This is a genomic window from Streptomyces sp. NPDC002884 (genome assembly GCF_040295245.1).
Classification (GTDB): Bacteria; Actinomycetota; Actinomycetes; order Streptomycetales; family Streptomycetaceae; genus Streptomyces.
The window spans coordinates 1-54,398 of record NZ_JBEOVB010000002.1 but is presented as its reverse complement, the minus strand read 5'-3'; the positions used below and the strand labels follow the sequence as shown (position 1 = coordinate 54,398).

Here is a 54,398-nt window from a genome sequence, read left to right as displayed (position 1 = left end):
AAGTTCCGCGGCGAGGGCGAACTGCTCCTCGCCGGGGGTGCGCGGGTGCGCATGGTGCGCAGGTGACAGGTGCATGCGTGCGCTCATACGCACATAATGGCGGTGTGGGCGGACGACGTCCACCTCGGCGCACCGGAAGGAACCGACGTGAGCGAGCGGCACGACCACGAGCACGGACACCGGCACGACCGCGGGCACCAGCACGACCACGCCCACGAGCACCCGCACCCCCACCCGCGCCCCCACCACCACTCCCCCTCTTCCCCCTCCCGCTCCTCCGCCCCGGGCCTGCGCCACCGCGTCACCCACCTCCTCACCCCGCACTCGCACGAGAGCGCCGACAAACTGGACCCGGCGCTGGAGTCCTCGGCCCGGGGCATGCGCGCGCTGTGGGTCTCGCTGGCGGTACTGGGCGTGACGGCGGTCGCGCAGGCGGTCGTGGTCGCCCTGTCCGGGTCGGTGGCGCTGCTCGGCGACACGGTGCACAACACGGCGGACGCGCTGACCGCCGTACCGCTGGGCATCGCCTTCGTGCTGGGCCGGCGGGCGGCCACCCGCCGCTTCACCTACGGCTACGGGCGGGCGGAGGACCTGGCCGGCATCGCGATCGTGCTGACGATCGCCGCGTCGGCGGCCTTCGCGGGATGGACGGCGGTCGAGCGGCTGATGAATCCGCGCCCGGTCGAGCAGCTCGGCGCGGTCGCGGTGGCCGCGCTGGCCGGCTTCGCGGGCAACGAGTGGGTCGCGCGCTACCGCATCCGGGTGGGCCGTTCGATCGGCTCGGCCGCGCTGGTCGCGGACGGGCTGCACGCCCGCACGGACGGGTTCACCTCGCTGGCGGTGCTGCTGGGCGCGGGCGGCTCCGCGCTGGGGTGGCAACTCGCGGACCCGGTGGTGGGGTTGGCGATCACGGCGGCGATCGCGCTGGTGCTGCGGGACGCGGCGCGCGAGGTGTTCCGCCGGGTGATGGACGCCGTCGACCCGGCCCTGGTCGACCGGGCCGAGCACGCGCTGCGGGAGGTCGAGGGGGTGCGTGAGGTCGGCGAGTTGCGGCTGCGCTGGATCGGGCACCGGCTGCGGGCCGAGGTGGCGGTCGTCGTGGACGGCGAGGCGACGGTACGCGAGGCGCACGGGATCGCCGTGGCGGCCGAACACGCCCTGCTGCACGCCGTGCCGCGCCTGACGGCCGCGCTGGTCCACGCGGATCCGGCACCGGTGCCGGGCGAGGACGACCCGCATCTGGCCCTCGCCCATCACACAGCGGCCTGACTCCACTGGCGGTGAGGCGCCTCAGGCCACGCCGAGCCCCTCCAGCACCACCGCGCCCGGCAGTTCGGCGAACGCCTTGCCCGGCACCAGCAGCTTCCCGCGTCGGCGCCCGCTGCCCACCAGGACGTACGGCAGGTCGACGACGGCGGAGTCCACCAACACCGGCCAGCCGGACGGGAGTCCGATCGGCGTGATGCCGCCGTACTCCATGCCGGTCTCCCCGACCGCCGTGTCCATCGCCGCGAACGAGGCCTTGCGGGCGCCGAGTTGGCGGCGCACGACGCCGTTGACGTCGACCCGGGTGGTGGACAGCACGACGCACGCGGCGAGGGTCGTCCCGCCACCCCGCTTGCCGGCGACCACCACGCAGTTCGCGGACTGCTCCAGCAGCTCCCGGCCGTAGTGCTCCACGAAGACGGCCGTGTCGGCCCACCGTGGGTCGGTGTCGACGTGGACGAGCTGGTCGGCGGGCACGCTGCCGCTCCAGTGCCGTACGGCGTCGGCGACCGGGCCGACCAGCTCGTCGAGGCAGTCGGGGGCCGGGGTGGCGGTGTCGAAGTGTCCGATGGGTGCGCGCATGACCGCACGCTAACAAGAGCCGCCCGCCCCCGGGCGCGGCGTCTCAGAGCACGGGCGGCACCGAGACGGCCATCACCATCTCCATCGGCACCTCGCCCCGGTTGCCGTAGACATGCGGGACGCCGGCCTCGAAGGAGGCGCTCGCGCCGGTCGGGACGCGGTACTCCTCGCCGTCCACGGCGAGCGTGAGTTCGCCCGCGGTGACGTGGACGAGCTCGACGGTGCCGACGGGGTGGGGTTCGGAGAGGCTGCTCTCCCCCGGCATCAGCCGCCAGTCCCACATCTCCAGCGGTCCGGGCGCCTCCGTGCCGGCGAGCAGCCGGTTGTAGCTGCCAGCGTCGGTGTGCCACAGCCGTACCGCCTGATCGGCCGGGACGATACGGACCTTCGCGCCTCGCTCGTAGTCGAGGAGGGTGGTGACGCTGATGCCGAGCGCGTCGCCGATCTTGACGACCGTGCCGATGCTCGGATTGGTGCGGGCCTGCTCGATCTGGATGAGCATCCCGCGGCTGACGCCGGCCCGGGCGGCGAGCACGTCCAGGGTGAAGCCGCGCACCGCGCGCCAGTGCTTGACGTTGCGCGCCAGGGACTGGGTCAGGAGTTCGAGGTCCGACACCGACACATTCCGTCCACTCGGGAGTCCAATATTCTGGATGCCAGGATTCACTTCCCTGTACTACCGTGGGGTGCACCTGATCGTGCACCGAACTGTACTGCGAGGAACCCCGTGACAGCACTCTTCGCCCTGGCCACCAGCCTCCTGTGGGGCCTGGCCGACTTCGGCGGCGGACTGCTCACGCGCCGGACCCCGGCGCTCACCGTGGTCGTGGTCTCGCAGTCGATCGCGGCCGCCGTGCTCGGCGCGATCGTCGTCGCCACCGGGGGCTGGAGCGAGGCCGGTCCCCGCCTGTGGTTCGCGGTCGCGGCGGGACTGGTCGGCCCGGTCGCCCTGTTCTCCTTCTACAAGGCGCTGGCGCTCGGCCCCATGGGAGTCGTCTCCCCGCTCGCCACCCTCAGCGTGGCCGTGCCGGTCTCCGTCGGACTGGTTCTCGGCGAGCGGCCGGGACCCGTCCAGGCGGCGGGCATCGCGGTCGCGGTGATCGGGGTCGTCCTGGCGGGCGGCCCGCAGCTGAGGGGCGCCCCGGTGCAGCGGCAGGCCGTCCTGCTCACTCTGGTCGCGGCGCTCGGCTTCGGCACGGTGTTCGTCCTGATCACCGAGGCGTCCACGACCGTCACCGGCCTGTTCCTGGCCCTGTTCGTGCAGCGCGTGACCAACGTGGTCACCGGCGGCGCGGCCCTGTACGTCGCCGTCCGGCGCGGGACGCCCGCCCTTCCCGAGGGCGGTATCGGCCGGGCCTCGCTGCCCGCGTACGGCTTCGTCGGGCTGGCCGACGTCGCCGCGAACGGCACCTACGCCGTCGCCGCCCAGCACGGCCCCGTCACGGTCGCCGCCGTGCTCGCCTCGCTCTACCCCGTGGTGACCTCCCTCGCCGCGCGCGGCTTCCTGCGGGAACGACTGCGCGCGGTCCAGGCGGCGGGCGCGGGACTGGCCCTGGTGGGCACCCTGCTGCTGGCGACCGGGTGACCGGGGACCGGGTGACCTAGGGTTCCAGCCGGGCCAGGGCGGCCGCCGTCTCCTCGTCCAGTTCCGACAGCGCGACCAGCTGGTCCGAGGTGACCCCGTCCGGGATCGGCACCGGCGCCGGGGTGCGCAGCGGCGGCTGCCAGCCCTCCGCCTGCGTCCAGCGCCGTACGACCTTGGCGGGCGCCCCCGCGACGACCGCGTGGTCGGGCACCGTGCCGCGCACCACCGCACCGGCCGCCACGACGACGTTCCGTCCGATCCGCGCACCCGGCAGGATCACGGCCCCCGTGCCGATCCAGCACCCCGGGCCGATCTCCACGGGCTCCATGCGGGGCCACTGCTTGCCGATCGGCTCGTGCGGATCGTCGTAGGAGTGGTTCGTGGACGTGACGTACACGTACGGGCCGAAGTAGCAGTCGCTGCCGATGGTCACCGTGGTGTCGGCGATGACATGGCTGCCCCGGCCCAGCACCACGCCGTCGCCGAGCCGCAGGATCGGCTCCGGGCCGAGATCCAGGTCGGGCATCAGACCAGCGGTCAGGGTGACCTGCTCACCGACGATGCAGTGCGCGCCGAGGTGGATCCAGGGCTCCCCGAAGACCGTGCCGAGCGGGAAGGCGAGCCGGGTGCCCCGGCCCATCGAGCCGAAGCGGAAGCGTCCGGGGTGCTCGGCGGTGACGGAGCCCGTGCGCTGCACCCACGCCCAGCCCGCGTGGACGGCGCGCTGCACCAGTCGGCGCCGCCATGACGAGAACGTGTTCCAGGGCTTCGGCACCCGTTCACCGTACTCAGCGCGCGGTGCGGCCATGGGCCCTTGACCCTGTGATCTTCGCCCCACCGGGTGGCGTACGGTGCGGGGAGAACGACCGACACGAGGAGACGGTGATGACGCACAAGGCGCTGATCGTGGGCATCGGCGGCAGGGAACCGAAGATCGACGCCGAGGCGTTCGTGGCGCCGACGGCCTCGGTGATCGGGGACGTGACGCTGGAGGCGGGCGCGAGCGTCTGGTACGGGGCCGTCGTGCGCGGCGACGTGGAGCGGATCACCGTCCGGACCGACGCCAACATCCAGGACAACGTGACACTGCACGCCGACCCCGGCTTTCCGGTGACGATCGGCGAGCGGGTGTCCGTCGGCCACAACGCCGTGGTGCACGGGGCCACGGTCGGGGACGACTGCCTCATCGGGATGGGGGCGACCGTGCTCAACGGGGCGGTGATCGGGGCGGGTTCGCTGGTCGCCGCGCAGGCGCTCGTGCCCCAGGGCATGGAGGTACCGCCGGGATCACTGGTCGCGGGCGTACCGGCCAAGGTCAGGCGGGAGTTGAGCGAGGAGGAGCGGCAGGGCGTGACCCTGAACGGCACCCTCTACGCGGACCTGGCCAAGGCCCACGGGAAGGTGCACGAGCAGTAAGGGCGGCCCGCCTACTCGGCGGCGGCCGGCACGCTCTCCGCTTCGGCCTCCCGCGAAGCGCTCTGCATCTTCTTCGCCTTGCGCTTGATGATCAGCATCGACGTCAGGCCGATCAGCACCGCCAGCACCAGGCCCAGGTACGAGAACTTCTTCAGCCAGGACTCCGCCACGACACCCACGTAGTAGATGACCGCCGTCGTGCCGCCCGCCCAGGCGATGCCGCCGAGGACGTTGGCGACCAGGAACTTCCAGTACGGCATGTGCAGCACGCCCGCGAGCGGGCCGGCGAAGATGCGCAGCAGGGCGACGAAGCGGCCGAAGAAGACGGCCCACATGCCCCACTTCTCGAAGGACCGCTCGGCGGTGGCGATATGCCCTTCGCCGAAGTGCCGGGGGAACTTCGCACCGAGCCAGGCGAGCAGCGGACGTCCGCCCTTGCGGCCGATGGCGTAGCCGATGGAGTCACCGATCACGGCGCCCGCGGTGGCGCACGCGCCGAGCACGACGGGGTTGATCCCGCCGTGCTGGGAGGACAGCAGCGCGGCCGAGACCAGGACGATCTCGCCCGGCAGCGGGATGCCGAGGCTCTCGAGTCCGATGACCAGGCCGACCAGGGCGTAGACAGCGGCCGCGGGCACCGTGTCGAGCCATTCCTGCACGTGCACCGCGGGTTCCTCCCGTTTGACGTCCCTGGGCAGCCTTGCCTTCCCGGAAGCCTACCGGGTCGGCCGGACCCGGCCCGTCGCGTGGTGTAGCCCGCTACACCACGGATCCGGGGGCGGGGTCCCTCGTGACGACGGTCCCGTCACGTGATCGTGGTGGAGGAAGAACCCACCGTGCCCCCAACGTTTTCGAAGGGACCCCGCCATGGCCGTGAACCGCCGACGCGGACGCCGTACTGCCGTCATCGCCACCGCAGCGGCAGCGCTCGCGCTGACCGCCGGCCTTCTCACCGGCTGCGAGTTCGACGACTCCGTCGACTGCCTCTCGAACGCCGACGACATCACGGACAGCATCACGGCGATCAACAAGGCCGGAGCCGACGCCATCGAGGATCCGACGAGGACCGAGGATTCCATCGACACCATCGAGAAGAACCTGGACAAGATCAACGACAAGTCGGACGACGGCTCGTCCGACGACAGCAAGGTCGACAAGGCGGTCGACAAGCTCCAGCAGGCCGTCGAGGACTACAACCAGGACATCCTCGACGGCGACCGGCCCGACGCCGCCGCGATCGACGAGGCGGCCTCGGAGCTGAGGGACGTCTGCACCTCGTAGCCGGGCGGTCGTCTCCACGACGGGGAAGCGCGCGGAGGAAGAAGAAGCGAGGGGAGGGGCCGCTCCCCTCGGGCGGCCCCTCCCCCTCCTCCCCGGTTCCCGGCTCAGTGGCCGAGAGTCCCGGTCACGTCCGCGACGACGCCACCCAGCGCCTCGGACACCTCGGCGGGCGCCGGGAGCGCGTCGAGGAGCGTCGCGGGGACCGGCGGCCTCGCCGGTCCGGCCGGGTCGGCCGGCGGATCACAGCACTGCACCTGGGCGATCCGGGTCTCGAACTCCGGTCCGGCCGGGGCGGTTTCGGCGGGCGCCGGCGCGGTGTCCGGGGCGCGGGAGCGGTCGCCGCGCGGTGCCGGGACGTCCGGGGAGCCGGGGGTGCCCGGACCGGGCGGCCGCGCCGTACTGCGCGGCTCCGCACCGGGCGCCCCCGGCGCCGCCCCGGCCGTGTCGAACACCCACCGCTGTCCGCCGGAGCCGTCCCGCTCGGTGACGACCACGGGTGCCCCCGGCTTGCCGGCGGCGCGCGCGACGACCAGGCCGTCGTCGCGCCGCAGCAGGAGTTCCCCGCGGACGGTCAGGTCGAAGAACGTCTCGCCCGCGTGCACCAGACAGCTGACCAGGGCGGTCGTCCGGTGACCGGGGTCCGCGGCCAGGCAGAGCGTCGGGTCGGCCGCGCTGCGCAGCAGCCCGTCGTCCTGGTACGACCACTGCTGGGACGCGGCCTGTGAGCACTCCGCGAGAACGATGCCCGCACCGGGCCGGGCCAGGCCGCGGGCGGCGTCGAGGCAGAGCTCCGCGTCCGGGCTGCGCAGCCTGCCGTGCGCGACCTCGGCGGACCGGGAGGCGGAGGCGGCCGACGGGGATCCGGCGGGCGAGGGGGCGTCGGAGCCGCCGGGCAGACCCCGTGCGCCGTCGGCCGGGGTGCCGGTCCCGCCGACGGGTGCGCCCCAGGTGGCCCCGGGAGAGGGGACACCGTTGTCATCGGACCAGCCCTTGGCCACGAAGACGGTCGCGACCAGCGCGAGCGAGGTCAGCCCCACGCCCACCAGGACGGCCTTGGGCCGCCTGCCCGGCAGGTCGAGCAGTCCCGCCGAGGTGGTGCGGTGCCGGCCGCCTCCCACGGGCGGGGCCCGACGGCGGGCCCGGCAGGCGCCGCGGACCCGGCCGACGGGCCGGCGCGGGCCGTGCGTTCGGGGCGTGAGTCGAGGTAGCGGCGGGCGCCCCAGCCCAGCACCGTCTCGGCGAGCAGCACGCCGAGGCCGTCGTCGAAATGGCTGAGCTGTTCGGCGGCGTGCCGGCAGAAGCGGCAGTGCGCGAGATGCTGCCGGACATCGGGCAGCAGGGTTCCGCCGCGGCGCAGCGGAATGTCGAGGAGACGGTTGTAGAAGCGGCATTCGCTCGTCGGCGCGAGTTCCCGGTGGGCGCGTACACAGCCCGCCCGGAATTGTTCCCGCGCCTGTTCCAGAGCGGCTGTCGCGGTGAGGGCGTCCACGCCCGACAGACCGGCCGGTACGGATATGGGTTCCGCCTCCACCTCGGTGTGCCACAACAGGCATTGGGAGGCGGTCGGGAGCAACTGGAAAGAACGCTCGGCGAGTTGACGCCTTTCGGCGGTCGCCGCCCGGGCGGCGCGCAGTCCGCGGCCGCCGACGGTTTTCCGCAGTTCCGGCAGCACGTCGGCCACACCGTCGGCGCCGGCCCATTTGCGGACCGTCTCCCGTACGGCGACCAGGAGTCGGGGACGCAAGGCACCGCCGGTGCGGCCGTCCGCGAGCCTGCCGAGCACCTCGTGGAACGCGGCGGCGGCCACGAGCCGCGCCGTGTCCTCGCTGCCGGCCAGGCAGACGGTCGCGTAGTCGTGGGCCGCCCGCCAATGACGGGCGAACAGCAGGGCGACGGCGCGGGCGCGCGCTTCGTCGTCGGCGGGCCGCTCGGCCAGCCGGGCGGCGAGCCGGGGATCGGAATCCCCGGGTATCCAGCCGGGGCGGGGCGGGTAGGGCGGGCGTGGGGGGGTGGGGGATTGCACGGAACCATTTCCTTCCAAGCCGACGAACGGCACGGAAAAGCACGGTGTGGGAAAGCCGGTGCCTGATTGGTGCATACCTTTGGCCTGACCAGGCACGTTGGCCTGATCCGGCCCATCCGTAAGGGGAGGCTCACCTTCGCACACGCGCCTCATAGGAAACAAGGAGTTCGAGTGACCCAAGTTCAAAGTGCGGGAAATTCAGATAAGTTACCGGCGGTATCCGCACCCGCATTCGAAAGGCGCCCGGATCGCCGGACTCAACTTGTGAACGTGCAAAGCCGGATGGCACACGGAATCTCCAACTTCCGGCCCCCGCGTGACCGGCGCTCCGGCACAGGGTCGGCCCACAGGAATCTCAGATGTGACTCCCGGGGTACTCCCATCCCCGTGGGACACCATGACCCGCATGAGCGCCCCCCACTCCGCACCCAGTGTTCGTAAAGCAGTCGTCCCGGCCGCCGGCCTCGGTACCCGTTTCCTGCCCGCCACCAAGGCGACGCCGAAGGAGATGCTGCCGGTGGTCGACAAGCCGGCCATCCAGTACGTCGTCGAGGAGGCGGCCGCCGCGGGTCTGGACGACGTCCTGATGGTCACGGGCCGGCACAAGCGGGCCATCGAGGACCACTTCGACCACGCCTTCGAACTGGAGCAGGCGCTCGCCGCCAAGGGCGACACCGTCCGGCTGGACGCGGTGCGCGATCCGGCCCGGCTCGCCGACATCCACCACATCCGGCAGGGCGACCCGCTCGGGCTCGGTCACGCGGTGCTCTGCGCCCGCAACCACGTCGGCGACCAGCCGTTCGCGGTACTGCTCGGCGACGACCTCATCGACCCGCGGGAGACCCTGCTCAGCAGGATGCTCGAGGTCCGGGACCGGTACGCCGGCAGCGTGGTCGCCCTGATGGAGGTCCCGCCGGAGCAGGTCCACCTCTACGGCTGCGCGGCCGTGGAGCCGTCCGGCGAGGACGGCGTGGTGCGCGTCACCGGTCTGGTGGAGAAGCCCGCGCGCGAGGACGCGCCCAGCCGGTACGCGGTCATCGGACGGTACGTCCTCGACCCGGCCGTCTTCGACGTCCTGGAGCGCACCGCACCCGGCCGCGGCGGCGAGATCCAGCTCACCGACGCCCTCCAGGAACTCGCGGCGGGCGGCACGGTGCACGGCGTGATCTTCACGGGCCGCCGCTACGACACGGGCGACAAGGCGGAGTATCTGCGTACGGTCGTCCGCCTGGCCTGCGACCGGGCCGACCTGGGGCCGGAGTTCGTCGCCTGGCTGAAGGAGTTCGTGACGGGCCTGGAGGACGGCGACGCGGACCGGGAACAGCTGGCGGCCTGACCGCGCGCGGCGCGGCGCGGCGCGGCGCGGCGCGGACCGTGGCGTGACGCGTGACGTGTGACGTGTCCCGCCACGCGGAGCCCCGAAGTCGCCCCGACCGGGCCCGTCGCCCTCGCAGGACGCCGCTCGGCCACCAGGACGGTCAGCCGGTCAGGCGCTTCGGCCGGTCGGGCACTTCAGGCACTTCAGGCGGCCAGCCGGGTCAGGAGGCCAGCCGCTCAGTAAGTCGGCCCGCTCAACCGGTCGGGCGGTCGGGCGGTCAGCTGTTGGGGCGCAGGGTCCAGGTCACCGTCATCTCGCCGGTGACGGCCCCGTCGGCGCGGCGGATCTCGATGGCGACCGGGAACTCGGGCCGCTCCCCCGCGTCGAGCTGCGCGACGACCTCGGCGGCCGGGCGGCCCAGCGTGGCGGTGGCGGTGACCGCGCCCATGGCCAGCTTGCGGTAGGCGATCTCGGCGCCGACGGCGAGCGGCACGGCTCGGGAGAGCTGGTCGCCGAACGCGGCGAGGACGATCGCACCGCTGGCGGACTCGCCGAGCGTGAACATCGCCCCCGCGTGCGGCCCGCCCACGTGGTTGTGGAACTCGCTCTGGTCGGGCAGGGCGACCACGGCCTTCTCCGGACCGGCCTCGAGGAACTCGAGGTTCAGGGTCCGGGCCATGGGCACGGTGGCGGCGAGCATCTCGCCGATGGACATCTGGTCTGCGCTCATGACCGCGATGTTACCTGTGAGTAGCTTCGGCTGGCCAGACCGGCGGGCCGATCGCCGTACGTCCGCGCGGTTCTCGGCCGTCGAGAAGGGTCGCCGACGAGCCCCCGGATGCCGCAATCCGGAAGTTAAGGGGCACAGTCCACGCGCTTCGGCCCTCCGAGTCCCGATTCGGTACGTCCCTGACAAGGGGCGGTGACCGAATCGTGTCCGGGACGGCACTAGGGTTTCAGGCCATGTGGCCAGGACAGCAGCCGCCCGGGGGAGAGCAGAACCCGCAGGCGCAGAACAATCCGTACCAGCAGCCGGGATACCAGCAGCCGAATCCGTATCAGCAGCCCGGCTACCAGCAACAGCCCGACCAGCAGCCCCACCCCTACGGGCAGCAACCGCAGTGGGGCGCCCCGTCGCCCGCGGGCGTGCCCACGCCTCCGCCGGGCGGAGGCGGCGGAGGCAACCGGACGAAGCTGATCGCGATCGTCGCGGCCTCGGCCGTCGTCGTGGCCGCCGGTGTCACCGGGTTCCTCGTGCTGGGCGGTGACGACGACGACCCGGCCGACGCGAGCAAGGGCGGCGCGAGCCCCACGGTCTCCACGTCCGGTTCCGCCTCGGCCTCCGCGTCCTCCTCGGCCGGTGCGGACGACAACCCGCGCGGCAACGAGACAGCGAAGGCGACCGTCGCCGGCTGGAAGGTCGTGGTGAACCCCAAGTGGGGCATCGCCTTCGACGTGCCGGCGGACTGGGAGGTCCAGTCGCCGGGGCTCAGCCAGGGCTTCGAGTGGGAGGACAAGGAGCAGTCCGACGGCTACGACCAGATCCTGCAGGGGGGTACGGCCGAGTTCAAGTCGAAGTGGTGCTCCACGGACGCCGACAAGGACGGCAAGACCGACGACACCCCGCTCGCCGTGGTCGGCAGCAAGGGCGCCGAAGGGGCCAAGACGACCGACGAGATCGCGATCAACACGCCCGCCTGGTGGGTCTTCGGCGGCTACACCGAGCCGGACAAGAAGAGCCTCACCTTCGACAAGAAGGCCACCGCCTTCACGACCGCCTCCGGCATCGTGGGCAGTTACGCCTGGGCCCAGTCGACGAACACGCCCCAGAAGGGCAAGTGCGACAGCGACGGCAAGGCCATCACGTTCGGCTTCAAGAACTCCAACGGCAACTACGTGTCGTGGAACCTGTACGGGGCCAAGGGCGTGAAGGACGAGCTCCCGAAGGCCACGATCATGCAGATCCTCAGCACCGTACGGCTGAGCGGGACACCGACGCAGAACTAGCGGAGCCCCCGCGAGGACGGCCGGCCGGTGACGGTCCGGCGGTCCTCGGTGGGGTGCACGCGACGCCGTGACCCGCCGCTCAGCCGATGCCGAACGCGCCCTCCGGTGGTGCGGGCGACGGTACGGCGTCCTCGTCCCGTACCGGGTGGGCGTCGCCGATGAAGCGGCGCAGTCCGGATCCGTGCTCCACCCGGGCCGGGAAGGCGTCGGCGGCGGTGCGGCGGGCCAGCGTGGCCACGTCGAGCGGCTGGTGCGCGGCGACGAGCACCGCGTTGCCGAACCGGCGGCCGCGCAGCACGGCGGGCTCGGCGATGAGCGCGAGTTCCTCGAACACCGTCGCGAGATTGGCGAGTTGGGAGCGCAGGAAGCCGAAGGGCGCCGCGTCGGCGAGGTTCGCCAGATAGACGCCGTCGCCGCGCAGGACCCGTCCGGCCTCCTGGGCGTAGGTCAGGGACGTCAGATGGGCGGGGACCCGGGAGCCGCCGAAGACATCGGCGACCAGCGCGTCGGCGGAGCCGTCCGGGGCCGCTTCCAGCCAGTCCCGCGCGTCGGCGGCGTGCAGCGCGATGCCGGTCCCGGCCGGGACCGGCAGGTGCTCGGCGATCAGCTCCAGCAGACCGCGGTCGAACTCGACGACGTCCTGCCGGGAACCCGGCCGGGTCGCGGCCAGGTACCGGGGCAGGGTCAGCGCACCGCCGCCGAGATGCAGGACGTCCAGGGGCCGCCCCGGCTCGGCGACGGTGTCCAGGACGTGCCCGAGGCGCCGCGCGTACTCGAACTCCAGATACGTCGGCTCGTCCAGGTCGACGTACGACTGCGGCGCGCCGTCGACGGTCAGCAGCCAGGCCCGCTCACGGTCGACGTCGGGCATCAGCTTGGCGGTGCCGTGGTCGACGGCGCGGGAGACGGGTATGGGCTCGTCGTTCACCGTCCCATTGTGCCTGCGGGCCGCACCCCCGGAGGGGCACGGCCCGCGGGCCCCCGCGCCCGCCGGCCACGGACACCGGCCGCCCTCACAGCACGGCTGTCACGGTCCCCGCCCCCACGGTCCGCCCGCCCTCGCGGATGGCGAAGCCGAGGCCCGGCTCCAGCGGAACCTCACGTCCCAGCTCGACGGTCATGCCGACCGTGTCCCCGGGCCGCGCGACCGCGACCTCGCCCAGGTCCACGTCCCCGACGACGTCCGCCGTGCGGATGTAGAACTGCGGCCGGTAGCCGGTCGAGACGGGCGTGGACCGGCCGCCCTCCCGCCCGGACAGGACGTACACCCGCGCCCTGAACCGCCGGCTGGGCACCACGCTCCCCGGCGCCACCACGACATGCCCCCGCCGTACGGCGTCCCGGGGCACCCCGCGCAGCAGCAGCGCCACGTTGTCCCCGGCCTGCGCCTCCTCCATCGGCTTCCCGAAGGTCTCGACGCCCGTCACCACGGTCTCGACACCGGCGCCGAGCACCTGCACCTGGTCCCCCAGGCGGAGCGTCCCCCGCTCGACGGCGCCGGTGACGACGGTCCCCCGGCCGGTGATGGTGAGCACGTTCTCCACCGACAGCAGGAACGGCGCGTCCAGATACCGCTCGGGCATGGGCACATAGGTGTCCACCGCGTCGAGCAGCGCGTCGATCGACGCCGTCCAGCGGGGGTCGCCGGCCAGCGCCCGCAGCCCCGACACCCTGACGACGGGCGCGGAGTCGCCGCCGTAGCCGTGCTCGGTGAGCAGGTCGCGGACCTCCAACTCGACGAGGTCGATCAGCTCCTCGTCGCCGGCGTCCGCCTTGTTGAGCGCGACCACGATGTGGTCGACGCCCACCTGGCGGGCGAGCAGCACGTGTTCGGCGGTCTGCGGCATGATCCCGTCGAGCGCGGAGACGACGAGGATCGCCCCGTCGAGCTGCGCCGCGCCGGTGACCATGTTCTTCACGTAGTCGGCGTGACCGGGCATGTCGACGTGGGCGTAGTGCCGGGTGTCGGTCTCGTACTCGACGTGCGCGATGTTGATGGTGATCCCGCGGGCCGCCTCCTCCGGGGCCCGGTCGATACGGTCGAACGGCACGAAGGTGCCGGTGCCGCGGTCGGCGAGGACCTTGGTGATCGCGGCGGTCAGAGTGGTCTTGCCGTGGTCCACGTGCCCCATGGTGCCGATGTTGAGGTGTGGTTTGGTCCGCACGTAAGCGGTCTTGGGCATGGCTGTACCTCGAAGCGTGTCCGTAGGAAGTGGGGACCCCGGCGAACTCGCCGACCCTCCCCCTGCGGGGTCCGCCGGACGATCCGGAGAGGGTCAGCTTCGGGCGCCGTCGACAGCGGCCACGAGGAGTGGGACGGCAGCCTTCGGCGTATCCGCGACTGCGGACGCTGCGAGGAGGAAGGCGTACCGGAACATGGTGTCGATCATCGCCGACGGCTCGTTCGGCGTCGAATGGTTTTCCCCGGATGGGGAGGGTTGCGGCCTCGATGACCGACATCGGCACGGCACGGCCGAACCGCTAGGGCGCGTCCCCGATGTTCTTCAGCGCCTCACGCACCGTCAGCGGCGCGAACCGCCCCCGCTCGCGGGCGACGAAGGCGCGGACGGCCGCCGGGTCGGTCTTGGCGTACTCGCGCAGGGCCCAGCCGATGGCCTTGCGGATGAAGAAGTCCGGGTGCCCCGACCGGCGCAGACAGTGGGCGAAGAGACGGTCGGTGTCGGTGTGTTCCTTGCGGCGGAGCTGGTGGAGCAGGGCGGTCCGGGCGACCCACAGGTCCTCGTCGGCGATCCATACGTCCATGTCGGCGCCGAGCCGGGGGTCGGCCGCGACGAGCGTGCCGACCACGTGCGCGGCGAGCAGGTCGACCGTGTCCCACCAGGGCGTCGTGGTCACCAGGCGGCGCGCCACGGGCAGGAACGCCGACGACAGGCGGGGCGCGTGCCGGCGCAGGTAGTCGACGGCGAAGTAGTGGTACTCGCGCTGCGGCAGCGCCCAGCAGCGCAGCGCGATCGCCGTGCAGTCGGCCTCGTCCGGCCGGGGCGTGCCCGCCAGGACGGTGCGGGACAGGGCCCGGCGCGCGGGGGTGGGGAGGCCGAGGAAGGGGGCCACGTCCTTCATGTACGCGCGCATGACCGCCGCCCGGGCGGGATCGGCCCCGGCGCCGTACGCGGCCGTCAGCCGCTCCAGCACGAGGTCGGCGAGAACGCTGTCCGGCGCGCCGTTCGCGTCCGCACCTGTGACCGTCATGAGACGAACCATACGGCGATCACACATACACGTCGGTTAGTGTCGCTGGATGCTCGATGCCACCACCCGCTCTGGGGGCACCGCCACGGCCACTCCCCGGGCCATCGCCACGGAGCTCGTCGTCCCCACGCTCGCTCCCGTGCCCGCCGTCCCCGTGCCCGCCGTCACGCCCGTCGTCTCGGCGGCCGACGCTCCCGGCGGCCTCGCCGCGCGCTGCGCGAGAGGGCTGCGCTCGCCCTGGTCCCGTTTCGCGCTGCTGGTCGCGCTGCTCGCGGCGGCCGCGTCGAGCGTGCTGCTCTTCGAGCCGCAGAAGCTTCTCGCGGACGGCTGGCCACCCCAGTTGGGCGGTGTCTCGGCGGCCGCGGTCTTCGCGGTGGCGTACGGACTGTGCACGGTGGCGTTCGTGCCCCGGCCGCTGCTGAACCTGGCCGCGGGCGCCCTGTTCGGCTCGCAGTGGGGCATCGCCGCGGCGCTGGCGGGCACGGTGCTGGGCGCCGGGATCGCCTTCGGGCTCGGCCGGATCCTCGGGCAGGACGCGCTACGGCCGCTGCTGCGCGGGCGGCTGCTCAAGGCGGCGGACGGCCAGCTCAGCCGGCACGGCATGCGCTCGATGCTGGCGGCCCGGCTGTTCCCGGGGGTGCCTTTCTGGGCCGCGAACTACTGCGCCGCCGTCTCCCGCATGGGCTGGCTGTCCTTCCTGGTGGCGACCGCGGTGGGCTCGATCCCGAACACCGCCGCCTATGTCGTCGCCGGGGCCCGCGCCTCTTCCCCGACCTCGCCGGCCTTCCTGATCGCCATGGCCTGCATCGCCCTGCCGGCGCTGGTCGGCGCGGTGGTGGCCTGGCGCAAACGCCACCACCTGCGCCCCGCGTAGCCCCCGCGAGGCGTCGCCATCAGCCCTTGCGGCACCTGTCCCCCGGCCCGTCGTGAAGGCGGCCGGTGGCCGCCGGGCTGCCGGTCGCAGGGCGGCCGGTGGCAAGGCGGCCGGTGGCAAGGCGGCCTGTCACCCGGCGGCCCGTCACACGGATTCCAGCACCATGGCGTTGGCGAGCCCGCCCGCCTCGCACATCGTCTGCAGCGCGTAGCGGGCGCCGCGTTCCCGCATCGCGTGGACGAGCGTCGTCGTCAGCCGGGTGCCGCTCGCGCCGAGCGGGTGTCCGAGCGCGATCGCGCCGCCGTGCACATTGACCTTGGCGAGGTCGGCGCCCGTCTCCTGCCGCCAGGCCAGGACCACGCTGGAGAACGCCTCGTTGACCTCGAAGAGGTCGATGTCGTCGAGCCGCAGTCCCGCCCGGCGCAGCACCTTCTCCGTCGCCGGGATCACGCCGGTCAGCATCAGCAGCGGATCCGAGCCGGTGACGGCGAAGCTGTGCAGCCGGGCGAGCGGGCGCAGACCGAGGCGGGCGGCGGTCTCGCCGGAGGTGATCAGCACGGCCGAGGCGCCGTCGTTGACCGGGCTCGCGTTGCCCGCGGTGACGTTCCACTCGATCTGCGGGAAGCGCTCGGCGAAAGCCGGGTCGTAGTAGGCGGATTCGAGGCCGGCGAGGATCTCGGGGGTGCTCCCGGGCCGTACGCACTCGTCGCGCGAGACGCCGTCCAGGGGCGCGACCTCGGCATCGAAGAGCCCCTGTGTCCAGGCCTCGGCGGCCTTGCGGTGCGAGGAGACGGCGAAGGCGTCCATCTGCTCGCGCGTGATGGACCACTTGGCGGCGATGAGCTCGGAGCTGATGCCCTGCGGGACGAGTCCCTCCGGGTAGCGCGCGGCGACGCCGGGGCCGAAGGGGTCCTTGCCGGGCGGCACGTTGGACCACATCGGCACCCGGCTCATCGACTCGACACCGCAGGCGACGACGAGGTCGTACGCGCCGGAGATCACGCCCTGGGCCGCGAAGTGCACGGCCTGCTGGGAGGAGCCGCACTGCCGGTCGACGGTGGTCGCGGGGACCGTCTCCGGGAAGCCCGCCGAGAGCAGCGCGTAGCGGGTGGTGTTCATGGCCTGCTCGCCGACCTGGTCGACGGTGCCGCCGATGACGTCGTCGATCAGCGCGGGGCCGACGCCGGAGCGGTCGACGAGGGTGCGCAGGGTGTGGGCGAGGAGTTCCACGGGGTGGACATGGGCGAGGGCGCCGTTCGGCTTGCCCTTGCCGATCGGGGTGCGTACGGCTTCGACGATGACTGCGTCACGCATGTGCGGTGCCTCCATGACGAGCACGGGCAGCGAGAACTACCGGTGAGTAGGAAACCTGGACTCACCATAGCCCTGAGAGTTGGAAAATCCAACCGACCTGGATTTGCTTTTCCAACCCTCCCCTAGACTGGCCGTCATGGCCGCCTCCAAAGACCCGCGCCCCTGCTCGATCGCCGACGCCCTCGCCCTCGTCGGCGAGAAGTACTCCCTGCTCGTCCTGCGGGAGGTATGCCTGGGCAACGCCCGCTTCGACCAGCTGGCGCGCAACATCGGCGCCCCGCGCGACATCCTGGCCACCCGGCTGCGCCGCCTCGTCGACGCCGGGATCCTGACCAGGCGCGCCTACAGCGAGCGTCCGCAGCGCTTCGAGTACCGGCCCACCCAGGCGGGGCTCGAGCTGGAGCCGGTCCTGATGACCCTCATGGCGTGGGGCGACCGCCATCTCCGCGAGGGCGACGACCGCCCCATGGTGCTCGAGCACGTCTGCGGCAACGAACTGGCCCCCGTGGTCACCTGCGCGGCCTGCGGCGACCAGGTCCGCCACGAGGACGTGAGCGCCCACCCGCAGGCACCGGGCTGGACGGTGGCGGGCCCGTCGGCCGCCTGAAGCCGCCCCCACGCCCCACGCCCCGCGCCGACGATGAAGGGAAGCCGGGGCCATGTCGGTCAGGGACAGCGAACAGCACCAGAGCCTGTCCTCGCGGCGGCCGAAGTCACCGTGCCGGGCGGCGACCGGACCTGTTCACCGGCCCGGCGGCCGGCTGCGCACCCGCCGCCTCAGGCTCCCAGCTTCCGGATCTGCGCGGTGACCAGTTCCGTCGGCACCTCCGCCGCGGAGCCGGTGCCGGCGGCGGTGTTGAACAGGACGACCGTGGCGCCGCTGCGCACGACCACGAACGCGTCCGCGCTGTCCCCCCGGGTCTGCAGGCCGAAGGCGACGGCGTCGTCGCCCACGTCGGGGGCGGTGGCGGCCTTCGCGGTGGTGCGGGCGGGCACGCCTCCCTCGTAGGCGGTGCACTTCTTCAGGGCGGTGCGGAGGCCGTCGAGGATGCCCTCGGCGTCGGACCCGTCGTAGGCCATGAGGCCGACGGTGGTGGCGGAGCCCGCCGTGGGACCCGCCCCCGCGAAGGCGAGACGGCCGACGAACGCCTTGGGTCCCGGGTCGGGCGAGGCGGTGCGCATGTTCTCCAGGGGCTGGCAGTCCGCGGGCCGGGCGGTGGAATCGCCGTCGGGCCGCACGGGGAAGTCCGTGATCTGGTAGCCGTCCACGTCACCGCCGACCAGCGCGGCGGACGTCAGCTGCGCCTCGCCGAGCGGTGCGGCGGGCGCCTCCGACGCAGCAGCGGACGCCGAACCCGAGCCCGAACCCGAGCCCGATTCCGAACCCGATCCGGAAGCAGACCCCCGCGTGGCCGCGGAATCCGAAGCCTTCGCGTCGGCATCGCCGCTGCCACCGCCCCCGCACCCGGCCACCAGGACCGCCGCGAAGAGGGCCGCCGTTGTCACTCTGATCCGCACCTGTTGACTCCCCGCTCTCGACATCGGTCGATTGGATCAACTGCGGCGGGAAGCCGCAGGGGGATCACGGAAACTACGTCAGCCGTCCCCCGCGCGGTGATGACCCGGCACTACGGCAGCGCGTACACGTCCAGCCACCCGCACATCCCGAACTTCCCGTGGGCCGAAGGCTGTTCGGCCCGGACTGCGGCCTCGGCGAGGTAGGACACATCGCCGTCCGAGAGCCGGTCGAGCTGCTCCCGCGTGGCCTGCGCGGCCGCCCGCGCCCCGCGGAGCCAGCGCTCACGCCACTCGGCGAGCCGCGGCTCCACGAGCGCGGCGGCGGACCGGTGGAAGGCGGCCAGGGCGGCCGGACCGTCCGCCGCCCCGCGCAGCGCCCGGTAGCCCTCCAGCGCGAGGTCACGCCGGGCCCGGGCGATCCGGGCCTGCTCCTCACGCGGGGCGTCGGCCGGGATCACGGTCGCGGCGGCGTACGTCTCGGGGTCGGTGAGGTGCTCCGGCGGCAGGGTGAGCACCGCGTCGCCCGCCTCCGGCAGCCCGCTGTTCTGCATCAGGACGGTGATGCGCAGGTCGTCCTCGTTGACCAGCCGGTGGACGGTGCCCGGCGTGAACCAGGCGACCGTGCCGGGGGTGAGGGGCGTGACCTCGTACCCGGACGCCGTCAGGGTCTGCACCGCGCCGCGGCCGGCCGTGACGACGTACCCTTCCGAACACGTCAGGTGCATATGGGGAGTTCCGCCGTGCAGACCGTCGGCGGCGGGCCAGTCGTACACACGCAGGTGCGAGACGGCGACCCCGCCGGGCAGTCCCCCGTACTCCGTCACCACGGGTGCGTCTCCAGGTACTTGGCGATCTCCTCCCGTTCCCAGGCGCCGTCGGCCACGACCACGCGGTAGCGGCGGGTGAGCGTGTCGCCGGGGGCGAGCTCGAGCTCGTCGAAGAAGGACCAGGAGGGGGCGATGCCCGCGAAGGGCTCGTTGCGGACGAACCAGTGGGCGGGGTGCGCCCCTCGGGCGCCGGAGTGGTCGTTCTCGGGGGCGTGCGCGAAGACGACGGTGGCGTGACCGTCGGCGCCGTCGTGCTCGCCGGACAGGGCGAGCCAGGGGCTCTGCGAGGCCATCAGCCCGGGACCCTCGCCGTCCGGGCCGATGATCCGGCCGTCCCGGAAGGCGCGCGGGCCCCGCCAGAACAGGCCCGTGTAGCCGGCCAGCTCCCGCCCGGCGGTGGTCGGGCTGCCGAAGCGCAGCGGCTCGTCGCGGCGGTTGGTGACGGCGCTGGTCCAGGTCAGCGCCCAGGCACCGGCGTCCGCATCGACGTCGTGCACCTCGATCCGGCGGGCCTCCTGCGCCCACAGCTCGCCGCTGTGCGGATGCCAGGTCAGCCGCTCGGCGATGACGACCCGGCCGCCGTCGGCCGACACCTCGTCGAAGCCGACGTGCGCCATCGAGCCGACCCGCTCGGGGAGTTCGAGATACCCCTCACCGTGCACGTACGAGTTGCCGCCCCACAGGTTGGCGCCCGAGAGGTGCGAGGCGGTCAGCGACAGCCCCTTGTGCCAGCGGTGGTCGTTGGGCCGGTAGTCGGTGACGACGTCACCGGCGAGGGTCCGCAACGGGTGGATGTACGGCCTCGGGGCCTCCCACGCCGCCTCGGGCCGGTAGACATAGGCGAGCAGCTCGACGCCGGTGGCCGGGTCGCTCACCGTGACGCGGTCGCCGTGCGCGTGGACGAGCCGCAGATCGCCGGTCACGCGGGCACCTCCGCGTCCAGCTCCGACTTCGTGCCGTCCTTATTGCCGTCGTTCGTGCCGTCCGTCGTGCCCGTCGCCGGGTCCGTGGCCGTGGCCGGCGCCCAGCCGGGGGCGCCTCCGTGCAGGGCCGTGTAGTACGGATCACCCGGCCCGATCTCGCCCCGTCGCACCGTCGTGTCGGTGAACGCCGACTTGTACAAGGCGCTGATCAGTTCCAGGCTGGTGCGCCCGTCCGCGCCGCTGCTGCGCGGCCGCCGGCCGGCGCGCATGCTCGCGACCAGTTCGCGCAACTGCGCCAGGTGCGAACTCGGCACATCGGTACCGAAGTCCCGCCAGGCCGCCGCCACGTCGCCGGGGACGTCCGGGGCGGGCGTGATGTGCCAGTTGTCGTTGGAGTGGCCGTAGAGGTGGGTGAGTTCGACGGTGGCCCGCTCGCAGTCGATACGGATGCGGCTGACCTCGTCCGGACTCAGGACACTGTTGACGACCGTCGCCATGGCCCCGCTCTCGAAGCGGACCAGGGCCGTGGACACGTCCTCCGTCTCCACGTCGTGCACGAGCCGGCCGGCCATCGCCCGCACCTCGCTCCACGGGCCGAGGAGGTCGAGCATCAGGTCCATCTGGTGGATGCCGTGGCCCATCGCCGGGCCGCCGCCCTCGGTCTGCCAGCGCCCGCGCCAGGGCACGGCGTAGTAGGCGGTGTCGCGGTACCAGGTGGTCTGGCAGTGCACGACCAGCGGCCGCCCGAGGGCCTGCTCCGCGAGCAGCCGCCGCACGTGCCGGGTCCCGGATCCGAAACGGTGCTGGAAGACGATCGAGGAGTACGGCCCCGACGCGGCGCCCTCCTCCGCCTCCACGGCGTCGTAGTCGGCGAGAGTGGGCACCGGCGGCTTCTCGCACCACACCCAGGCGCCGGCCCGCAACGCCGCCACACTCTGCTCGCGGTGCAGGGTCGGCGGGGTGCAGATGGTCACCAGATCGGGGCGCTGCTCCGCCAGCATCCGCTCCAGGTCGGTGTACGCGTGCGGGACCCCGCTCTCCGCGCAGAAGGCCTCGACGGCGGTGGCATCGATGTCAACGGCCGCCACGACCTCGGTCTCGCCCTCGGCGGCGAGCTGCCGAAGGGCGCTCAGATGGGAGCCGCGCCCGATCGCGCCGATACCGACGATGGCGGCCCGGACACGGCGGCCGGCCAGCGCGGCAGGCAGCGGAGTGGATGGGGGCATGGGCGTGATCAGCACTCCTCCGACGTACGGCCGAACGGCCGGGCGAGCCAGCAACCGAGGGGTAAGCGTGCAGTACCTGCACACAGCAAGCGCTTTCCCATCGGCAGCAACGTATGCGGCGGCCGGGCGGCCGGTCAACCATGGGAACACCTGTCCGGCGTACCGACCCCGCACGTGAGCCGTGCGTCGGCGGGTCGGGTGGGCGCGGGGCCGGGCGGGAGCGGAGGCGCGGGCGCGTAGACCGGGGAGGCGTTCACACGCCGGCCGGGGAGGCGCGCGAACGTCGGACGGAGAGGCCCGTGCGCGCCGGCGGAAGCGGAAGAGGTGCCTGTCGGCCGGGGAGCTGCGTGACCCCCGGTCTGGGAGACAGTGCGTGTCGTGTAAGGGCTTTTCGTGGCTCGCGCGGAGGGGCCCGGGCGGCGTCGGCGCGAGAGCCCGCGTGGCGCCTGCGAAACCCCTGTGCCGGGCCTGTCATCCGGGAACGCTAGGCTTCCCCCGGCACACACTTGATCACCTGATCATCGCGCGCGACGGGCCGACCGTCGCCGTCGCCCTCTCCGATCGGCGCTTGGACTCCGTAACCTCATGTCTTGGTTTGAATCCCTCATCCTCGGACTCGTCCAGGGGCTGACCGAGTTCCTCCCCGTCTCCTCCAGCGCGCATCTGCGGCTGACCGCGGCGTTCTCCGGCTGGAAGGACCCCGGCGCCGCCTTCACGGCGATCACGCAGATCGGCACGGAAGCCGCGGTGCTGATCTACTTCCGCAAGGACATCGGCCGGATCATCTCGGCGTGGAGCCGATCGCTGTTCGACAAGACGCTGCGCAAGGACCACGACGCCCAGATGGGCTGGCTGGTGATCGTCGGCTCGATCCCGATCGGTCTGCTGGGCGTGACGCTCAAGGACCAGATCGAGGGCCCGTTCCGCGACCTGCGGATCACCGCCACGATGCTCGTCGTCGTCGGCGTCGTGATCGGCATCGCCGACCGGCTGGCGGCCCGCGACGAGACGGGCGGGAAGCACCGCGCGCCCAAGCAGCGCAAGAACCTGGAGAACCTGGGCGTCAAGGACGGCCTGATCTTCGGCCTCTGCCAGGCCTGCGCGCTCATCCCCGGTGTCTCGCGTTCCGGCGCCACCATCAGCGGCGGCCTGTTCATGGGCTACAAGCGCGAGGCCGCGGCCCGCTACTCCTTCCTGCTGGCCATTCCGGCCGTACTGGCCTCCGGTGTCTTCGAGTTGAAGGACGCGGTGGAGGGCGGCCACGTGGCGTGGGGGCCGACGATGTTCGCGACGGTGATCGCCTTCGTGACCGGATACGCGGTCATCGCCTGGTTCATGAAGTTCATCAGCACCAAGTCCTTCATGCCGTTCGTCTACTACCGCGTCGTGCTCGGCATCGTGATCATCGCCTTGGTCGCGACGGGCTCACTGAGCCCGCACGCGGCGGAGTCGGCGGGCTGACCGCCACCGTGCCCTCCCTCTCCGGGAGTTGCGCGGCGTCGCGGCGGCGCGCGGATCGGCCTTCTCGCCCGAACCGGCGGGAGGGCCGTCGGAGTTGATCGATCAGCCGTGACCAAGCCCATATCCGTGCGCGTAGCCGTCCGGTAGCGCAGGGTCAGTTCTTGCGCCTAGGCTTGGCCCATGTCCCCCAACTCTGTGCCGTCTGGTTCCGTGCGGTCCGCTGCCGAGTTAAACGAGCGGATCCGGGCCCTCTGGCTGCGCGCGGGCGGTTCGCTGTCCACCCAGGAGCGGGCGGAGTACGAGCTGCTGGTCGTGGAGTGGGCCATCGCGATCCGCGGCGAGGTCGTGGCAGCGGCCTGAGCACCGGGCTCCCCGCTGCCCTTTCCTCCACCCCTCGCTCCCCTCCTCGCCCCCCTCTCGCCCCTGCGCCCATCTCTCGCCCTCCCTCCGCCACTCCATCGTGTCGCCCCGTGTCGGGTCCGCCACCGTCCGTTACGCTCGCGTCGCCACAACGGTCACGAGCTTCATGGAGGGCAGGACGGCGAGGATCAAGCGTGAGCGCCTCGTCAGAACGCTGACGTTCTGGCTGCGTCCCGCTTTCGCGTTGCGCGTCATCAACCGGTTCCAGAAGATCGTGGGCTTCGACCGGTCGATGGCCCTGGCGTCCAGCGCGTTGACCGCACTGGTCCCGCTCTCCATCCTGATCGGCGCCGTCGTGAGCAGTTTCGTGCACTACGACGCCGCCGAGCAGATCATCAGGCGTTACCACCTCACCGGAGCGGGCGCCACGGCCGTCAGCTCCCTCTTCTCGCCCGCCGAGGGGAGCACCGCGAGCGTGGGCGTCTTCGGAGCCGTGTTCCTGATGATCTCGGTCCTCAGTTTCGCCCGGGCCGCGCAGCGGCTCGTCGAGCAGACGTGGGAACTCAGCCCGCTCAGCGTGCGCAACACCCGTAACGGCCTGTGGTGGATCCTCGGCCTGGGCGGCTACGCACTGTGCACCGCCTTGCTCACCGCGCTCCTCGGCGAAGGCGAACTGGGGCTGGTCGCCTCGGTGTGCGAGGTACCGGTGACCGCCGCGTTCCTCGTGTGGAGCGGACGGCTCCTGTCGGCCAAGCGGATCGGCTGGTCGGACCTCGTCCCCTTCGGCATCACCGCCGCCGTTCTGACGGCCGCCTATTCGGTGGGCGCGGCCATCTATCTGCCGCGCCTGTTCAACTCCTACGCCGCACGCTACGGGGTGGTGGGAGCGGTCTTCGCGATGATCTCCGCGCTCTTCGCCGCCATGCTGGTCATGGTGGGATCGTCGGCACTGGGGCGCGAGGTACGGGACGAACTCGACCGGATCCGTCAGGGCCACCGCCCGTCCGACCATGAGGTACGCCGACAGTGGGACGCCCTGGTCGAACAGACCCGGTCCCAGTGGCGCACGGCGCGGGGGCAGATCTCCCGGCATCAGAGCAGGAACTCCGACCGCTGAGAACCCGGCAACGGCCGGGGCAGGGCCAGGACGAGGCCGGGACGAGGCCAGGTCGGGGCCAGGACGGGACGGGGCCCGGAGAGGCTCTGCCGACGCCACCGGCCGCCCCGACTGCCCAGCCGCACCGCCGTCCGCCCGCCCGGTTGCCCAGCCGCACCGCCGTCCGCCCGCCCGGTTGCCCGCCTGCCCTGCCGCCCAGCCGGGCAGCTGCCGATTACCGGTGAGGCTCCTACCTTGGGCAGGATGGTCACCATGACCGAGATCCACACCCCCCGCCTCCTCCTCCGCCGCTGGCGTGACGACGACCTCGTACCCATGGCCGAGATCAACGCGGATCCGCACGTCATGCGCTGGGTCGACGACGGCTCGGTGCTCGACCTGGACCGCACCGCGGAGGCCATCGAGCTGTGGGAGGAGGAGTGGGACGAGGAGGGCTTCGGGATCTTCGCCGTAGAGCTGCTGGCCTCCGGCGAACTGGCCGGCTTCACCGGCCTGTCCATGCCCGGGTTCCTGCCGGAGACGCTGCCCGACGTGGCCCTCAGCTGGCGGTTCGGATCCCAGTTCTGGGGCCAGGGCTACGCGTCCGAAGCCGCCCACGCGACGCTGGAGTTCGCCCTCCAGGACCGGGGCCTCGACCGTGTCATCAGCATCATCCGGATCGGTGACGACGCCTCCGAGAACATCAGCCGCAAGCTCGGCATGGCGCCGGAGCGCGAGACGGTGCACCCGGTCCACGGCTTTGCGCTGCACGTGCACTCCATCGATCTCACCGAGTTCGATGGGTGACCGGGCCGGGTGAGCGGACGTGACCGCTCCGCATGAACCGTGCCCGTCCTGCGGAATGCCCCGGTTCGGGCACTGCGCCCCCGGCGCGGTCATGGTTACCCTCCAGTCACGTTGACCTGCGGGGATGCCTCGAGCGGACTGCCTTTGACGAGTGGATGGGCGAGACGGCGATTGCTGGATAGAGTCGTCTCGTCACAACTGGTTGCGGGGGCAACCAAGGCGGCTTTCGGCTGCCCACGTCCTGGGGAGGGCCTTCAGTACATGAGTCGTCGCTCTACTGGTTTTGTCGGTGTCTGGGCTGAAATGCAACGGCAGCAGCAGCGCCAGGTGGAAGCCGAAGCCAGACGGCGGAGACAGCAGGAACAGCAGGAGCGGGCCTACCAGCGGCGAGCTGCCCAGAGCCACCGGGAGTACCGGCAGGCGGAGGCGCTGCGGCGCACGGAAGAACTGGACGCGCAGGTCGCGTCGTTGCAGGGCCTCCTTGCCTCGGGCTGCCGGGCTCCGGTCTTCAGAGCGGTCTCCCTAATGCGGCCCGAGGAGGTCCAGCCCTTCGCTCCGGGACCGTTGGCACAGCCGGTGCCCATGCCGGACTTCCAGCAGTACGCGACGCAGAACGGCTGGACCGCGAGTCGCCGGGCCCAGGCGCAGGCCGAGGCGCAGGCGCGCTTCGAACGGGACTGGCACGCCGCCCAGGCCGCGGAGGCGCAGCGACAGCACCAACTGGCGTCGTACCAGCGGGAGTACCAGCAGTGGGTCGACACCCAGCTGGCCGATGTACGGCGGCACAACGCCGGCGTCGTCGCGCTCACCGAAGGCGTACGGCGTCAGGATCCCGATTCCGTGATCGAGTACTTCTCCGCCGCCCTCTACGCCTCGACGGCATGGCCGGAGGACTTCCCCCGACAGGTGGCGGCGGCCTACGACCCGTCGGCCCGCCAACTGGTGCTGGACTGGGAGTTGCCGGCGTACGGCATCGTGCCGGAGGTCAAGGCCGTCCGGTACATGTCCGGGGTGGACCAGGACAAGGAGACGCCCCGTCCGGTCGGCCAGCGCCGGACTCTGTACCGGGAGATCCTGGCTCAGTGCGTGCTTCTCGTTCTGCACGAGTTGTTCGCCGCGGACGAGCTGGGTGCGCTCGAGTCGGTGACCCTGAACGGATTCGTCGACGGGCACGACCCCACGACGGGCCGGCCGGGCCACATCTTCCTCGCCACCGTCATGGCCTCACGCTCCTCGTTCCGTGACCTGCATCTGGCGCAGGTGGACGCGGGGAGTTGCCTCGCCGACGCACTGCGCGGACAGCTCTCGCCCCGCCCGGATCAGCTCACCCCGGTGCGGCCGGGTCGACGGCCGCAGGATGTCGGGAACCGCGTGGTCGCCCACGGCGGTGACGAGGAACCGGACCTGTTCGCCATGGATCCGATCGCCTTCGAGGATCTCGTTGCCGACCTCTTCCGGGCCATGGGGATGCAGGCGGTGACGACCCAGCGTTCGAACGACGGCGGCGTGGACGTCGACGCGCTGGATCCGACGCCGATCCGGGGCGGCAAGATCGTCGTGCAGGTGAAGCGCTACCGCAACACCGTGCCGCCCACCGCGGTGCGTGACCTGTACGGAACCGTGCAGGACGCCGGCGCCAACAAGGGTGTCCTCGTGACGACGTCAGGGTTCGGCCCCGGCTCGCACACCTTCGCCAACGGCAAGCCGCTGGAACTCATCTCGGGCCCCGAGCTCGTCGACCTGCTCCATCGTCACGGGCTGCGGGGACGGCTGGGGGAAGGCGGCAGGCAGGTCCCGGCGCAGCGGCGGACACCCTCGCCGTCGGCCCCTCCGCTCCCGGACGACTACAACGTCCTGGGTATGTCCTGGACCGGCGGCGTCGCCCTGGACGTGTGCGCTCTCGTCTGCCGGGGCAACCGCGTCCTCAGCGACGACCACTTCGTCTTCTTCAACAACCCCCAGACGCCGGACGGCTCGGTGCGCGCCCTGTCCCCCACCGCACCGGACAAGGCCGCGATCTGTGTCTCCTTCGACGGCCTGCCCGCCGAGGCCGACCGATTCGTCCTCGTGGCCGCCATAGACCCCGGGGTCGACGCGGACGCCGACCTCTCCGGATTCTCCGACGCCAGCATCCGCCTGCTCGACCCCGGGCTGACCGAACTGGGACAACTCGAAGTCTCCGACGGCCGCCCGCACGAAACCGCCCTGGTACTCGGCTCCTTCCGCCGGAGGACGAACGGGGACTGGGACTTCGTCCTCGGCGGCAAGGGCTACACAGGCGGCCTCGAGGAACTCGTCCAGGACTTCGGCATCGAGGTGGAGTAGCCCCGGGTGGCCCCGGGCCGACGATCGCCTGTCGCCCACCGCGGCTCACCCGCTCACCCGCTCACCCGCTTCGCACGCGATCAGCCTTCGGGCGGACGCGAGCCCTGACCCGTACGACCTCGGCCCCGGGTGGGCCCGCGGCGCTACGCTGCTGTGCCGTGCAGAAGACGCGTCTCGACACGGCTCGGATCCGGGCGGCCCGCCGGGTGATCGACCCGGTTTTCCTCGATACTCCGCTGTACCGCTGCGAGGCGCTGGAGCCCGGCCTCGGGTGCACGGTGAGCATCAAGCTCGAAACGGCGAACCCGGTCCGCAGCTTCAAGGCCCGCGGCACCGAGGTCGTCGCGAGCCTGCTCGCCGACCATGACTCGCGGGCCGTGGTGTGCGCCAGCGCCGGCAATCTCGGCCAGGCCCTCGCCTGGTCCGGTCGCCGCCGGGGGCTCGACGTGACCGTCGTGGCATCCCGCTCCGCGACTCGGGTCAAGCTCGATCGCATCCGCGCGCTGGGCGCCGGTCTGGAGCTGGTGGACGGCGACCACGAGACGGCTCGCGAGCGGGCGGCGGCCATCGCGCGCCACGACGGCATCCGGCTGGTCGAAGACAGTCTGGACATCGAGACCTGCGAGGGCGCGGCGACCATCGGCCTGGAACTGGTGGACACCGCGCCGTCGTTCGACACCGTCCTGATCGCTCTCGGCGGCGGGGCACTGGCCACCGGCGTGGGTCATGTGATGAAGGCCCTGGCACCCGAGGTCGAGGTGATCTGCGTCCAGCCGCTGGGCGCACCGGCGATGACTCGATCGTGGCGCCGCCGGCGCGTCGTCACCACGGACTCGACCGACACCATCGCCGACGGCGTCGCCGGCCGGCGTCCCGTCCCGGCCGTCCTGGACGACCTCCTCCTGGTCGCCGACGACGCCGTCCTGGTCCGGGAGGCGTCGATCATCGCCGGGATGCGGATGCTCCTCGACCATGCCGGCCTCGTCGTCGAACCGTCGGCCGCGCTCGGCATCGCGGCGATCCTCGAGGACCGTGACCGCTTCGCCGGCCGACACGTGGTCACGATCCTGTGCGGCAGCAACGTCGACGTGGACGCCTATCACCGCTGGGTCGGGGCGACTCCCTAGGCAACGGTCAGAACAGGTCGGATACGTCGGGAGTGACCCTCGCGGGAAACGACCGTCCGGGTCCGTACGCCCACGCCTGAAAGGATCCGGCCGGTGCCGGACAGGACGGGTTGTGGAATCCATGACGGAAGAGGAGTCGCGCCGGCGGCAGCGGGCGCGCTTCGAAGGACTGGCGCACGTGGTGGTGGAACCGTTGCACCGGTATCTGCTGCGACGGACGAGCGCCGACATGGTCGACGACATCCTGGCGGAGGCGATGCTGGTGCTGTGGCGCCGTATTGACGACGTACCCGGCCTGGGGTCGGCGCCAGGTCCCCCGCCCGACCCCGACGACGTGCTGCCGTGGTGCTACGGGGTGGCGCGGGGCTGCCTGGCGAACGCCCGCCGTGCCGACGGGCGCCGGCTCCGGCTGGTGGAGCGGCTGATCCGGACGCAGGAGCGGCAGCCGGCCGGGGTCGCCGACCACAGCGATCTGCACGCCGCGCTCGCCGCCCTCGGGGCGCTGGACCGTGAGGTGGTGCGGCTGTGGGCGTGGGAGGGGCTGGCGCTCCGGCAGATCGCGGAGGCGACCGGGCTGACGTCCAACGCCGTGAGCATCCGGCTGCACCGGGCGAAGAAGAGACTCGCCGAACAGTTGAGGCGAAAGCATGACGAACCATCCGGACACAAGAGGGATGAAGGAAGGAGCGGTCAGTGAACGACGACGAGTTGCTGGCCCGTCTGAAGTCCGCGGACCCGGCGCTGACCCCACATGCTCCGCCGCCCGACATCGACCGACTTGTGGAGGACATCTTGACCACCGACACCGCGCTCCCGACCGGCAGTACGGTCCCCGCGAGGACCGCTGCGCGACCGAGCCGCCGTCAGCTCCTCGGACTCGCGGCGGCCGCCGGTCTGCTTCTGCTCGGCGGCGGCATCGCCGGAGGATTCATGGCGAACAACGACGACGGGCACTCGGCCTCCACCGGCCCACTGACGCTCACCCTCCACAGCGGCTTCGGCAGCCAGAAGTGTGTGGCACCCGGTCCCGACACCCTGGGTGGGTACCCGACCCTCTTCGTGGGAACGGTCACCTCCGTCAAGGCTTCCACGGTGACCTTCCGCGTCGACCACTGGTTGAAGGGCGGCGACACGGGGACGGTCGTGCTCGACAGCGACGCGAGCCGGCCGGAGTCGCTGACGTTCTCCGAAGGTGAGCGCTACGTCGTGGCCGCCGAGAACGGCGTCGTCCCGGTGTGCGGTGCGAACGGGGCCCCGGACGAGGTCGTCGACGAGTTCCGCCGGGCATTCGGGAAGTAGCGGAAACCGGCTGCCGCCACGAGCCGAGCCCACCGACGGCCGCGGTGGGCTCGGGCCGGTCCGGGGAGCCGGCGCCTCCGTGACCCGATCGATCCCCGCACAGACCTTGGCTGAGCAGCCCCCATGCCCAACACTCGGGCCATGACGCAGCGTGTGGAGCTCGCCGCCGTGATGGACCGGTTGGCCGTCGACGGGTTGGTCACCGACTACGCGGTGGCGGTCGACGACGGGGACTGGACGGCGTACCGGGAACTGTTCACCTCTGACGGACGGGCGGACTACCGATCGGCCGGTGGTATCGAGGGGGACGCCGGGAACGTCGCCTCATGGCTCGCGGAGAACCTGCGGGTGTTCGCGATGCGGCAGCACCTCATCGTCAACCGCCGGGTGCAGTTCGGGGTCCTGGAGCAGGACACGGGCGACACGGCCCGGGTCCAGGCCGACTACGTCAACCCGATGCGGCTGGCCACCGGCCAGGACGACGCGGCGGCCGGTGCGCCGGACTTCGTCTGTGGCGGCAGATACTCCTTCGGTCTGCTGCGCACGGACGACGGGTGGCGGCTGCGTGAGGTGGTCGTCCGGGAGAAATGGCGGCGCCTGCCCGGCTGAGCCGGAAACGGCGGCGCAGCGGCAGCAGCAGAAGCGCTTCGGGGGCGCCGGCGTCGAAAAAGGCGCCCCCTGTCGGAGATCGTTCGACGCGCGCACACTGGAGGCACCCCTGGCGGGTAGGGAGGTGTCATATGAAGACGTTCGGACACTGGCTCACCTCCCCCTGGCGGCGTACGGCCGTCGCGGCTCTCGCGGGCGCGCTGCCCGTGCTCGCGTTCCCCGCGCCGGCTCTGTGGTGGTGGGCCTATCTCGCCCTCGTCCCGTGGATCCTGCTCGCGCGCTCCGCGCCGACGGGGAGGCGGGCCGCGTACGACGGCTGGAGCGGGGGGTTCGGCTTCATGCTGGCCATGCACCACTGGCTGCTGCCGAGCCTGCATGTGTTCACCCTGGTGATCGCCGCGCTGCTGGGCCTCCTGTGGGCCCCGTGGGCGTGGCTGGTCCACCGGTTCCTCACCGCGGACGTGGCCCCCGGCCGCGGGCGGGTGTTCACCGCGCTGCTGGTCCTGCCGTCGGGCTGGCTGGCGATCGAGCTCGTCCGCTCCTGGCAGGGGCTCGGCGGGCCGTGGGGCATGCTCGGGGCCAGTCAGTGGCAGGTGGAGCCCGCGTTGCGGCTCGCCTCCGTCGGCGGGGTGTGGCTGCTCAGCTTCCTGGTGGTGGCGGTCAACGTGTCGGCCGCCGTCCTGGTCTGCGTTCCGGCGTCCCGGGCCCCGGCCGTCGCCGGTCTCGTCGCCACCGCCGCCACGGCCTCGGCCGCGTGGATGTGGGCGCCGCGCCCCGACCCGGACGGGCAGGCCCGGATCGCCGTCGTGCAGCCGGGGGTGATCGACGGCCCCGACAGCCGCTTCGACCGCGAGGAGCAGCTGACCCGGCGGCTGATCGGGCAGGACGTCGACCTGATCGTCTGGGGCGAGAGCAGCGTCGGCTACGACCTCGACGACCGGCCCGACCTGGCCCGGCGCCTGGCGGAGTTGTCCCGCGTCACCGGCGCCGACATCCTCGTCAACGTCGACGCCCGCCGCTCCGACCGGCCCGGCATCTACAAGAGCTCCATGCTCATCGGGTCCGAGGGCCCGACCGGCGACCGGTACGACAAGATGCGGCTGGTTCCGTTCGGCGAGTACATACCGGCCCGCTCTCTGCTCGGCTGGGCCACCTCCGTCGGCAAGGCGGCCGGCGAGGACCGGCGGCGCGGCACCGAACAGGTCGTGATGGACGCCGGGCACGGGCTGCGCGTCGGGCCGATGGTGTGCTTCGAGACGGCGTTCCCCGACATGAGCCGGCACCTCGCCGGGGACGGCGCGGACGTGCTGGTCGCGCAGTCGTCGACGTCCTCCTTCCAGTGGAGCTGGGCGCCCGCGCAGCACGCCTCGCTGGGCGCGCTGCGCGCCGCGGAGACCGGGCGGCCGTTCGTCCACTCCACCCTCACCGGCGTCTCGGCCGTGTACGACGCGAGTGGCCGGCGGGTCGGCTCGTGGCTGGGCACGGACGCGAGCACGACGGCCGTCTACGACGTCCCGCTCGCCGACGGCGTCACCCCGTACGTCCGCTACGGCGACTGGCCGGTCCACGGGGCCCTGCTGGTGCTATTGGCGCTCGCGCTCACCGAGGGGGCGCGGACGGTCAGGCTGCGGCGGACCGCTCCCGCACCGCTCGTACCACCCGCTCGCACAGCTCGTGAGTCGCCAGCGCGTCCCGGGCGCTGAGCACCTTGCCCGCGCGCACGGCGTCCAGGAAGGCGAGGACCGCCTGCTCGATACCGCGCTGCCGGGCCACCGGCACCCAGTCGCCGCGCCGCCGCACGGTCGGCTGTCCCTTGTGATCGATCACCTCGGCGAGGTTGACCACCTGGCGCTTGGTGTCCTGCCCGGACACCTCGAGGATCTCCTCGTTGGAGCCGCTGAGCCGGTTCATCACGCCGAGCGCGGTGAAGCCGGGCCCGGCGAGCTGGAGGACGACGTGGTGCAGCAGGCCGTCCTCCACGCGGGCGCGCACGGTCACGTCGTCGACCGGGCCCGGCACCAGGAAGCGCAGCGTGTCGACGACGTGGATGAAGTCGTCGAGGATCATCGTACGGGGCTCCTCGGGCAGTCCGACCCGGTTCTTCTGCAGGAGGATCAGCTCGCGCGGGTGGTCGGCGCACTGCGCGTAGCCGGGCGCGAGGCGCCGGTTGAAGCCGACGGCGAGGGACACGTTCCTCGCCTCCGCGAGCGTGACGAGCCGCTCCGAGTCGGCGAGTTCGTAGGCGAGGGGCTTGTCCACGTACGTCGGGACGCCGGCCTCCAGCAGCCGGGAGACGATCCCGGGGTGAGCGGCGGTGGGCGCGTGCACGAAGGCGGCGTCGAGGCCGGCGGCGAGGAGCGCGTCGAGGTCGCGATGGCGCTGCTCGCGGGGCAGGCGGAGGCCGTCGGCGACCCGGTCGAGGGTGGCCGGCGTGCGCGTCTGGAGGTGGAGCTCGACCCCGGGCAGCGCGCCGAGTACCGGCAGATACGCCTTCTGCGCGATGTCGCCGAGTCCGATGCAGCCGACCTTCACGGGCGCTCCCTCGCTAGCTGTTCTACCGCCTGGCCTACCCTGTACGGCAGCATACGGGGCCCGTCCCGGGCCGCCGCCCGCCGGCCGGGGCGCACGCGGGCGGCCGGTTCCGCAGGAGCTGGGCAGGGGCCCCGGGGACCGGCCGAGGGTGCGTCCGGAGGGGCCCCGGGGACCGGCCGAGGGTGCGTCCGGAGGGGCCCCGGGGACCGGCCGAGGGTGCGCCCGGCGGCCCGTCGAGCGGAAATCCCGTGGTGGCGGAGGGCGGCCGGGAGCGACCATGCGGGCATGACCACACCGCGCACCGGACCCGCCCAGAACGCCGACGAACGCGCCATGCTGGAGGGACGGCTGGACTACCACCGGCGGACCCTGGCGTGGAAGTGCGAGGGGCTCACCGACGCCCAGCTGCGCACCGCCTCGGTGCCGCCGTCCGAGCTGTCCCTGATGGGCCTCGTGCGGCACATGGCGGAGGTGGAGCGCAGCTGGTTCCGCACCGTGCTCGTGGGCGACGGCGTCGGCCCGCTCTACCGCAGCGAAGAGGACCGGGACGGCGCGTTCCGTCTCACCGAGCAGGACACCTGGGCGGAGGCTTTCGCGACCTGGCAGGCCGAGATCGAGGTCGCCCGGGAGTACGCGGCGCGCTTCGCGCCGGCCGAGCTCTCCCAGGGTCGGAGCAGGTTCACCGACGAGCCGTTCAGTCTGCGCTGGATCTACACCCACATGATCGAGGAGTACGCCCGTCACAACGGCCACGCCGATCTGATCCGTGAGCGCATCGACGGTGTCACCGGCGAGTGACGTCAGCGCGGGCGGGCCCGGTCCCTCGTACGGGGTACGGGACCACCCGTGCGGGGCAACCTCCGCGGCTCCGCTGTTGCTCCGGCGGGCGCACCCACCAGAGTTGCGCGGGTGCATCGAACGACGTCGACTACCGCAGCGCTCCTGGTCACCGTGGCCGTCTCGGCCCTCGCGGGATGCGTGACCGTCCCGCGCCCGGCCGTGCCCGGTCCCGTCCTCGCGCCGTCCCGGCCGTCCGTACCGCAACCGGAGGGGCGGGCCGAGGTGCAGGTGGTGCAGGCGCCGGCCCGTGAGGCCCTGGAGATGGTCGGGCCGTCCCGGAAGCCACGGCCGGATGCTGCGCCGACGCCGACGCGGCGGCGGGCGGGCGTGGTGCCGGAGGCCGGCGGGACGGAACAGCCGCCCGCGTCCCCTGCCCGTCCGCACAACCGGCCGGCCCGCCCGGAGGCCCGGCGGCACGGACTGCCGCGGGTGGAGATCCCGGACGCGGAGGTGCGCGGGGACACCGATGTGTGCGCGCTCGGCAGGACGTACGGCGGATGGCGGGGCGGCAGCCCGGAAGCGGCGATCTGCGAGCAGGCCTACGGGCGGTGAGGCCGGGAGCCGACCTGCGGACAGGTCGGACAGGTCGGAGATATGGGAGAGATCGGACCGTCAGGGGCCGGGGGCGTCGAGGGACGACCGGCCTGCCGGTCTCACCATCCCCGCTCCCACTCGCCCCGCCCCTCCCACTCCTCCTCGCCCTCGCTCTCCCCCAGTCTCAGTTCCATCCGGCTGATCGCCGCCCGTACGCCGTCCCCGTAGCTGTCGTCCCTCAGCGCCACGGCCGCCGTACGGGCCCTGCGCACATGGCTGCGGGCGGCCTCGGCGCGGCCGAGTTTGACGTAGTCCGCCGCCAGGTTGAGGTGCAGCGACGGGTAGAGCGCGCGCACCTCGACCGAGCCGTCGTGCTCCGCCGCCGCCGTGAGCGCCCGCAGGTCCCACGCCAGCTCGTCCGAGGGGTCGTCGTGGGTGTCGGCCAGGTAGTGGGCGAGGGTGCAGCGGTGCAGCGGGGCGCCGTCCTCGCCGATCTCCGTCCACAGGTCGAGGAGTCGCCGCCTGGCCTCCTCACGGTCTCCCCCGTGGTGCAGCATCACGACCTGCCCGATCCGCGTCAGCAGGGCGTCCGGCACCGTCTGCCCCTGTCGCTCCGCCACCTCGGCCTCCTTGCGTCGTTGCGACGACGCTAGCCGCAGGTTTCCGCAATCCCGGTCAGGCGGCACCGTGCCGGTCCGCGGAGGAACCGGCCCGGCGGCAGACGGCGGGCAGCGACCGCCACGGGCCGGGCCGGTCGGGTCGCCTCAGGTCAGACCTGGTCGGCCAGGTTCGGGATCGTCCAGTCGATCGGCTCGTGGCCCTGCTGTGCCACGGCCTCGTCGATCTGCGTGAACGGGCGGGAACCGAAGAACTTCTTCGCCGACAGCGGCGAGGGGTGGGCGCCCTTGACGACGATGTGCCGGGTCTCGTCGATGAGCGGGAGCTTCTTCTGCGCGTAGTTGCCCCACAGTACGAAGACGGCCGGGTCGGGCCGGTCGGCCACCGCGCGGATCACCGCGTCGGTGAACTTCTCCCAGCCCTTGCCCTTGTGGGAGTTCGCCTCGCCGGAACGGACCGTGAGGACCGCGTTGAGCAGCAGGACGCCCTGCTGCGCCCACGGCATCAGATAGCCGTTGTCCGGGATGGGCGTCTCCAGCTCGGCGTGCATCTCCTTGTAGATGTTCCGCAGGGACGGCGGGATCTTCACTCCCGGCCGCACCGAGAAGCACAGACCGTGTCCCTGGCCCTCGCCGTGGTACGGGTCCTGGCCGAGGACGAGCACCTTCACCCGCTCGTACGGCGTCGCGTCGAGCGCGGCGAAGACCTCCTCGCGCGGGGGGTAGACGGGACCGGCCGCCCGCTCCTCCTCGACGAACTCCGTCAGCTCCTTGAAGTAGGGCTGCTGGAGCTCGTCGCCCAGAACCCCGCGCCAGGACTCGGGCAGCATGGCGATGTCGGTCACGTCAACGTCCTTGTGTCGTGCGGTCACTTGCAGAGCACAGAACTTACAGGCGACCACTGACAACCGGCCCCGGGAACCGGTTCACCGACCGCCTACCAGCTGGTCTTCCGCGTCAGTTCCCACATCATCATGATCGTCGACGGGTCCAGGGACCGCTCGCCGCCCGAGACGTCCTCGGACGAGGCCAGGTACTGCTTGCCCTGCCACAGCGGGAGCAGGCGGGCGTCGTCGACGAGGATCTGCTGGGCCTCCTCGAAGTCCTTCACCACGTTGGCGCGGTCGCTCTCCCCGCGGGAGCGGGGCAGCAGAACCTGCGTGATCTCCTTCGCCGGATAGGGCGTACCGAGCGCGTTCTGATCACCGACGAAGGGCGCGATGAAGTTGTCCGCGTCGGGGAAGTCCGGGGCCCAGCCGCGCCCGAACACCGGGTACTCGCCCTTCTGGTAGCCGACCACGTAGGTGTTCCAGGGGCGGCTCTTCAGCTTGACCGAGAACAGGCCCGAGGCGTCCAGCTGCCGCTTGATCTCCTTGAACTCGAGGGCGGTGTCGGAGCCGTAGCGGTCGGTGGTGTACCAGAGGGTGAGCGGCACGGTCTCGGTGATCCCCGCCTCGGTGAGGATCTTGCGGGCCTTGGCGGTGTCGGGGTCGCCGAAGGAGTCGAAGAAGCCGGTGGTGTGGCCGGTCAGGCCGGACGGGACCATGGAGTACAGCGGCTCGACCGTGTCCTTGTAGACCTCGTGGGCGATCTGGGCCCGGTCCACGACCTGGGCCACGGCCCGGCGCACGGCGACCTTGTCGGACCACGGGTCCTTGGGGTTGAACACCAGGTAGTTGATGTTGCTGCCGGCGCCCTCGATGAGCTGGAGCCCCTCGTTGGCGGCGTTCTTGGTGTCCAGGTCGACGATGTCGTCGGCGGCCAGACCCTGGTAGGTGATGTCGATGTCCTTGGCGCGCAGGGCCTTGACCATCTCGCCGGAGTCCTGGAAGTAGCGGATGGTCACCGCGTTGTTCTTGCGGTCGGCGAAGCCCTCGTAGTTGTCGTTGCGTACCAGTACGGCCTGCTTGCCCTCTTCGTAGGACTGGAGCCGGTACGGACCGGAGCCGACGATGCCGTCGTCCTTGCGCAGCGCCTTCGCCGAGTAGTCGTCGGGGTCGACGAGGGACATGCCGGGGGTGGCGAGCACGAACGGGAAGGTGGCGTCGGCCTTGTTGAGCCGGAAGAGCACCACCTGGTCGCCCTTCGTCTCGATGCTGTCCAGGCTGCCCAGGAGTCCGTTGGGGCCGGTCTCCGCGTTGATCGTCCTGATCCGGTCGATCGAGTGCTTCACGGCCTTCGCGTCGATCTTGTCGCCGTTGGAGAACTTGAGGCCGTCGCGCAGTTCGCACTTGTACGTGCGGTTCGAACTGTCCGTGAAATCACAGGACTTGGCGGCGTCCGGCTGGGGACTCGTCGCTCCGTTGGGGTAGCTCAGCAACGTCTGGTAGATGTTGCGGAACAGCTCCCAGGAGCCGTCCCAGGCGGCGGCGGGATCGAGCGTGCTGGGGGCACTGGTGGTGCCCACGACGATCGGTCCGGCATCGTCGGAGCTCTCCTCTCCCAGGAGGCTGCATCCGGCCACCAGGGATATGGACACGATCGCCGCCATCTGCTGCAAGGATCGGTTCCGGTTGAACACGCGCACGCTCCTCGATCTGCCATGCCAAGGGTTGGCAGACCATACCGCAGCCCCAGGCGCCTTGAACCCGCGCCCTTGAAGCATTCTTGATCACTTTGGGGTGACTACGTTGTCATCGCCCTCGTGACCCCGAAACGACGACACGGGCGCCGTTTCCGTCAAGAAACAGCGCCCGTGTCGGTGTCCGATTCAAGCCATGCCGGGATCAGCCCACGCCGGCGTTGAGGAAGATTCCGCCGTCCACGACGAGCGTCTGGCCGGTGATCCAGTCCGACTGCTCCGAGGTGAGGAACGCGGCGGTGCCGCCGATGTCGGAGGGCACGCCGAGCCGGGCGAGCGGATAGGCGGCGGCCGCCTCCTCCTCGCGGCCCTCGTACAGGGCCTGGGCGAACTTCGTCTTCACCACGGCCGGGGCGATCGAGTTGACCCGCACCCGCGGCGCGAACTCGTGCGCCAGCTGCTGGGTCAGGTTGATCATCGCGGCCTTGCTGATGCCGTACGCGCCGATGAAGGGCGAGGCGGAGAGTCCCGCGACGGAGGCGATGTTGACGATCGCGCCGCCGTTGTCCTTCTGCCAGGCGTGCCAGGTCCGCTGCGCGAAGCCGAGCGCGGAGACCACGTTGGTCTCGAAGACCTTGCGGGCCACGTCGAGGTCGAGGTCGGCGATCGGCCCGAACACCGGGTTCGTACCGGCGTTGTTGACCAGGTAGTCGACGCGGCCGAAGGCCTCCATCGTGCGCTCGACGGCGACGGCCTGGTGCGCCAGGTCGTGCGCCTTGCCGGCGACGCCGATGACCCGGTCGGCGCCGAGCTGCTCGACGGCCTCCTTGAGCGCGTCCTCGTTGCGGCCGGTGATGCAGACCCGGTCGCCACGGGCGACGAGTGCCTCGGCGACGCCGTAGCCGATACCGCGGCTGGCGCCCGTGACGAGGGCGACCTTGCCGGAGAGTGCGGGCAGTTCAGTCATGTTCGTGATCCCCAGTGCTTCCTAGTGCTCCCTGGTGGCCTTTACCTGGTGGCCTTTAGTCGAGCGGTCCGCCGGCGACGTACAGCACCTGGCCGGAGACGAAGCCGGCGGCCTCGTTCGTGAAGAAGGCGATCGCGTTGGCGATGTCGTCGGGCTCGCCGACGCGCGCGACCGGGATCTGGGTGGCGGCCGCGGCCTTGAACTCCTCGAAGCCCATGCCGACCCGGGCGGCGGTCGCGGCGGTCATGTCGGTCGCGATGAAGCCGGGGGCGACGGCGTTGGCGGTGATGCCGAACTTGCCGAGCTCGATGGCGAGGGTCTTGGTGAAGCCCTGGAGACCGGCCTTGGCGGCGGAGTAGTTGGCCTGGCCGCGGTTGCCGAGCGCCGAGGAGGACGACAGGTTGACGACCCGGCCGAAGCCGGCGTCGACCATGTGCTTCTGGACGGCCTTGGTCATCAGGAACGAGCCGCGCAGGTGCACGCCCAGGACGGTGTCCCAGTCGGCGACGCTCATCTTGAACAGCAGGTTGTCGCGGAGCACGCCCGCGTTGTTGACGAGGATCGTCGGCGCGCCGAGCTCCTCGACGATGCGGGCGATCGCCGCCTCGACCTGGGCCTCGTCGGAGACGTCGGCGCCGACCGCGACGGCCTTGCCGCCCGCCGCGGTGATCTTCTCGACGGTGTCCTTGCAGGCGGCCTCGTCGAGGTCGACGACCGCGACCGCGCGGCCTTCCGCGGCCAGCCGTACGGCGGTGGCGGCTCCGATGCCCCGCGCCGCGCCCGTGACCACGGCGACCCGCTGCTCAGTGGTGGACATTGCTGATTCTCCTCGCCCTTGAGAAAATCTGGATGCGCCCGAGTGGTGAGCGACCGCTTAGTACCTTCGACAGACGTGACGCTAGAAGCCCTGGCACCCGGTGTCAACGCCACACGGCGCGGGTGTGATCCATTACCTCACCAGCAGTTCGAGCAGCCGCTCCGTCTCGGCGGCGGGATCCCTGGTGAGCCCCGTGTGGACGGGGCCCGGCTGGACGATCGTCGAGCGGGGCGCGATCAGCCAGCGGAAGCGCCGTCCGGCGTCGTCGTGCGCCGCCTGTCCGGCCGACGCGCCGCCCGCGCACACGCCCTCCACCGCCCGCAGCGCGGCCCGCACCCCGGCCACGTCGGCGTCCGGGTCCAGCGCCAGCAGCTTCGCCTCGTCGAGGTGGGTGCGGGCGCCGACGTAGTCCCGGCCGCGGCAGTACACCAGCACACCCGCGTTGACGCACTCGCCGCGCTCGACGCGCGGTACGACGCGCAGCAGGGCGTACTCGAAGACGTCCCGGTCGCCGCCCTGGCCCGGCCGGATGATGTGGCGCTCGGTCACTTGGTCCCCTTGATGCGGTCGTGGATGACGGCGGCGCGGGCGAGCAGCGGCGCCGCGTAGGCCCGGCGGAGCGCGTCCGGGGTGTCGAAGCCCGGCTCGTCCGTCAGCCAGACGTCGGGGATCTCGGCGGTGACCTCGGCGAGGAGGTCGGCGGTGATCCGCGGCGCCAGGTCCGCCGCCGCGGCCGCCACGTCGGGTCCGAACGGGACGAGCGCGTGGTCGGAGGCGTCGTAGGGGCGGGCCGCGGAGGCCTCGGCGGTGGGCCAGTTGTGCTGCCAGATCATGGTGGCGCCGTGATCGACGATCCACAGGTCGCCGCGGTGCACCAGCAGGTTGGGGTTGCGCCAGGAACGGTCGACGTTGTTCACGAGCGCGTCGAACCAGACGATCCGGCCGGCCTCCTCGGAGGTCACCGGGAAGGCGAGCGGGTCGAAGCCGAGGGCGCCGGAGAGGAAGTCCATGCCGAGGTTGGTGCCGCCGCTGGACTTCAGCAACTCCTGTACCTGCTGGTCGGGTTCACCGAGGCCGAGCACGATGTCGAGCTGCACGGTCACCAGGCGGGGCACCCGGAAGCCGAGCCTGCGGGCGAGTTCGCCGCAGACCACCTCGGCGACCAGCGTCTTGCGGCCCTGTCCGGCGCCGGTGAACTTCATGACGTACAGACCGAGGTCGTCGGCCTCGACGAGTCCCGGCAGGGATCCGCCCTCACGCAGGGGGGTGACGAAGCGGGTCGCGGTGACTTCCTTGAGCATCGCCCCAGGCTACTGGGCCTGGAACGATGCGGGGCCGACAGCTCGGCGACAGCTCAGGCTTACGCCGCACTCATCTCGAACGGGTCAATATCTCGACACTGTCCGGACTTGGCGGGGGTGCTGAACGAGCGGCGTCCGCGGCTCGTACCTCTCGGCAGATCCACGCACTCCCCTGGAAGGGAACCTCCAGCATGACCAGCGCATCGATCAAGTCCGCGTCGGGGCCCGCCCGCCGTACCGTCGTGGCAGCCGCCGGAGCCGCGGGACTCTCCGTCGCGCTGACCGCGTGCGGAGGCTCCGACGACGACTCGTCGAGCTCGTCCGCCTCGGCCGGCACGTCGGAGGCCGCGAGCACCGGCGGCACGGGCGGCGGGGACAACGCCGCGGCCGGCGCCGCGCTCACCACCACCGCCGACATACCCGAGGGCGGCGGCAAGGTGTTCGCCTCCGAGAAGGTGGTCGTCACCCAGCCGACGGCGGGCACGTACAAGGCGTTCTCCGCCGTCTGCACCCATCAGGGCTGCGCGGTGAAGAGCATCTCCGACGGCGTGATCAACTGCCCCTGTCACAACAGCAACTTCTCGATCACGGACGGCAGCGTGAAGAGCGGTCCCGCGCAGAAACCGCTGCCCGAGGTGTCGATCACCGTCAGCGGCGACTCGATCACGCTGGCCTGACGGCCGGCTGCCGGAGGCAGGCCAGCACCTCGTCCGTGGTCGCGACCGTAGCGACCAATGCGAGGGTGTGGCGGATCATCGCGGGGGTGTAGTCGGCAGGCACCCCGGCGATGGCGTCCGACGGCACGACGGCCGTGTAGCCCCGGTTGACGGCGTCGAAGACGGTGTTCGGGATCGCCACGTTGGCCGAGACGCCGGTCACCACCAGGGTGCGGCAGCCCAGGTTGCGCAGCAGGGCGTCGACGTCGGTGCCCTGGACCGGCGACAGCCCGTGCAGCCGCCGTACCACGAGGTCCTGCTCGGCCACCTCGATCGGAGGCGCCAGGCGGGTCGCGTCGGTACCGGTGAGCTGCTGGACGGGAAGGCGCTCGGCGGCGCGGAACAGCCGGGCGTTGCGGTTGGCGCCCCGGCCGTCGGGGCGGCGCTCGGCGACGGCGTGCACGACCTGGACGCCGCTCGCATGGGCGGCCGCCACCAGCCGGGCGACGTTGGCGAGGGCCCCCGACTCCCTCGCCTCACGGGCGAGTTGAGGCAGGGCGGCACCGGGTCCGACGACGCCCTGCTGGCACTCCACCGTGATCAGGACCGTGCTCGCCGGGTCGAGGAGGGCGCTGAGCTGTTCGTACGACGGCATGACTCCCCCTGGCGTCGGTGTGGAGCGGGCGACAGTAACCGCCATTGCGCGCAGAAGGAAGAACACCCATGCTTTCCTGACGACATTTCAGGAGAGCGGCACGTACACACAAGAAAAGAATGAGGGGGCCGGATGACCGTCACTCAGCGCCGGGGCCGGAAGATCATGATGTCGCCGGGTGAACTGGACGCGTTCCTCACCCTCCAGCGCACCTGCCGGGTCGCGACCGTGTCCACCGACGGCGCACCGCACGTCAGCGCCCTGTGGTTTCTCTGGGACGGCTCCGCGTTGTGGCTGTACTCGGTCGTGCGCAGCAAGCGCTGGGCGGACCTGAACCGCGATCCGCGGGTCGCGATCGTGATCGACACGGGCGAGGAGTACGACGCGCTGCGGGGCGTGGAGCTGTCCGGCGTCGTGGAGTTCGTGGGCGAGAGCCCGCGCACCGGCGAGCTGTGTGCCGAACTCGACGCCGTGGAGACGCTGTTCGCGCGCAAGAACTTCGGCCTGGACGCCATGCCGCACGACGGCCGGCACGCGTGGGTGCGGCTGACCCCGGCGAAGATCGTGTCGTGGGACTTCCGCAAGCTGGGCGGTGTGTAGGACCGTTCAGCCCACGGCCTTCCCCGCGGCCTTGAGCGCCTCGACCGCCGCCCGGATCGACGGGCGGCGGTCGGCGTCCGCCCGCCAGAGCACGTACACGTGCCGGCGCACCCGCTGCCGCAGCGGGACCGTCACGACGCCCTCGGGCACCGGGTGCCGTCCGAGCAGCGGCGCGATGCAGACGCCCAGTCCGGCGGCCACCAGGCCGAGTTGGGTGTGCGTCTCGGCCGCCCGGTGCCCGACGATCGGCTCGACGCCCCGCGAGCGCAGCGTGAACATCAGCCACTCGTGGCAGAACTCGCCCTCGCCCCAGGTGATCCACTCGTCCTCGGCGAACTCCGCCAGGTCCACCTCGTCCCGGCCCGCGAGGGGGTGCCCGGCCGGCATCGCGACATCGGCGGGATCGTCCAGGATGGGCGCCTTGACCAGGCCGTCCGGCACCGGCATCGGCTTGTTGTACCAGTCCAGGACGACGGCGAGGTCGAGGTCGCCGCGGACCACGCCGGCCACCCCGCGCTCCGGTTCCAGCTCGCACGAGCGCAGCCGCAGCCCCGGGTGCGCCTTGCGCAGCTCGGCGAGCGCGACGGGAAACAGCCCGCGTGCCGCGGTCGGGAACGCGGAGAGCCGCAGCTCCCCCACCACCTGTCCGCGCTGGGCCTCCAGATCCGACTGGGCGAGCTCGACCTGCGACAGGATCCGGGACGCGTGGTCGGCGAGCAGCCGCCCCGCGTCCGTGAGCCGCACCCCTCGGCCCTGCTTGGCGAGGAGCCGCTGCCCGACCTCCCGTTCCAGCTTGGCCATCTGCTGTGAGACGGCCGAGGTGGTGATGTGCAGACCCGTGGCGGCGCCGCTGACCGAGCCGTGCCGGGCCAGGGCGTCGAGGGTGCGCAGTCGCTCCAGGTTCAACATGTAAGTGATGCTACGAGGTATCGCTCGAATATTCTCGATTGTGTGACGGGACGATGTACAGCATCGTTACGCTCATGACTGCTGTCACCACCCCGGCCCGGACCTCCCCGCAAGCCCCCGTCCGCCCCCGCCGCACCCTCGACTGGCGCCTGCGCTTCGGCGTGCTGTCGCTGATCTGGGGCTTCAGCTTCCTGCTCATCAAGGTGGGCACCGACGGCTACGCGCCCTTCCAGGTCACCCTGGGCCGGCTGCTGTTCGGTACGGCGGTCCTGGCGGTCGCGATGGTGGTGAAGCGCGAGCGGCTGCCGCGCGGGGCCCGCACCTGGGCTCATCTGACGGTGGCGGCGTTCCTGCTCAACGCCCTGCCCTTCTCCCTGTTCGCCTACGCCGAGCTGACCATTCCCTCCACCCTGGCCGGGATCTGCAACGCGACCTCGCCCCTGTGGGGCATGGCCCTGTCCCTGGTGGCGCTGTCGGAGGACCGGCCGACCCGGCTGCGCGTCGCGGGCCTCGGCCTCGGCTTCCTGGGCGTCCTGACGGTCCTGGGCGCCTGGCAGGGCTTCCACGGCCTGGACGCCCGGGGCACGACCCTGGCCCTGCTGGCCTCGCTCAGCTACCCGATCGGCTGGATCTACCTCCGCCGCACCCTGGCGAACACCGGCTCCTCGGCCCTGTCGATGACCGGCGGGCAGCTCCTGCTGGCCACGCTCCAACTGGCCGTCGTCACCCCGCTGTTCACCACCCTCCCGAGCCGTTTCCCGCTGGTCCCGCTGCTCGCGACGGCCGCCCTGGGCGCGCTCGGCACGGGCCTCGCCCTGCTGATCCAGTACGGCCTGGTCACGGAGGTCGGTCCGACGACGGCCCAGATGGTGACCTACTTCATCCCCGTCATCGCGACCGCGGCGGGCGTCGCGATCCTCGGCGAGCCGCTGAGCTGGTCGACCCCGGTGGGCGCGGCGATCGTCCTGGCGGGAGCCGCACTGACCCAGGCCCGGAGCAGGTCCTGACCCCAGAGCTCGATCCCCCTCCCCGGCGCACGGGACCGGGGACCGGGGGTGCGAGGTGCGGGACCTGGTCCCGGAGGCGCGGGTTCAGCCGCCCGCTGCGGGCATGCGAACCGAGACGGCCCGGCGGTCGCCGGGACCACCCCCGCAGCGTTTCCCCGCCCTAGACGTACCCGCGCGCGCCACCCACCCGGACCGCGGAGGCGACGGCGTCCGCCAGCGGGCCGACCTCCTCCCGGCCGAGTGTCGACACGGTGATCCTGATTCCGGGCGGAGCCTCGATCCGAAAGCGTGCTCCGGGCGCGACGGCCCACCCCGCCTGGAGCAACCGGGCGACGGCCCCCGTCTCGTCCGGCACGGGGATCCACACGTTCATCCCACTGCGGCCGCGCGCCTCGACCCCCCGCCCGGCCAGCGCCGCGATCAGCGCGTCCCGCCGGCTTCCGTAGGCCTCGGCGACCACCCGCGCGTCCACCGCCCCGTCGGCCCAGAGCCGCAGCACCGCCCGCTGGGTGATCCGGCTGACCCACCCGGGGCCGAGCCGCTGCCGCCCGCGGACCCGGTCGAGGGTGACCTCGTCCCCGGTGAGCACGGCGAACCGCAGATCGGGGCCGTACGCCTTGGCCACCGAGCGCACGAACGCCCAGTGCCGGGTGACGCCCGCGAGGGGGTGCAGCGGGAGGTCGACGATGCCGTGACCGTGGTCGTCCTCGACGAGCACGGTCCGCGGGTGTTCCCGCAGCACGGCACGCAGGGCACGCGCGCGTGCGGCACTCACCGCCGCGCCGGTCGGGTTCTGCGCCCGGTCGGTGACGATCAGGGCGCGGGCCCCGCCATCGAGGGCGCGACGCACCTGCTCGGGCAGCGGCCCGTCGTCGTCGACGCCGACCGGAACCGGGCGCAGCCCGAGCGCCGGGACGAGGTCGAGCAGGGAGCCCCAGCCGGGATCCTCGACGGCCACGGTGTCGCCCGGCCTCACATGCGCGGCGAGAACGCGTTCGATCGCGTCCAGCGAACCGGAGGCGACGGCCACGGGTCCGGCCGGCACACCGTCGGCGTCCAGTTCGGCCCGCGCCAGCCGCGCCAGTTCGGGCTCCAGCGGAGCGTGTCCGTACAGGACCGGCTCCCGGTCGCCCTGCGCGGCGGCCCACGCGAACGCCGGCGCCAGCGGTGGCAGCAGCGCCGTGTCCGGGTTGCCGGCGGCCGCGTCCCGTACGCCCTCCGATACCTCGACCCGGAGGAACTCGCGCCCGGTCGTGGCGGGCTTCGCCCGCACCCGGCTGCCTCGCCGGCCGTCGGTCTCGATCACCCCGCGCTCCCGCAGGGTGCGATAGGCGGCCGCGACGGTGTTCGGGTTCACCCCCAGCGCGGTCGCCAACTCCCGCATGGGCGGAAGCAGTTGCCCCGGAGCCAGCTCGCCGGCGCCCACCGCCGCCTCGACGCTCGCGGAAATGTCCGCTGCACGCCGGCCTTTGATCCGATATTCTCCTAGCACAAAGCCTATTATGCACTAGTGCAATGGAGAACGCCATGCAGGGGACCCCGGAGACGACGACACGGACCGCCGCCTACACCCCGACCGACCGCACGATCCCCACGCGGTCCGCGCAGAAGGCCTCGTACGACAGGGAGCTCGTGCACGCGATACTCGACGAGGGCTACGTCTGCCACCTCGGCTTCGTCCGCGACGGCGCGCCGGTCGTGCTGCCGACGCTGTACGGCAGGGTCGGCGAGACGCTCTACGTGCACGGCTCCACGGGTTCGCGGCCGCTGCGGATGACGGGACAGGCGGACCCGGGGCTGCCGGTGTGCCTGACGGTGACGCATGTCGACGGCCTGGTGCTGGCCCGCTCGGCCTTCCACCACTCGATCAACTACCGCTCGGTCGTGGTGCACGGCATCGCGTACGACGTGACGGACCCGCAGGAGAAGCTCACCGCGCTCGACGCCCTCGTCGACCATGTGGTCCCGGGCCGGGCCGCCGACTCGCGCCCCGCCAACAAGAAGGAACTGGCGGCGACCGCGGTGATCCGCCTCGACCTGAACGAGGTCTCGGCCAAGACCCGCACCGGCGGGGTGAACGAGGAACCGGAGGACCTCGGCCTCCCCCACTGGGCCGGCGTGGTCCCGCTGCGCAAGGGTTACGACGCGCCGCTCCCGGACGCCGACCTCGCCCCCGGCACCGTGCTCCCCGACTACCTCGCGGTGCCGTGATGCTCATCCACCCCTGGGACGCGCCCCACGACGACGGCGAGTGGCGCACCTGGCTGTCCCGCCACGACTTCGGCCAGCTCGCGGTCAACGGCCCGCCGGGCGAGCCCCCGTTCGTCCAGCCGCTGCACTTCGCCTACGACCCCGCCACCGGCGAGGCCGTCACCCACCTGGCCCGGCCCAACCCCCTGTGGCCCGCCCTGGAGGCGGACCCGACCGTGGTCCTGAGCGTGGTCGACGACTACGTGTTCGTGCCCGGCCCGTGGCAGGCACCGCCGGGCGCCCCCGCCGAGCACGGCACCCCGACCAGCTTCTACGCGGCGGTCCAGCTCCGCTGCACGGCGCACATCGTGGACGATCCGACCGCCAAGGCCGAGCTGCTCGAACGCCAGCTGGGCCACTTCCAGCCGGAGGGCGGCTCCGCCCGGCCCACGGTCGGCGAGGCACCGTACGGCCGTCTGCTCTCCGGCATCCGTGGCATCCGCCTCGAAGTGACCGGCGTACGCGCGAAGTTCAAGTACGCGGCGCACCGGCCGAGCGAGACCCAGGACCGTATCGCCGCCGGCCTGGCCGCCCGCGGCGGCCCACGCGACGCGGCGGCCGCCGAGCACCTGTCTCGACGACGACGGGCGTGACCGTCCGAGGTGACGCACGGGACGGCGCGAGCGAGGGCACGAACCCCGGCCCGCGCCCGCCCCTGCCATCGGACCGAACCGGTCCGACCGGGCCGACCAGGCCGACCAGGCCGGACCGAACCGGACCGGACCGGCTTGGCGAGGCGAGGCATCCCGGGCCCGTCAGGTTGCCCCCGGGCCGCCCCGTGACGCCGAGAGTGCCGCACCGGCGACCGCACCGACGACCGAATCGGTGACCGGTTCGCCGACCGGTTCGCTGACCGAACGGCTCGCCCCAGGCGGCCGGGGCCCGCCCGGAAGGCGTGTGCCGGAAGGCGTGTGCCGGAAAGGGTGATCGGGTGACGGGGTCGGGAACCTACGCGGCCGTTCCGCGGGCCGACAGTTCCCGTTCGGGGCTGCCGCCGGCCACCGGCTCCGAGCCGCCCTTGGCCGGTGCGGACGACTGCGCGATGAAGGCGCCCAGGAGAACCACCGCCCCGCCCACGATCTGCGGCGCCGACAGGTGCTCGCCGAGCAGCACCCATGCCAGCACCGTCGCGATGACCGCCTCCAGACAGGCCACCACGCCGGCGACCTGGGGAGAGAGCCGGCGCACGGAGACCACGCCGGTGACGTACGCGACCACCGTCGCGATCAGCACGATCCAGGCGAGCAGCAGCCAGGCGGAGACCTCGGTGCCGTTCATACCGGCGGTGTGCGCGAGCACGGACCAGTCCATGTTCCAGGGGCGGGAGACGGCGGTCAGGACGACGGCACCCACCAGGAGGCCGTACGCGATGACGCCGAGCGGATCGGGGGCGTCGTCCCCGGAGTCGCTGCCCTGGTCGGACAGGACGAAGTAGCCGACCTGGCAGCAGGCGGCCGCGAGCGCGAGCGCCAGGCCGACGGCGTCGAAGCTCAGCCCCGACCAGACCTCGACGACACAGGCCAGCCCGCCCACCGCGAGGACCACGCCGAGCGCGGCGGCGCGCGTCACGGGCCGCCGCTGCACGAACCGCACCCAGCCGAGCACCAGCGCGGGCGCGAGGTACTCGACGAGCAGCGCGACACCGACCGGGATGCGGGAGATCGCGGCGAAGTAGAACGCCTGCACCCCCGCCACGCCGAGCAGACCGAACCCGGCGAGCAGTGCCGGGCGGGTGCGCAGCAGCGCGCGGTGGCGTACGGCGAGCGGCAGCATCACCAGGGCCGCGCCGGTCACCCGCAGCCACACCACGTGCAGCGGGTCGAGGCCCGCCTCGATCAGCGGCTTGGCCGCGACCCCGGATCCGCCGAAGGCGATGGCCGACCCGATCGCCAGACCGAGCCCGATGCCCTTTCCGCGCTTGCGCTCACTGCTCACAGACGTATGCACCGGCACATGATGACAGGCGATGACATGAGCGTCATCCCCGTTGACACCTGTCTCATCGGCTGGACGGCCCCGGACGGCGGGCGAGGGCGGCCGGAGCGGGCTCAGCAGGCGCCTTCGCCGCCTCCGGCGCGGGCCTCGCGCTCCTGCGGACCGTCCTCGATGCGCGCGCGCAGCCGAGGGACGTCGACGGCGGCGTGGGTCAGCACCTCGACGGCGCGCGCCCGCGGGTCCGCGACGATCGCCGCGAGCAGGTCGACGCCCCGGGCCGGCGCGCCGTCCCGCCGGGCGGCCCGCACGCGCGCGTGCTCCAGCGCGGCCGCGGCCAGCGGGGAGAGACCTTCGACGACCGTCACCACGGGCCGGGTCCCGGAGTCCTCGACTCCGCTCTGCCAGCGCAGGCCGTAGCCGATGCTGCGCTGGACGAGGTAGCCGAGCAGCCGGGCGAGCTGGGGTCCGCCGTCGAAGGCGGCGCGCACCTGGGGGTCCTGCTCCAGGAGCGAGTGCAGCAGGTGGGCGGTGTCGATCTGCCGGTCCCCGTCCCGCACCGCCCTGCGGCGGGCGGCGGCGAGCGCCGCCGCGGGCTCGGCGGCGAGCCTGGGGTCGTCGTCCATGCCGTGCGCCGCCGGGTTCTGGGGCGACTGCCGGGAAGTACGGGATTGCACAACCCCACCCCATCAGTCCCGGCCGGGTGTGGTCATCCCCGGCGGGGAGCATCTTCGCGTCCCACACAGAGCGGACCCCGGCCACCGGAATCTCCTCCCTACGGATGAGATCAGGCCGATTCGCCTCCGAGAGGCGCTCCGAGGGCGTCGCCGACGCACTCCTCCACATTTCCTGACGGTTCGTCAGTATTGAATGTTCGAGGCCCTGGAGCTACCTTCCGCGACACCGCAGCCCGAGTTGCCCGACACGAAGAGGTGGTCGCATGGCCGAAGTCAGCGCGGAGGCACGCATCCAGGCACCGGCCGACAAGGTGTGGGCCCAGCTCACCGACTGGCCGTCGCACGGGGAGTGGAACGCGACCCACACCAACTTCCCCAAGGGCGGCCCCGAGACCCTCGAAGTGGGCGCGACCTTCCAGGAGAACATGAAGCTCATGGGCTTCCCGGCCGAGGTCGAGTGGACGGTGGCGGAACTGGAGCCGGCCCGGGTGCTCGCCATCCGCGGGAAGGGTCCGATGGCGGTGTCCGTCGCCACCCGCTACACCCTGACCCCCGACGGGGACGCCACGACGGTCCGCATCGACGGCGAGTTCACCGGCGCCGCCGTGTCGCTGATGGCGGGCAGGCTCAAGGACTCGGGCACGGCCGCACTCAACGAGTCGCTGCGCAAGCTGGGCGGACTGGTCGCCTGACCGGGGCGGGCGCACAGCACGCGGAGGCGCCCCGCGGATGACTCCGCGGGGCGCCTCGGCATCGCCGTACGGCGATCAGTCCTCGTCGGCGAGGATCAGGTACAGCTTCTTGCGGGCGTCGTTGATGACCGTGAGCGCCTTCTCGCGCTGCTCCTTGCTGCCGGTCTTCCAGACCTGCCCGAAGGCCTCCATCAGACCGAAGCCGGCCTGTCGGATCTCACTGAGGGCCTCCCAGTCGACCCCGCGCGAGGCCTCCTCCCAGGGGGCCTCCGGGCCCTCCTCGGCGGCCGTGCGGCCTTCGTCGGTGAGCGAGAACAGCTTCTTGCCGCCTTCGCTCGCGCTGCTGATCAGGCCCTCGTCCTCCAGCAGCTGGAGGGTGGGGTACACCGAGCCCGGGCTGGGCTTCCACGCCCCGCCGCTGCGCTCGGCGATCTCCTGGATCATCTCGTAGCCGTGCATGGGCCGGTCCTTGAGCAGGGCCAGGATCGAGGCCCGTACGTCACCGCGCCGCGCCCTTCCCCTGGGTCCGCCACGCCCTCGTCCGCCCCAGGGGCCACCGAAGCCCGGGCCGAAGCCGGGACCGCCGGGGCCGAATCCCGGACCACCCGGGCCACCCGGACCGAAGGGCCCGAAAGCCGCCCGCCGTCCGTCGAAGCCGCCACGGCCGCGGCCGCGTCGGGGGTCGTCCTGTCCATGTCCACGCTCGAATCCGTGGGTACGCATCGCAAACCACTCCTTCATTCCATCGTTGATCTGTCGCGATGCGTCAACGATATATCGGAACAGTTCGGTTGGCAAGGACCCCGGCCGGCGAGGCCGTGGACGCCGTCTAGGGTGCGGACATGACATCCCGCAGCCCCTCGCACGGCACCCCGGACGCCTACCTCTCCACACTGTTCTCGCTGGACGGCCGGGTCGCCGTGGTGACCGGCGGCAGCTCCGGCATCGGCCGGGCCATCGCCGGCGCCCTCGCCCGGGCGGGGGCGGGCGTGGTGATCGTGGCGCGCAAGGAGGCGGAGCTGGCCGCCACGGTCGACGAACTGACGGCGGACGGCTGTCGGGCGGCCTGGGTGAGCGCCGACCTGAGCACCCGGGACGGAGTGCGCGCCGCCGCGGAACAGGCGGCCGCGGTGTACGGCGAGCCCGACATCCTCGTGAACTGCGCCGGGATCAACCTGCGGCCGCCGATGGGCGAGCTGGGCGAGGAGGTGTGGGACGCCACGATGGCGGTGAACCTGGAGGCGCCCTATCTGCTGGGCCTGCGGTTCGGCCCCGGTATGGCCGAGCGCGGCTTCGGACGGATCATCCACATCAGCTCCCAGCAGGCACACCGCGCGTTCGTGCAGAGCGGCGCCTACGGCGTCTCCAAGGGTGCCCTGGAGTCGCTGGCCCGCTCGCAGGCCGAGGCGTGGTCGCCGTACGGCGTCACCTGCAACACGCTGGTGCCCGGCTTCGTCCTGACGCCGCTCAACGCGCGGTTGCAGTCCGACCCGGAGAAGGTGGCGGCGCTGGCCGCGCGCACGATGGTCGGGCGCAACGGCCTGGCCGAGGACTTCGCCGGCGCCGCCGTGTTCCTGGCCGGCCGCTCCTCCGGTTACGTGACCGGGCAGGCGCTCTTCGTCGACGGCGGCTTCTCCGTGCACTGACGTCCAGGGGCCTCCAGCGATGTGCACGGACGACCACGTGCCTTGGGAGCCGTGCCCGACGCGGGGGCCGTACGCGCTAGGCCGCCCGCGGGACGAAGTGGACGATGTCGTCGCCGCCCGGCTGCACCACGCCGTACGTGCTCTCGGGCACCTTGTTCCAGGCGCCGGGCAGGTCGCCCAGGGGCTCGGAGACGATGAGACGGGTCTCGTCGGAGACCTCGCGCAGGAACGCCAGGTCGGGGTGGAGCGAGCGGAGCGTCTCCACCCGGGTGCTGTAGAACAGCGAGCGGGAGGCTCCCTGGCTGGAGTAGCGGAAGGCCCACAGCCGTTGTCCGTCGGTCACGGCGACCGTCATCTGGACCGGGAACTCCACCCCGTGTGCGTGGCCGGTGCGTTCCACCAGGCCGACCATCCGCGCGACGGCGCCCGGCGGATCCTCCTCCAGGCCGAGGGTCAGCGCCAGGAAGAACATCATCTCGGAGTCCGTCGACCCCTCGATGTCGAGGAACAGCTGCGGGTCGACGGACAGGGCGAGGTCCCGGCGCATCCGGTGGAAGTCGGCGATCGCGCCGTTGTGCATCCACATCCAGCGCCCGTGCCGGAACGGGTGGGAGTTGGTCTGCTGCACCGCCGTGCCGGTCGAGGCCCGGATGTGCGCGAAGAACAGCGGAGAGCGGACGTGACCGGCGATCTCCCGCAGATTGCGGTTGCTCCACGCCGGGCCGATCTCGCGGACGACCGCGGGGCTCCCGTCCTCCGCCTCGCCGCCGTACCAGCCGACGCCGAAGCCGTCACCGTTCGTCGTCTCCACCCCCATCCTGGAGTGCAGACTCTGGTCGATCAGCGAGTGCGCCGGCCGGTAGAGAATCGTTTCGAGCAGGACAGGGGTTCCCGAGTAGGCGAGCCAACGGCACATCGTCTACCGCCTTCCTGGTGATGCGGACGGGACGGCCCCGCCCCGGTCAGTCGGCGGACCTGTCCGGCTTCACGACGCACAGTGCCCAGATGACGAACCCGGAGAAGGCGATCATCACGACGGACCAGAGCGGGTAGTACGGCAGGGAGAGGAAGTTGGCGATGACGATCAGCCCGGCGATGACCACGCCGGCGACCCGCGCCCACATCGCCGACTGGAACAGTCCCAGGCTGACGATCACCGCGACGGCGCCCAGGGCGAGGTGGATCCAGCCCCAGCCGGTGAGGTCGAACGCGAACACGTAGTTGCGGGTGGAGAGGAAGACGTCGTCCTCGGCGATCCCCATGACGCCCCGGAAGATGTCGAGCACTCCGGCGAGCATGAGGGTGACGGCGGCGAAGACCATCAGGCCCTCGGCCCATTGCTGTTTCGCCGTGTGCCGCTCGGCCGACGGCGCGTGGGTGGGGTGTGTCGCTGTCATCCCGAAGCCTCGATTCGGTGTGGTCCGGCTCGGTCGCGTGCGGTGCGCTCAGCGGCCGGAGCCGCTCAGGACCATCTTCTTGGCCTTGTCGAACTCCTCGTCCGTGATGTCCCCGCGGGCCCGGATCTCGGAGAGCCGGGCGAGTTCGTCGACGCTGCTGGAGGGGCCGCCGGTGCCCTTGGCGGTCTCGCGGATGTAGCTGTCGAAGGCCTGCTGCTGATCCCGCGCCTGCTTGATCTCCCGGCGTCCCATGTTCTTGCCCCGTGCGATCACGTAGACGAAGACGCCCAGGAAGGGCAGCACGATGCAGAACACCAGCCAGCCGGCCTTGGCCCAGCCGCTGAGTTCGTCGTCGCGGAAGATGTCCACGACGATCCGGAACAGCAGGACGAACCACATGACCCACAGGAAGAACACCATCATGGTCCAGAAGGCGCTCAGCAGCGGGTAGTCGTAGGCGAGGTACGTGTCACCACTCATCTCTGTCCTCCGTTTTTCCGGGCCGGGGCCCGACATGGCGTTGTGTGCCGTTCTCACCTTGCGCGGGCCGGTTCCCGGGCACCTCACCCGGGACGGGTGAGCGCGCCGGCCGTCTCAGACCCTCCCCGCGGGATCCCCCGGCCCCGCCGCCGGTCGCGCCCGGCGCAGCGCGGCCCGCCAGGCGAAGGCGACCGCCGCCTCGACCAGGCCCAGCAGGACGAGCCACAGGCCGAGCAGCCGGGTCAGCGCCCGGGCCGACTCGGTGGGCAGGGCGAGCACCACGATGCCCGCGACGATGACGAACACGGCGGCGCCGAGGACGACTCCCCGGTGGGGCAGGTCCTTGGTGGCGAGCGCCGTGTGGAGGGTGAGGATCCCGGACACCAGCCAGAGAACCCCGACGATCAGCGAGAGCGTCGCGATCGTCTGCAACGGGTTCCGCAGGCACAGCACCCCGGCGACGACGTAGAGCACCGCCAGCAGAAGCCCGGTGAGGCGTTCGCCGTGGTCCTCCCTGGCGAACGCCGCGACGAACCGGAAGCCGCCGGTCACCAGCAGGTACAGGCCGATGAGGACCGCCAGGACGTGCAGGGTCTCGTCCGGCCAGACCAGGACCAGGATGCCCGGCACGAGGGTGGCGACCGCCGAGCCGAGGATCCACGTCCAGGAGCGCCCGAGTACGGCCAGCGCCTCGGCGGGATCGACGCCCACCGTCCCGGCAGGCGGTCCGGAAGCCCGCCCGGAGAACGGTCCGTCGGACGGTCGGTCCGGTCCGCCCGACGGGGTGTCCGGTCCGGTGTGTGGTGCGGGACCAGGCGAAACGCTCATGACTCCTCCTCGCGCCCGGCCGGGGACGACGGCCCCCGGCTCGTCACTCCGGCAGTTGGCGCATCTCCAGGACCCGCAGCCCCAGG

At 72.2% G+C, this 54,398-nt stretch carries 61 protein-coding genes (1 of these 61 running past the window's edge); 27 read left to right on the top strand and 34 right to left on the bottom strand.

Annotation, left to right across the window (positions count from 1 at the left end; genetic code table 11):
* Positions 1–87, bottom strand: the beginning of a protein-coding gene (locus ABT070_RS04660; RefSeq protein ID WP_351754622.1) for an ArsR/SmtB family transcription factor. 273 nt of this gene lie to the left of the window's left edge; only the first 87 of its 360 coding nucleotides appear in the window; its start codon is at positions 85–87; its stop codon lies off the left edge, out of view.
* 60 nt (positions 88–147) lie between these two features.
* On the opposite strand from ABT070_RS04660, the gene ABT070_RS04655 reads away from it, so the two are divergent.
* Positions 148–1,269 carry a cation diffusion facilitator family transporter gene (locus ABT070_RS04655; RefSeq protein ID WP_351754619.1) on the top strand — a complete coding sequence of 374 codons (1,122 nt, stop codon included), beginning with the start codon at positions 148–150 and terminating at the stop codon, positions 1,267–1,269.
* 21 nt (positions 1,270–1,290) lie between these two features.
* Here the strand turns inward: ABT070_RS04655 and ABT070_RS04650 are convergent, their stop codons facing one another.
* Entirely contained in the window at positions 1,291–1,848 is a 558-nt protein-coding gene (locus tag ABT070_RS04650) for a YbaK/EbsC family protein (protein ID WP_351754616.1), read from the bottom strand.
* A 43-nt stretch (positions 1,849–1,891) separates the two neighbouring features.
* A complete protein-coding gene (locus ABT070_RS04645; RefSeq protein WP_351754613.1) occupies positions 1,892–2,464 on the bottom strand; it encodes a helix-turn-helix domain-containing protein in 573 nt (190 codons plus the stop codon).
* 111 nt (positions 2,465–2,575) lie between these two features.
* Between ABT070_RS04645 and ABT070_RS04640 the strand changes: the two genes are divergently transcribed.
* Entirely contained in the window at positions 2,576–3,433 is an 858-nt protein-coding gene (locus ABT070_RS04640; RefSeq protein WP_351754610.1) for an EamA family transporter, read from the top strand.
* 16 nt (positions 3,434–3,449) lie between these two features.
* Here ABT070_RS04640 and ABT070_RS04635 read toward each other — a convergent pair whose 3' ends face one another.
* Positions 3,450–4,241 (bottom strand): acyltransferase, encoded by a 792-nt coding sequence (locus tag ABT070_RS04635; RefSeq protein WP_351754607.1) that lies wholly within the window; start codon positions 4,239–4,241, stop codon positions 3,450–3,452.
* Positions 4,242–4,318: 77 nt separating this feature from the next.
* Between ABT070_RS04635 and ABT070_RS04630 the strand changes: the two genes are divergently transcribed.
* On the top strand, positions 4,319–4,849 hold the full coding sequence (locus ABT070_RS04630; RefSeq protein WP_351754605.1) for a gamma carbonic anhydrase family protein: 531 nt from the start codon (positions 4,319–4,321) through the stop codon (positions 4,847–4,849).
* 11 nt (positions 4,850–4,860) lie between these two features.
* Here ABT070_RS04630 and ABT070_RS04625 read toward each other — a convergent pair whose 3' ends face one another.
* Complete coding sequence (locus ABT070_RS04625; RefSeq protein ID WP_351754602.1) at positions 4,861–5,514, bottom strand: DedA family protein; 654 nt, start codon at positions 5,512–5,514, stop codon at positions 4,861–4,863.
* Positions 5,515–5,716: 202 nt separating this feature from the next.
* Between ABT070_RS04625 and ABT070_RS04620 the strand changes: the two genes are divergently transcribed.
* Positions 5,717–6,130: a hypothetical protein gene (locus ABT070_RS04620; RefSeq protein WP_351754600.1), complete on the top strand. Its 414-nt coding sequence runs from the start codon at positions 5,717–5,719 to the stop codon at positions 6,128–6,130.
* A gap of 104 nt (positions 6,131–6,234) precedes the next feature.
* On the opposite strand, the gene ABT070_RS04615 is transcribed toward ABT070_RS04620, so the two are convergent.
* Complete coding sequence (locus ABT070_RS04615; RefSeq protein ID WP_351754598.1) at positions 6,235–7,248, bottom strand: RICIN domain-containing protein; 1,014 nt, start codon at positions 7,246–7,248, stop codon at positions 6,235–6,237.
* Entirely contained in the window at positions 7,158–8,153 is a 996-nt protein-coding gene (locus tag ABT070_RS04610; protein WP_351754596.1) for a hypothetical protein, read from the bottom strand. Before ABT070_RS04610 ends, ABT070_RS04615 begins: the two co-directional genes overlap by 91 nt.
* 397 nt (positions 8,154–8,550) lie before the next feature.
* Here ABT070_RS04610 and galU point away from each other — a divergent pair, with 397 nt between their 5' ends.
* The gene (gene galU, locus ABT070_RS04605) at positions 8,551–9,489 is read left to right on the top strand and encodes a UTP--glucose-1-phosphate uridylyltransferase GalU (RefSeq protein ID WP_351754595.1); all 939 of its coding nucleotides are present in this window, start codon (positions 8,551–8,553) and stop codon (positions 9,487–9,489) included.
* Between the two features lie 259 nt (positions 9,490–9,748).
* Here galU and ABT070_RS04600 read toward each other — a convergent pair whose 3' ends face one another.
* Entirely contained in the window at positions 9,749–10,186 is a 438-nt protein-coding gene (locus ABT070_RS04600) for a DUF4442 domain-containing protein (RefSeq protein ID WP_020131696.1), read from the bottom strand.
* Positions 10,187–10,434: 248 nt separating this feature from the next.
* Here ABT070_RS04600 and ABT070_RS04595 point away from each other — a divergent pair, with 248 nt between their 5' ends.
* Positions 10,435–11,478 carry a DUF8017 domain-containing protein gene (locus ABT070_RS04595; protein ID WP_351754593.1) on the top strand — a complete coding sequence of 348 codons (1,044 nt, stop codon included), beginning with the start codon at positions 10,435–10,437 and terminating at the stop codon, positions 11,476–11,478.
* A 79-nt stretch (positions 11,479–11,557) separates the two neighbouring features.
* Here ABT070_RS04595 and ABT070_RS04590 read toward each other — a convergent pair whose 3' ends face one another.
* From ABT070_RS04590 to ABT070_RS04580, 3 genes are all read right to left on the bottom strand, one after another.
* On the bottom strand, positions 11,558–12,349 hold the full coding sequence (locus tag ABT070_RS04590) for a spermidine synthase (RefSeq protein ID WP_351755953.1): 792 nt from the start codon (positions 12,347–12,349) through the stop codon (positions 11,558–11,560).
* Positions 12,350–12,491: 142 nt separating this feature from the next.
* Positions 12,492–13,661: an elongation factor Tu gene (tuf, locus tag ABT070_RS04585; protein ID WP_351754590.1), complete on the bottom strand. Its 1,170-nt coding sequence runs from the start codon at positions 13,659–13,661 to the stop codon at positions 12,492–12,494.
* A 298-nt stretch (positions 13,662–13,959) separates the two neighbouring features.
* A complete protein-coding gene (locus tag ABT070_RS04580; protein WP_351754587.1) occupies positions 13,960–14,688 on the bottom strand; it encodes a DNA alkylation repair protein in 729 nt (242 codons plus the stop codon).
* 49 nt (positions 14,689–14,737) lie between these two features.
* Between ABT070_RS04580 and ABT070_RS04575 the strand changes: the two genes are divergently transcribed.
* Positions 14,738–15,562, top strand: coding sequence for a TVP38/TMEM64 family protein (locus ABT070_RS04575; protein WP_351754585.1), 825 nt, complete (start codon positions 14,738–14,740; stop codon positions 15,560–15,562).
* Positions 15,563–15,706: 144 nt separating this feature from the next.
* Here the strand turns inward: ABT070_RS04575 and ABT070_RS04570 are convergent, their stop codons facing one another.
* The gene (locus ABT070_RS04570; protein WP_351754583.1) at positions 15,707–16,876 is read right to left on the bottom strand and encodes a thiolase family protein; all 1,170 of its coding nucleotides are present in this window, start codon (positions 16,874–16,876) and stop codon (positions 15,707–15,709) included.
* Between the two features lie 136 nt (positions 16,877–17,012).
* Between ABT070_RS04570 and ABT070_RS04565 the strand changes: the two genes are divergently transcribed.
* Positions 17,013–17,483: a winged helix-turn-helix transcriptional regulator gene (locus tag ABT070_RS04565; protein ID WP_351754581.1), complete on the top strand. Its 471-nt coding sequence runs from the start codon at positions 17,013–17,015 to the stop codon at positions 17,481–17,483.
* Between the two features lie 170 nt (positions 17,484–17,653).
* Here ABT070_RS04565 and ABT070_RS04560 read toward each other — a convergent pair whose 3' ends face one another.
* The 4 genes from ABT070_RS04560 to ABT070_RS04545 all read right to left on the bottom strand — a co-directional run bounded on the left by ABT070_RS04560 (position 17,654) and on the right by ABT070_RS04545 (position 21,370).
* Complete coding sequence (locus tag ABT070_RS04560) at positions 17,654–18,394, bottom strand: hypothetical protein (protein ID WP_351754578.1); 741 nt, start codon at positions 18,392–18,394, stop codon at positions 17,654–17,656.
* A gap of 110 nt (positions 18,395–18,504) precedes the next feature.
* The gene (locus ABT070_RS04555) at positions 18,505–19,221 is read right to left on the bottom strand and encodes a cupin domain-containing protein (protein ID WP_351754575.1); all 717 of its coding nucleotides are present in this window, start codon (positions 19,219–19,221) and stop codon (positions 18,505–18,507) included.
* On the bottom strand, positions 19,215–20,144 hold the full coding sequence (locus ABT070_RS04550) for a DUF6807 domain-containing protein (RefSeq protein WP_351754572.1): 930 nt from the start codon (positions 20,142–20,144) through the stop codon (positions 19,215–19,217). Before ABT070_RS04550 ends, ABT070_RS04555 begins: the two co-directional genes overlap by 7 nt.
* A complete protein-coding gene (locus ABT070_RS04545) occupies positions 20,141–21,370 on the bottom strand; it encodes a Gfo/Idh/MocA family protein (RefSeq protein ID WP_351754570.1) in 1,230 nt (409 codons plus the stop codon). Before ABT070_RS04545 ends, ABT070_RS04550 begins: the two co-directional genes overlap by 4 nt.
* Before the next feature lie 585 nt (positions 21,371–21,955).
* Between ABT070_RS04545 and ABT070_RS04540 the strand changes: the two genes are divergently transcribed.
* The 10 genes from ABT070_RS04540 (at position 21,956) to lnt (ending at position 32,157) form a co-directional block, all read left to right on the top strand.
* Positions 21,956–22,831: an undecaprenyl-diphosphate phosphatase gene (locus ABT070_RS04540; RefSeq protein WP_351754567.1), complete on the top strand. Its 876-nt coding sequence runs from the start codon at positions 21,956–21,958 to the stop codon at positions 22,829–22,831.
* 180 nt (positions 22,832–23,011) lie between these two features.
* Positions 23,012–23,191, top strand: a complete 180-nt coding sequence (locus tag ABT070_RS04535; protein WP_351754566.1) for a hypothetical protein — start codon at positions 23,012–23,014, stop codon at positions 23,189–23,191.
* A gap of 166 nt (positions 23,192–23,357) precedes the next feature.
* Positions 23,358–24,308, top strand: a complete 951-nt coding sequence (locus tag ABT070_RS04530; protein ID WP_351754564.1) for a YhjD/YihY/BrkB family envelope integrity protein — start codon at positions 23,358–23,360, stop codon at positions 24,306–24,308.
* A gap of 252 nt (positions 24,309–24,560) precedes the next feature.
* Positions 24,561–25,094 (top strand): GNAT family N-acetyltransferase, encoded by a 534-nt coding sequence (locus ABT070_RS04525; RefSeq protein ID WP_351754562.1) that lies wholly within the window; start codon positions 24,561–24,563, stop codon positions 25,092–25,094.
* A 261-nt stretch (positions 25,095–25,355) separates the two neighbouring features.
* Entirely contained in the window at positions 25,356–27,419 is a 2,064-nt protein-coding gene (locus ABT070_RS04520) for a restriction endonuclease (protein ID WP_351754559.1), read from the top strand.
* 158 nt (positions 27,420–27,577) lie between these two features.
* Positions 27,578–28,546 (top strand): threonine ammonia-lyase, encoded by a 969-nt coding sequence (locus tag ABT070_RS04515; protein ID WP_351754556.1) that lies wholly within the window; start codon positions 27,578–27,580, stop codon positions 28,544–28,546.
* Positions 28,547–28,667: 121 nt separating this feature from the next.
* Entirely contained in the window at positions 28,668–29,243 is a 576-nt protein-coding gene (locus ABT070_RS04510) for an RNA polymerase sigma factor (protein WP_351754554.1), read from the top strand.
* Positions 29,240–29,845: a hypothetical protein gene (locus tag ABT070_RS04505; RefSeq protein WP_351754552.1), complete on the top strand. Its 606-nt coding sequence runs from the start codon at positions 29,240–29,242 to the stop codon at positions 29,843–29,845. Before ABT070_RS04510 ends, ABT070_RS04505 begins: the two co-directional genes overlap by 4 nt.
* A gap of 141 nt (positions 29,846–29,986) precedes the next feature.
* Complete coding sequence (locus tag ABT070_RS04500) at positions 29,987–30,454, top strand: nuclear transport factor 2 family protein (protein ID WP_351754550.1); 468 nt, start codon at positions 29,987–29,989, stop codon at positions 30,452–30,454.
* A gap of 131 nt (positions 30,455–30,585) precedes the next feature.
* Complete coding sequence (gene lnt, locus ABT070_RS04495) at positions 30,586–32,157, top strand: apolipoprotein N-acyltransferase (RefSeq protein WP_351754548.1); 1,572 nt, start codon at positions 30,586–30,588, stop codon at positions 32,155–32,157.
* Here lnt and ABT070_RS04490 read toward each other — a convergent pair.
* Positions 32,075–32,986 carry a Gfo/Idh/MocA family protein gene (locus ABT070_RS04490; RefSeq protein WP_351754546.1) on the bottom strand — a complete coding sequence of 304 codons (912 nt, stop codon included), beginning with the start codon at positions 32,984–32,986 and terminating at the stop codon, positions 32,075–32,077. The genes lnt and ABT070_RS04490 overlap by 83 nt on opposite strands.
* Before the next feature lie 285 nt (positions 32,987–33,271).
* On the opposite strand from ABT070_RS04490, the gene ABT070_RS04485 reads away from it, so the two are divergent.
* Positions 33,272–33,784: a DinB family protein gene (locus ABT070_RS04485; RefSeq protein WP_351754543.1), complete on the top strand. Its 513-nt coding sequence runs from the start codon at positions 33,272–33,274 to the stop codon at positions 33,782–33,784.
* A gap of 111 nt (positions 33,785–33,895) precedes the next feature.
* On the top strand, positions 33,896–34,378 hold the full coding sequence (locus ABT070_RS04480) for a hypothetical protein (protein ID WP_351754540.1): 483 nt from the start codon (positions 33,896–33,898) through the stop codon (positions 34,376–34,378).
* A 101-nt stretch (positions 34,379–34,479) separates the two neighbouring features.
* On the opposite strand, the gene ABT070_RS04475 is transcribed toward ABT070_RS04480, so the two are convergent.
* The 7 genes from ABT070_RS04475 to ABT070_RS04445 form a co-directional block, all read right to left on the bottom strand.
* The gene (locus ABT070_RS04475) at positions 34,480–34,980 is read right to left on the bottom strand and encodes a hypothetical protein (RefSeq protein WP_351754539.1); all 501 of its coding nucleotides are present in this window, start codon (positions 34,978–34,980) and stop codon (positions 34,480–34,482) included.
* Positions 34,981–35,129: 149 nt separating this feature from the next.
* Positions 35,130–35,822 carry a uracil-DNA glycosylase gene (ung, locus tag ABT070_RS04470; RefSeq protein WP_351754536.1) on the bottom strand — a complete coding sequence of 231 codons (693 nt, stop codon included), beginning with the start codon at positions 35,820–35,822 and terminating at the stop codon, positions 35,130–35,132.
* A 92-nt stretch (positions 35,823–35,914) separates the two neighbouring features.
* On the bottom strand, positions 35,915–37,498 hold the full coding sequence (locus ABT070_RS04465; protein WP_351754533.1) for an ABC transporter substrate-binding protein: 1,584 nt from the start codon (positions 37,496–37,498) through the stop codon (positions 35,915–35,917).
* 205 nt (positions 37,499–37,703) lie between these two features.
* Positions 37,704–38,465, bottom strand: a complete 762-nt coding sequence (locus ABT070_RS04460; protein WP_351754531.1) for an SDR family oxidoreductase — start codon at positions 38,463–38,465, stop codon at positions 37,704–37,706.
* 55 nt (positions 38,466–38,520) lie between these two features.
* A complete protein-coding gene (fabG, locus tag ABT070_RS04455; RefSeq protein ID WP_351754529.1) occupies positions 38,521–39,282 on the bottom strand; it encodes a 3-oxoacyl-ACP reductase FabG in 762 nt (253 codons plus the stop codon).
* 132 nt (positions 39,283–39,414) lie between these two features.
* On the bottom strand, positions 39,415–39,831 hold the full coding sequence (locus tag ABT070_RS04450) for a DUF3037 domain-containing protein (RefSeq protein WP_351754526.1): 417 nt from the start codon (positions 39,829–39,831) through the stop codon (positions 39,415–39,417).
* Positions 39,828–40,583, bottom strand: a complete 756-nt coding sequence (locus tag ABT070_RS04445; protein ID WP_351754523.1) for a HipA family kinase — start codon at positions 40,581–40,583, stop codon at positions 39,828–39,830. The genes ABT070_RS04450 and ABT070_RS04445 overlap by 4 nt, the downstream gene beginning before the upstream one ends.
* A 191-nt stretch (positions 40,584–40,774) precedes the next feature.
* Here ABT070_RS04445 and ABT070_RS04440 point away from each other — a divergent pair, with 191 nt between their 5' ends.
* On the top strand, positions 40,775–41,260 hold the full coding sequence (locus tag ABT070_RS04440) for a Rieske (2Fe-2S) protein (protein ID WP_351754520.1): 486 nt from the start codon (positions 40,775–40,777) through the stop codon (positions 41,258–41,260).
* Here ABT070_RS04440 and ABT070_RS04435 read toward each other — a convergent pair.
* Positions 41,247–41,894 (bottom strand): cysteine hydrolase family protein, encoded by a 648-nt coding sequence (locus tag ABT070_RS04435; protein WP_351754517.1) that lies wholly within the window; start codon positions 41,892–41,894, stop codon positions 41,247–41,249. The genes ABT070_RS04440 and ABT070_RS04435 overlap by 14 nt on opposite strands.
* A 132-nt stretch (positions 41,895–42,026) precedes the next feature.
* Between ABT070_RS04435 and ABT070_RS04430 the strand changes: the two genes are divergently transcribed.
* Positions 42,027–42,494 (top strand): pyridoxamine 5'-phosphate oxidase family protein, encoded by a 468-nt coding sequence (locus ABT070_RS04430; protein ID WP_351754515.1) that lies wholly within the window; start codon positions 42,027–42,029, stop codon positions 42,492–42,494.
* A gap of 6 nt (positions 42,495–42,500) precedes the next feature.
* Here ABT070_RS04430 and ABT070_RS04425 read toward each other — a convergent pair whose 3' ends face one another.
* Entirely contained in the window at positions 42,501–43,403 is a 903-nt protein-coding gene (locus tag ABT070_RS04425) for a LysR family transcriptional regulator (RefSeq protein WP_351754513.1), read from the bottom strand.
* A gap of 74 nt (positions 43,404–43,477) precedes the next feature.
* Here ABT070_RS04425 and ABT070_RS04420 point away from each other — a divergent pair, with 74 nt between their 5' ends.
* Complete coding sequence (locus ABT070_RS04420) at positions 43,478–44,410, top strand: DMT family transporter (RefSeq protein WP_351754511.1); 933 nt, start codon at positions 43,478–43,480, stop codon at positions 44,408–44,410.
* 160 nt (positions 44,411–44,570) lie between these two features.
* On the opposite strand, the gene ABT070_RS04415 is transcribed toward ABT070_RS04420, so the two are convergent.
* On the bottom strand, positions 44,571–45,902 hold the full coding sequence (locus ABT070_RS04415; RefSeq protein WP_351754508.1) for an aminotransferase class I/II-fold pyridoxal phosphate-dependent enzyme: 1,332 nt from the start codon (positions 45,900–45,902) through the stop codon (positions 44,571–44,573).
* A gap of 35 nt (positions 45,903–45,937) precedes the next feature.
* Here ABT070_RS04415 and ABT070_RS04410 point away from each other — a divergent pair, with 35 nt between their 5' ends.
* Complete coding sequence (locus tag ABT070_RS04410) at positions 45,938–46,621, top strand: pyridoxamine 5'-phosphate oxidase family protein (protein ID WP_351754505.1); 684 nt, start codon at positions 45,938–45,940, stop codon at positions 46,619–46,621.
* Positions 46,621–47,253 carry an FMN-binding negative transcriptional regulator gene (locus tag ABT070_RS04405; RefSeq protein ID WP_351754503.1) on the top strand — a complete coding sequence of 211 codons (633 nt, stop codon included), beginning with the start codon at positions 46,621–46,623 and terminating at the stop codon, positions 47,251–47,253. The genes ABT070_RS04410 and ABT070_RS04405 overlap by 1 nt, the downstream gene beginning before the upstream one ends.
* A 355-nt stretch (positions 47,254–47,608) precedes the next feature.
* Here ABT070_RS04405 and ABT070_RS04400 read toward each other — a convergent pair whose 3' ends face one another.
* Positions 47,609–48,613, bottom strand: coding sequence for an EamA family transporter (locus tag ABT070_RS04400; RefSeq protein ID WP_351754500.1), 1,005 nt, complete (start codon positions 48,611–48,613; stop codon positions 47,609–47,611).
* Positions 48,614–48,708: 95 nt separating this feature from the next.
* Positions 48,709–49,269 carry a Clp protease N-terminal domain-containing protein gene (locus ABT070_RS04395; protein WP_451102672.1) on the bottom strand — a complete coding sequence of 187 codons (561 nt, stop codon included), beginning with the start codon at positions 49,267–49,269 and terminating at the stop codon, positions 48,709–48,711.
* 263 nt (positions 49,270–49,532) lie between these two features.
* Here ABT070_RS04395 and ABT070_RS04390 point away from each other — a divergent pair, with 263 nt between their 5' ends.
* Positions 49,533–49,961, top strand: a complete 429-nt coding sequence (locus ABT070_RS04390; RefSeq protein ID WP_351754498.1) for a type II toxin-antitoxin system Rv0910 family toxin — start codon at positions 49,533–49,535, stop codon at positions 49,959–49,961.
* A gap of 75 nt (positions 49,962–50,036) precedes the next feature.
* On the opposite strand, the gene ABT070_RS04385 is transcribed toward ABT070_RS04390, so the two are convergent.
* On the bottom strand, positions 50,037–50,684 hold the full coding sequence (locus tag ABT070_RS04385; protein WP_351754495.1) for a PadR family transcriptional regulator: 648 nt from the start codon (positions 50,682–50,684) through the stop codon (positions 50,037–50,039).
* A 119-nt stretch (positions 50,685–50,803) separates the two neighbouring features.
* Between ABT070_RS04385 and ABT070_RS04380 the strand changes: the two genes are divergently transcribed.
* Positions 50,804–51,607, top strand: coding sequence for an SDR family NAD(P)-dependent oxidoreductase (locus ABT070_RS04380; protein ID WP_351754493.1), 804 nt, complete (start codon positions 50,804–50,806; stop codon positions 51,605–51,607).
* A 76-nt stretch (positions 51,608–51,683) separates the two neighbouring features.
* Here ABT070_RS04380 and ABT070_RS04375 read toward each other — a convergent pair whose 3' ends face one another.
* The 4 genes from ABT070_RS04375 to ABT070_RS04360 all read right to left on the bottom strand — a co-directional run bounded on the left by ABT070_RS04375 (position 51,684) and on the right by ABT070_RS04360 (position 54,312).
* Positions 51,684–52,523 (bottom strand): class II glutamine amidotransferase, encoded by an 840-nt coding sequence (locus ABT070_RS04375; protein ID WP_351754490.1) that lies wholly within the window; start codon positions 52,521–52,523, stop codon positions 51,684–51,686.
* 46 nt (positions 52,524–52,569) lie between these two features.
* Positions 52,570–53,004 (bottom strand): DUF7144 family membrane protein, encoded by a 435-nt coding sequence (locus ABT070_RS04370; protein WP_351754488.1) that lies wholly within the window; start codon positions 53,002–53,004, stop codon positions 52,570–52,572.
* Positions 53,005–53,052: 48 nt separating this feature from the next.
* Positions 53,053–53,484: an SHOCT domain-containing protein gene (locus ABT070_RS04365; RefSeq protein ID WP_351754486.1), complete on the bottom strand. Its 432-nt coding sequence runs from the start codon at positions 53,482–53,484 to the stop codon at positions 53,053–53,055.
* A 114-nt stretch (positions 53,485–53,598) separates the two neighbouring features.
* Positions 53,599–54,312, bottom strand: coding sequence for an HdeD family acid-resistance protein (locus ABT070_RS04360; RefSeq protein ID WP_351754483.1), 714 nt, complete (start codon positions 54,310–54,312; stop codon positions 53,599–53,601).
* Between the last annotated feature and the right edge of the window lie 86 nt (positions 54,313–54,398).

Bases quoted from the DNA above. Each gene is read 5' to 3' on its own strand.
- ABT070_RS04650 (WP_351754616.1), bottom strand. From the start codon at position 1,848: ATGCGCGCACCCATCGGACACTTCGACACCGCCACCCCGGCCCCCGAC.
- ABT070_RS04540 (WP_351754567.1), top strand. From the start codon at position 21,956: ATGTCTTGGTTTGAATCCCTCATCCTCGGACTCGTCCAGGGGCTGACC.
- ABT070_RS04600 (WP_020131696.1), bottom strand. From the start codon at position 10,186: ATGTCCATCGGCGAGATGCTCGCCGCCACCGTGCCCATGGCCCGGACC.
- ABT070_RS04535 (WP_351754566.1), top strand. From the start codon at position 23,012: ATGTCCCCCAACTCTGTGCCGTCTGGTTCCGTGCGGTCCGCTGCCGAG.
- ABT070_RS04360 (WP_351754483.1), bottom strand. From the start codon at position 54,312: ATGAGCGTTTCGCCTGGTCCCGCACCACACACCGGACCGGACACCCCG.
- ABT070_RS04375 (WP_351754490.1), bottom strand. From the start codon at position 52,523: ATGTGCCGTTGGCTCGCCTACTCGGGAACCCCTGTCCTGCTCGAAACG.
- ABT070_RS04620 (WP_351754600.1), top strand. From the start codon at position 5,717: ATGGCCGTGAACCGCCGACGCGGACGCCGTACTGCCGTCATCGCCACC.
- ABT070_RS04430 (WP_351754515.1), top strand. From the start codon at position 42,027: ATGACCGTCACTCAGCGCCGGGGCCGGAAGATCATGATGTCGCCGGGT.
- ABT070_RS04420 (WP_351754511.1), top strand. From the start codon at position 43,478: ATGACTGCTGTCACCACCCCGGCCCGGACCTCCCCGCAAGCCCCCGTC.
- ABT070_RS04405 (WP_351754503.1), top strand. From the start codon at position 46,621: ATGCTCATCCACCCCTGGGACGCGCCCCACGACGACGGCGAGTGGCGC.
- fabG (WP_351754529.1), bottom strand. From the start codon at position 39,282: ATGTCCACCACTGAGCAGCGGGTCGCCGTGGTCACGGGCGCGGCGCGG.
- ABT070_RS04635 (WP_351754607.1), bottom strand. From the start codon at position 4,241: ATGGCCGCACCGCGCGCTGAGTACGGTGAACGGGTGCCGAAGCCCTGG.
- ABT070_RS04380 (WP_351754493.1), top strand. From the start codon at position 50,804: ATGACATCCCGCAGCCCCTCGCACGGCACCCCGGACGCCTACCTCTCC.
- ABT070_RS04425 (WP_351754513.1), bottom strand. From the start codon at position 43,403: ATGTTGAACCTGGAGCGACTGCGCACCCTCGACGCCCTGGCCCGGCAC.
- ABT070_RS04595 (WP_351754593.1), top strand. From the start codon at position 10,435: ATGTGGCCAGGACAGCAGCCGCCCGGGGGAGAGCAGAACCCGCAGGCG.
- ABT070_RS04500 (WP_351754550.1), top strand. From the start codon at position 29,987: ATGACGCAGCGTGTGGAGCTCGCCGCCGTGATGGACCGGTTGGCCGTC.
- ABT070_RS04580 (WP_351754587.1), bottom strand. From the start codon at position 14,688: ATGACGGTCACAGGTGCGGACGCGAACGGCGCGCCGGACAGCGTTCTC.
- ABT070_RS04530 (WP_351754564.1), top strand. From the start codon at position 23,358: ATGGAGGGCAGGACGGCGAGGATCAAGCGTGAGCGCCTCGTCAGAACG.
- ABT070_RS04575 (WP_351754585.1), top strand. From the start codon at position 14,738: ATGCTCGATGCCACCACCCGCTCTGGGGGCACCGCCACGGCCACTCCC.
- ABT070_RS04460 (WP_351754531.1), bottom strand. From the start codon at position 38,465: ATGACTGAACTGCCCGCACTCTCCGGCAAGGTCGCCCTCGTCACGGGC.
- ABT070_RS04410 (WP_351754505.1), top strand. From the start codon at position 45,938: ATGCAGGGGACCCCGGAGACGACGACACGGACCGCCGCCTACACCCCG.
- ABT070_RS04365 (WP_351754486.1), bottom strand. From the start codon at position 53,484: ATGAGTGGTGACACGTACCTCGCCTACGACTACCCGCTGCTGAGCGCC.
- ABT070_RS04525 (WP_351754562.1), top strand. From the start codon at position 24,561: ATGACCGAGATCCACACCCCCCGCCTCCTCCTCCGCCGCTGGCGTGAC.
- ABT070_RS04485 (WP_351754543.1), top strand. From the start codon at position 33,272: ATGACCACACCGCGCACCGGACCCGCCCAGAACGCCGACGAACGCGCC.
- ABT070_RS04385 (WP_351754495.1), bottom strand. From the start codon at position 50,684: ATGCGTACCCACGGATTCGAGCGTGGACATGGACAGGACGACCCCCGA.
- ABT070_RS04435 (WP_351754517.1), bottom strand. From the start codon at position 41,894: ATGCCGTCGTACGAACAGCTCAGCGCCCTCCTCGACCCGGCGAGCACG.
- ABT070_RS04570 (WP_351754583.1), bottom strand. From the start codon at position 16,876: ATGCGTGACGCAGTCATCGTCGAAGCCGTACGCACCCCGATCGGCAAG.
- ABT070_RS04440 (WP_351754520.1), top strand. From the start codon at position 40,775: ATGACCAGCGCATCGATCAAGTCCGCGTCGGGGCCCGCCCGCCGTACC.
- ABT070_RS04390 (WP_351754498.1), top strand. From the start codon at position 49,533: ATGGCCGAAGTCAGCGCGGAGGCACGCATCCAGGCACCGGCCGACAAG.
- ABT070_RS04445 (WP_351754523.1), bottom strand. From the start codon at position 40,583: ATGCTCAAGGAAGTCACCGCGACCCGCTTCGTCACCCCCCTGCGTGAG.
- ABT070_RS04520 (WP_351754559.1), top strand. From the start codon at position 25,356: ATGAGTCGTCGCTCTACTGGTTTTGTCGGTGTCTGGGCTGAAATGCAA.
- galU (WP_351754595.1), top strand. From the start codon at position 8,551: ATGACCCGCATGAGCGCCCCCCACTCCGCACCCAGTGTTCGTAAAGCA.
- ABT070_RS04510 (WP_351754554.1), top strand. From the start codon at position 28,668: ATGACGGAAGAGGAGTCGCGCCGGCGGCAGCGGGCGCGCTTCGAAGGA.
- tuf (WP_351754590.1), bottom strand. From the start codon at position 13,661: ATGCCCAAGACCGCTTACGTGCGGACCAAACCACACCTCAACATCGGC.
- lnt (WP_351754548.1), top strand. From the start codon at position 30,586: ATGAAGACGTTCGGACACTGGCTCACCTCCCCCTGGCGGCGTACGGCC.
- ABT070_RS04565 (WP_351754581.1), top strand. From the start codon at position 17,013: ATGGCCGCCTCCAAAGACCCGCGCCCCTGCTCGATCGCCGACGCCCTC.
- ABT070_RS04590 (WP_351755953.1), bottom strand. From the start codon at position 12,349: ATGCCCGACGTCGACCGTGAGCGGGCCTGGCTGCTGACCGTCGACGGC.
- ABT070_RS04545 (WP_351754570.1), bottom strand. From the start codon at position 21,370: ATGCCCCCATCCACTCCGCTGCCTGCCGCGCTGGCCGGCCGCCGTGTC.
- ABT070_RS04630 (WP_351754605.1), top strand. From the start codon at position 4,319: ATGACGCACAAGGCGCTGATCGTGGGCATCGGCGGCAGGGAACCGAAG.
- ABT070_RS04370 (WP_351754488.1), bottom strand. From the start codon at position 53,004: ATGACAGCGACACACCCCACCCACGCGCCGTCGGCCGAGCGGCACACG.